Below are 57,671 nucleotides of genomic sequence, written 5' to 3' on the forward strand. Positions count from 1 at the left end.
GTAGCAGGTTAACCTGAGTGCCAGCACCATTGTTAATCACCTCCTGAATGGTATCTGTGATGAACATTAGCTGGCCATTATGGGTAATAGCGGCGCTCACAATTATACGGGCATTTGGTTGAATTTCTGCTGGGTTAAACGGCAATGCGAAGCTAAAGGGAGCCTGCTTGCCTTCAGTGCGAATCGCTTTCTGCGCAATAACCCGTGTCGGGGCATCAGCCAGTGAAGCATCCGACAGCGTAACCGTGACGACGGCATCCGGCGGCAATGCAATGCGCTCGCGGATATTCACTGCCCCCTGTACGGCTGGTTGCGCAATAGGTGCAGCCGCCTTTGTTGTTCCCGCGGGCACCGGGACATCAACACCTTGATGAGCACAGCCGGCCAAACTGATGACCAATGCTGCCCCACCCGCTATCTGCCAGAATTTTATTGATTGCCAAGGTTTCATAGGTCGCACTCCTTCTTATTATTAAGATGCGAGTTATTCACAAAAAAGCTCGCGATTAATAAGTGGCTTCAACCACCTAGCCTGCTAATTATAGCACAATATGCTACCACTTACTGATTCCCCCCTGATTGAGCCATTTATCAGACGATTCCTGATAAAATGACGTGCAATTGAGTGACCGTTTCACCGCAATATATTGACGACCCCCCGCTGGATTCAGCACACTGTGCATGAACTCAATCATCAGGGGCCACAGCATGAGCCAGGCATTAGAAAAACTGCTCGATCTACTCGATCTGGAGAAAATTGAAGAGGGAATTTTCCGGGGCCAAAGTGAAGATCTGGGCTTACGCCAAGTATTTGGTGGCCAGGTTGTTGGTCAGGCAATTTATGCGGCAAAACAAACGGTGCCCACTGACCGGGTGGTTCATTCATTTCACAGCTATTTTTTACGCCCGGGGGACAGCAGCAAACCCATTATTTATGACGTAGAAACATTACGCGATGGCAACAGTTTCAGTGCACGTCGGGTGAGTGCGATTCAGAATGGTAAACCTATCTTCTATATGACGGCGTCATTCCAGAGTCAGGAAGATGGCTTTGAACACCAAAATACCATGCCGGATGTTCCCGCACCGGAAGGGTTAATATCTGAAACGGATATTGCCCGCCAATTTGCCCATTTGATCCCCGAAAAAGTCAGGGATAAGTTTATCGGCCATCAGCCGATTGAAATGCGCCCAGTGAAATTTCACAACCCACTGCAAGGCGAGAAAGCAGAGCCTAGCCGCTATGTCTGGTTCCGCGCCAATGGCAAATTGCCGGAGGACTTCTCGGTTCATCAATATTTGTTGGGTTATGCATCTGATTTTAACTTCTTGCCGACGGCCCTACAGCCTCACGGCATTGGTTTCCTTGAGCCGGGGGTGCAAATCGCCACAATCGATCACTCCATGTGGTTCCACCGCCCATTCCGTCTCGACGATTGGTTGCTGTATGCCGTAGAAAGCACCTCAGCTTCAGGGGCTCGTGGCTTTGTTCGCGGCCAAATCTATAACCGGGCGGGGGTTTTGGTTTCCTCGACAGTGCAAGAGGGGGTTATTCGTTTGCATCGATAATGGCAAAAATATCAGGGGCGATGTTTCCATCGCCCCTGTTGCTATCATCATTATTATTAATTTTACTGCCAGTGAGAACTTATTGGCATGCTTAACTTACTGATTGTATGCATTTTCGCCGTGGCTGTTCACATCCAGACCTTCGCGTTCTTGCTCTTCCGGAACTCGCAAACCCACCAGCAAATCGGCAATTTTGTAGGCAACGAAAGCAACCACACCAGACCAGACCAAACAGACTCCCACGCTGAACAACTGCACCCCGACCTGATGGCCCATCGTGACGCCAGCAGCATAACCTGTGCCGCCCAATGAAGCCGATGTGAAGACACCGGTCAAGATACACCCGACAATCCCGCAGACGCCGTGGACACCAAACACATCGCAGGTATCATCCACTCGCAGCCATTTTTTCAACAGCACCACCCCCCACAAGCCGGCAACGCCACCAATCAAACCGATAATCAGTGCGCCACCAACCCCGACAGTACCTGCAGCTGGTGTAATCGCCACCAAGCCGGCGATACAACCTGAACAGGCACCTAATAGTGATGGTTTGCCGCGTAAAATCCACTCAGCAAATACCCAAGAAAGAATGGCACCCGCTGTTGCGACAACGGTGTTCACGAAAGCAAGTGCAGCAATTTCGTTAGCGGCGCTGGCAGAACCGGCATTGAAACCAAACCAGCCGATGTACAGAATTGCCGTCCCCGTGAATACCATCGGTAAGTTGTGCGGTTTGAACGCCTCTTTACCAAAACCGGCGCGTTTGCCCAGTAAGTAGGCTCCGACCAAACCGGCAATCGCGGCATTAATATGCACCACAGTCCCACCAGCAAAGTCCAGTGCGCCGTCCAGTGCCAAGAAGCCGCCTCCCCACACCATGTGCGCCATTGGCAGGTATGAGAAAGTGAACCACAGCACAGCAAAAATAAGTACCGCCGAGAAACGGATACGCTCAGCAAATGAACCCACGACCAGAGCCACGGTGATACAGGCGAATGAGGCCTGGAATACCACATGGATATATTGATAGAAGGTGCCGCTCAAGCTCGTCAGGCCGATGCCTTTGAGCATCGCCATGTCAAAGCTGCCGAAAAATGCATTACCCGCGCTAAACGCTAGGCTGTAACCATACAGAATCCATAGAACACAAATCAGGGCAAAACTCACCATGACCTGGGTCATCATCGACAATACGTTTTTGGAACGCAGCAGGCCACCGTAGAACAGGGCAATACCGGGTACCGTCATAAACAGCACCAAAGCGGTGCAAATCATCATAAAGGCATTATCGGCTTTGTCAGCGACAGCGGGTGCTGCGGCCATTGCCAAAGAGGGCAGCATTGCTGCCGAACTTAGGCCCAACACGGATAAAAGTTTTTTCATTATCAACCCATCCCTATTCACTAAATTTGAGCCTGCAAATTACAGTGCTGCTTCGTCTGTTTCGCCGGTGCGAATGCGAATAACACGTTGCAATTCAGCAACGAAAATTTTGCCATCACCAATTTTGCCGGTATAGGCGGCCTTGCTGATAACATCAATGACTTCATCCAATTGATCATCAGCAATGGCGATATCAATCTTCACTTTAGGTAAGAAATTGACACTGTATTCCGCTCCCCGATAGAGTTCTGCATGCCCTTTCTGGCGACCAAATCCTTTTACTTCGGTGACGGTCAACCCCTGAATACCTACAGAGGACAAGGCTTCACGCACATCCTCCAACTTAAATGGTTTGATAACCACGGTAACCAGCTTCATATTTGCCCCTTCTCGATTTAAGTCGAATTCATGTCTGCCACGAAATACTTATCTGCCATAAGACACTTACCTTTCTCAAAACAAGTAAAGCAAAGGCTATGCCATAAATAATATTTACGCGTATTTAGTCTCGAAAAGGCGAATTGAGGGCAGTTGGGATGGGCCCCCCAAAAGCTTTATCGGGGGATAAAAAAGAATGAACAGTTTTTGTGCACTAAATTAGTGCGACGCGCGTCACAAAAGTGCGCGAAGAGGTTCCTGCGCTATTGCTTTGCTTGATTATGGTGCGGCCCATCTAGAGCAGGAATTAACCGGGTGAATGCCTAAACAGGAAAGTCAAAAAAACTGGAAGGGAAATAGAGAAGCCCATGGGGCCGCGTGACCCCACAGATGACTTTTTAACTTACGGCGGTTTCAACTTGATCAATAGCCGCTAAATCTTCACTGACTAATTGCAACTGGTACATTTGATAATAGCGCCCGTGTGCCGCCAGCAGCGCTTGATGCTTACCTTGCTCAACAGCCACTCCGCGGTGCAAGACCATAATAGTATCGGCATCAACAATCGTCGAAAGACGGTGCGCTATCACCACCAGCGTGGTGTTTTTCCGGATTAACTGTAATGCCCGCTGGATGGCCTGTTCCGTGCCCGAGTCAATATTCGCGGTTGCTTCATCCAAAATCAGGATTTGTGGTGCCTGAACCAATACCCGAGCCATGGCCAAGAGTTGTTTTTGCCCCACTGACAATGTATTGCCCTGCTCCCCGAGTAAGCTGTGCAAACCATCCGGCAGTGCATGGACTAATGGCGCCAATTGCACAGTTTCTAGTGCATCCCAAACTTGCTGCTCACTGATGTCACGACCTAGCGTCACATTGGCAAAAAACGAATCCGCTAATACCACCGGGTCTTGCTGCACCATCGCGACACCCTGTCGCAGTGTTTGATGTGATAATGTGGCCAAAGGCCGCCCGTCAAGCAAAATCTCGCCCTGCTGTATTGGGTAATACCCCATCAACAAGTTTGCCAACGTGCTTTTGCCACTGCCGGTGTGGCCAACCAAGGCGATAAACCCGTGTGAGGGCACATCAAGGGCGATATTTTGCAGCACCATTTTATCGTTACGATAAGAAAAACTGACATTATTAACCTGAATACGGCCACTGGTTAGCGGGCGGTCATCAGTACCGTAGCCTTGCTGGGCGCGATCCATCAGCTCGAAAATACGCTCCCCGGCAACCACGGCCTGCTGCATAATCGACTGCTGCGATGTCAATTCAATTAATGGTTCATTCAGCCGACCCAGATAATTAATGAATGCATACAGCACCCCGACACCCACTGAACCCTCGGGGCTGAAACCAAAAAGCAGCAACAAACCACACAGCACCATGGCAGAAAATAGGCTCAACAGCGGACGTAGCAGGAAGCCCTCCAGACGCAACGTTTGCATCCGCGCCGAATAATGGGCACGGCTAGCCGCCTCCATTCGCTCACCAAAGCGGGCCTGCTGACGGAACTGCTGGATAACACCCATGCCATTAATGACTTCATTAAAACCATCATTAATATCCGCCAAATAAGCTCGAACTCGGCGCACTACTGGGGTGCTATAACGCTGATAAATGGTCATTACCACCAACACTGCTGGGAAAATACAAATCGAAATCAGCGCCATACGCCAATCCAGACTGAACATTGCCACCAGCATCGCACCAATTAACGCCGCACTTTTCAATACCGTGGACACCACCATCACATACAAATCTTTTATCACTTCAGTGTCATTCGTCACTCGGGAAATCAATTGCCCGACAGGTTGGGTATCAAAAGCACTGAGAGGCTGGCGTAACGCCGCATCCATAACTTCAATACGCAACCGCTGAACAACCCCCACGGCCGCGCGATTAAACAGTAATGCCTGAAAATAGTGCAATGCAGCCGCTAACAATTGCAGCAGCAGATAAGCGAGCGCCAACCCACTGACTAACCCCAAAGGTAATGTGCCTTTCGCCACCACGTGATCAATGAAATAACTAATTAACAATGGGCCACTGACCTCTGCGGCGGCGGCAATCCACAACATCAATACCGCTAATCCTAGTGGTTTACGATATGGGGAGCCGTAGGAAAGCAGGCGTTTTAGTGTCGGCCAAAGCTGTTGAACTTTACTCATCGGTTTGGGCCTCCGACTCACCGTCATCCAAGGCAGCCTCCAATTGTTGATAGCGGTACATTTCCCGATACCACCCAGATTGATTAACCAATGTGTTATGGCTGCCGCGCTGCATCACGCCACCGTGTTGCATGACCAAAATTTCACTGGCTTCAGTTAAGGCTGAAAGACGGTGGGCGCTGATAATCACAGTGCGATGTTCGCCCCACTCCCGTAAGTTTTTTAAGATTTCATGTTCAGTCTGACCATCAACCGCTGAGAGCGCATCATCAAGGATCAGAATCTCTGTATCCAGTAGCAGCGCCCGAGCAATGGCAATACGCTGTTTTTGCCCACCGGATAGCATCACCCCGCGCTCACCCACCTCGGTGTCATATCCTTGAGGAAGGCGTAAAATATCTTCGTGCACACTCGCCAAACGCGCCGCCCGTTCAATCTGCGCCTGGGTCGCCGCCGGTTTCCCCAATGCAATATTACCGGCGACCGTATCAGAGAATAAAAATGGCGTCTGACTGACCACCGATAAGCGCCCACGCCAGTCATGCAGCCGGATATCTGGCAGCGGATGCCCTTGATAACAAATTACGCCATCATCAATATCAAATTGCCGTTGAATTAATGCCAACAAGGTACTTTTACCCGATCCCGTCGGCCCGCATAACCCCAGCATCTGCCCTGGTGCCAATGTCAGAGACACATCATGCAAAGCGGGTTGCTCAGCTTCTGGGTAATAAAAATGGCGAATATTCACCGCCAAAGTGCCACGGTCGCTCGATAACGCGACCTTGCCGTCTTTCACCACTGGCGCTTCTTCCAACAGGCTGCGGATACGGCTATAAGCCGCGCTACCCCGCTCTACGATATTGAACATCCACGCCAATGCCAGCATCGGCCAAATCATCAATCCCAAATACATCACAAAACTGGTTAGCTGCCCCAGAGTGATACTGTGATTCACCACCATCCAACTGCCGCCGCCAATAGCCAATAAATTTGCAATACCGATAGCAATATAAATCGTCGGGTCAAAACGGGCATCAATACGGGCGACATACATATTTTTGGCTCCCGCTTGTGCGGCAACCTGCGCAAATTGCTGCGACTGACTATCTTCCAAACCAAAAGCTTTAATCATGCGAATGCTAGTGAGGCTTTCCTGCGCCTGATTATTGAGACTCGAAAAGGCCCCTTGCGCTGATTTAAAGCGCTGGTGCAGTTGGTCACCATAATATTTGATGACCACCGCCATGACCGGCATAGGCAGCAATGATAAGAGGGTCAATTCCCAACTGATTTGGGTGCTCATAACAATCAATACCGCGCACCCCATCACCAGCGAATCCACCAGCGTCAAGACCCCCTCACCGGCAGCAAAGACCACTCGGTCGACGTCATTTGTCGCACGCGCCATTAAATCACCGGTACGGTGACGTAAATAGAATCCAGGAGCTTGTTGACTAAGTTGACGATAAAATTTCGCACGCAACTCGACAGCCAGCTGATAGGAGGCACCAAACAGTAAAACTCGCCAAACATAACGCAACAGATAGACCACGATAGCCGTCACCAGCATCACGCCTATCCATACCAATAACATATTGGTCGACATCTGTTTTGTACTGATGCCATCGACAATGACCCCGACCAATTTGGGCGGGAGTAATTGCAAGATAGCAATAATGATCAGCAGCAGCACCGCCCCCACATAGCGGCGCCACTCACGGCGGAAATACCAGCCTAGTTGTGCAAACAATCTCACGCAGTTTTATTCCATGGTCTAATAGCGAATAACATCGGTATTTACTCGCTAAATGCGACAGTGAAGTAGAATACCATCGTTAAAATGGTTTTTTATACCCAATAGATTGCCAGCAGCCAACACCCTTGCTGCTTGAAAAATGATGGGCAATCACTCGGGGACAGGTAACACTGTGGTGTACTTGATTTTTTCCATCGCAAAGCTCGATGTCACATCAATTAGCCCCGGGACACCATTAACCATGCGCTTGTAGAAGTTATCGTAGCTTTTCATATCAGCAACTTCCACTTGCATTAAATAGTCATATTCCCCGGCCATACGATAGAACGCCAGCACCTCTGGCATCTGCTTGGTGAACTCGACAAACTCTTGATACCAACCGCTATTATGCTGCTGAGTCTTGATCAGTACAAATGCAGTGAGTCCTAATCCTAATTTTTCACTGTCTAATAATGCCACTCGCCCACGAATAAACCCCTCATCTTCAAGGCGTTTCAAACGTTTCCAACAAGGTGTGGAGGTCAAATTGACGGCGTCGGCCAGCACTTGCAGTGATTGCGTGCAATCTTCTTGCAACATACACAGGAGTTTACGGTCAGTTTTATCTAACATAACGAGCAACCATAGAATAAATTTCTACCATTTGGCGATAAAGAAGTAAAAATGGCAACGTTTTTTTCTTTAATAACCGTTAATCTAGTTATCATAAGTTTACTATCTATATCGCAGGCTATAAATGACAAATACTTGGGTAAAAAATGCTATCAGTGAAATAGAAGCCGATTTTCAGCGCTCCGCTGATACCCACTTGATTCGGCTAAATCTGCCAGCATTTCCCGGCATTTATCTCTATTTAAAAGATGAAAGCACCCATCCGACTGGCAGCTTAAAGCACCGCTTGGCGCGTTCACTATTCCTTTATGGTTTGTGTAACGGCTGGATCAAAGAAGATACAACCATTATTGAAGCCTCCTCCGGAAGTACGGCGGTGTCCGAGGCCTATTTTGCCCGTTTGATTGGTTTGCCATTTATTGCCGTGATGCCGAGTTGCACCGCCCGACGTAAAGTTGAACAAATCACTTTCTATGGCGGCCGATGCCATTTTGTCGACCATGCTGGGCAAATTTATGCCGCCTCCGAGCAATTAGCCCGTGAGCTTAACGGCCACTATATGGACCAGTTCACTTATGCTGAGCGGGCGACTGATTGGCGTGGGAATAATAATATTGCCGATAGTATCTTCCGCCAAATGGCGCGCGAGCCTTTCCCTGTCCCTCACTATATTGTGATGAGCGCAGGTACCGGCGGGACCTCTGCAACTTTGGGCCGCTATATCCGCTACCAAGGGCACGATACCCAACTGATGGTTGTCGACCCGGAAAACTCAGTATTTTATGATTGCTTTTGCAACGGTGACCGCACAATAACGGGCAGTTGCGGCAGCCGGATTGAAGGGATTGGCCGACCACGGGCGGAACCATCATTCATTCCGCAAGTCATTGATAGCATGCTACGTGTGCCAGATGCCGCCAGTGTTGCCACTATCCATTGGTTGGAGGGCATTCTGGGGCGCAAAGTCGGTGCTTCCACCGGGACGAATGTCTGGGGAGCATTGCAATTGGCCAAACAGATGCGGGAACAGGGTAAAACCGGTGCCATCGTGACATTACTGTGTGATAGCGGTGAACGTTATCTTGATACTTATTACAACAGACAATGGGTGGGCCACAATATCGGCGATTTAACCCCATTCAGCAATGAACTAAATAACATGTAATTTATTGATAAATGGCCTTTAAACCGGCCATTTTAAAAGAAAAAAACCGGATGGTTATCCGGTTGGCTAATAGCTATCTTCAACATTATTGGTGCTAGCCCAATAACCCGATGATATACCTCAGAATTCGGGGGAATAGGTGAGGTGTGGTGAACTTAGCCAATGTTGCAAATAGTGCGCTACGCCCTGTTCCTCGCAGCGACCAATAACCTGTAATTGGGGTAACTCTTGTTTCAATTGTGGCAATGCATTTCCCATGACTAAGCCACGACCGACCCGCGACAACATCTCTTTATCATTCATCGCATCACCAAATGCCATGCAATCTGCCAGGGTTAAATCGAGGTGATGACTGAGCCGCTCTAAAGCAGCCCCTTTGTTACAACCACGAGGCAACATTTCGAGACAGTCCACGGCTGAAAAACAGAAATCGGCCTGGCCCGCCATTTGCTGCTCAAGCTGAACTTTGAGATAAACCAGCTCCTGATGTGGCGCAATAAAGCAGATTTTGTGGTTGCCAGTCAGCGGTAATGTATCTAGCGCGGTCAGTTGGAACTGAAAACGGCTGGTTTGATGGGCCGCCAACAATGCTGGGTCATTGTAATTAGTGAACCAACCATCATCGCGGAAAATATGAATACTGGCGTTCGTCTGCCAGGGGGTATGCAGCACAAAATCCACCAGTTCCGCAGGTAAATCCATACCATATAAGGGGGCGCCTTCCCTGTCACACACTCGGGTACCATTGCCGGTGATTAAATAACCATCAATACCTGAATGAGATAGAATTCCTTTCATATCAAGGTAATGCCGGCCTGTAGCAAAGGTCAGAATCATCCCGTTTTCCACTAACTGATGTAATGCATTTAATGTCGCGCCACCTATTCTATGGTCGCGCATCAGTAAAGTTCCATCCATATCAAAAGCGGCTAAACGGTACATGCAAAACCTCATCAAGAGTAAAACTGGTGGTAGGGATAAAATTATGGCGTAATATTTACTGAACTAATAGTGAACAATTAATTTAAACTGTTCCTGATTTATAGTCCCCCCTAAAAAGAGGGCAAATACGTTCATTTTGTCTGTATGGCTATTCTTTGTTTTTATAGTAAAAAATGGCAAATAAAATAGCCCTAATGGATAGGTTATTAATTATGCGCGTCATTCATCGGCTTACCCAATATCAACGTTTGCACCAAAAGTTCGGCGATAATCTGGCCGCCACTACAGTAGGTGAGGTCGCAAACCTGCTATTTTGTAGCGAACGCCATGCTCGCACCTTAATACAACAACTGCAGGCTAATGGCTGGCTCAGTTGGCACTCACAAGTAGGGCGCGGAAAACGGGCACAACTGCAATGCCTGAAAAGCCCCGACATGCTTCGGGCCACCTATCTGCAAAGTTTTCTCGAGCAAGGTTGCCATCAAGCAGCACTTGAGTTAGCTCAGCTGGAACCTGAACGCCTGCAAACCTTGCTAAATCCGCATATGGGGGGGCAATGGCAAGCAGACAGCCCAGTCTTGCGTATTCCCTACTACCGTACACTCGAGCCCTTAAACCCACTCACTGCCACTGGCCGGGCAGAACAGCACCTGATTTATACTTTGCACGCCGGTCTGACTCGGTTTAACACCGGTGATCCACAACCCAAACCGGATTTAGCCCATCACTGGCACGTCAGTGATGATGGTCTAAGCTGGCAATTCTTTTTACGCAGCCAATTACGGTGGCATAATGGGGAGCGTATTCGCGGCCAACAATTATTGCAGACGTTGGAGCTACTGCGAGAAAATAGGCGCAGTCAGCCTAGTTTTACCAACATTTTAACCATCACCCTGCCCCATGCCTTATGTCTACAATTTACACTTTCTCAGCCAGACTACTGGCTAGCTCATCGATTGGCTGACTTACCCTGCCGGTTATTTCACCCAGACCATCCACTACTAGGCGCAGGACCTTTTAAGCTGGCGACCTTCGAGCCGCATTTGGTGCGGCTGGAGCAACATGAGTTTTACCATTTGCAGCACCCTTATCTGGAAATCATCGAGTACTGGATAACCCCCAACCTAATGACACCATCAGCAGACGGGAGTTGCCAACATCCGGTGCGTATTACCATTGGTCAAGCAGAGGACGTGCCCTTAGCTCGCCCTGTTCAGCGCAGTATGAGCTTGGGGTTTTGCTACCTGGCGATTAATCAGCATCGCAGTAATATGACTACCAAACAAATAGCCAAATTATTGATGTTAGTGCAAACCTCCGGAATACTTGAGGCTCTCTCTATCCGTCGTGAAATTATTATGCCCAGCCATGAAATGCTACCTGGTTGGCCTATTCCGCAATTTACGAGTGAGGAAAACCCACCACTACCGGCCCATCTGATATTGATATACCAACCACCGCTGGAGCTTAAAAGTGTCGCCGAGCAGCTAAAGACGGTGCTTGCAGCACAGGGCTGCACCCTAGAAATCCGTGCCAGCCATGATAAACAGTGGAAAGATACCCACCAAATTGAACAGGCTGACTTATTATTAGCAGATCATTTAGTCGGTGAATCCCCTGAAGCGACCATGGAAAGCTGGCTCCGGCTTGACCCCCTGTGGCGAGGTATCCTCTCAGTGCAGCAGCAGGAACAACAGCAAAAAATACTGGCCCATATTCAGCAAATCGAGCAAGCTCCCGCACGCTTTCGCCAATTACGAGAATATTATAATAGCCTGATGCTCTCCGGGCTGATTCTGCCGCTGTTTAACTATCAATATCAGGTCAATGCCCCACCCCGAATTAATGGTGTGACGTTAACAGCTTACGGTTGGTTCGACTTCAGCCAGGCGTGGTTACCGCCGGCGACGGCTTGATAACATACTTCGGCGGCTACCTTTTATCACGCTATCTGAGTACCATACTGCCAGTTTTCAATTTTACCGTGAGATTGATGCTTTAAAACTCACCGCGTACGAGGTAACAGAATGAAACGTGCCGTAGTTGTTTTTAGTGGTGGACAAGACTCCACAACCTGCTTAATTCAAGCATTACAGCAATATGATGAAGTCCACTGCATTACTTTCGATTACGGACAGCGCCACCGCGCAGAAATCGATGTAGCGCGTAAGCTGGCAACGCAACTTGGTGCTAAAGCCCACAAGGTTCTGGATGTGGGGATGCTCAATGAGTTAGCCGTCAGCAGCTTGACCCGAGACAGCATTCCAGTACCGACGTACAGTGAAGAGGAGGGTAACTCACTCCCCAGCACATTCGTCCCTGGCCGTAATATTCTGTTTCTAACCTTGGCAGCTATTTATGCTTATCAGGTTCAAGCCCAGGCAGTAATTACCGGTGTCTGTGAAACCGACTTCTCCGGTTACCCAGATTGCCGGGATGAATTTGTTAAAGCCCTCAACCAAGCAATAGATTTAGGTATTGGTCGAAATATCGCATTCATTACCCCGCTGATGTGGCTGGATAAAGCCGAGACGTGGGCACTAGCTGATTATTATCAGCAACTTGACCGTGTCCGCCATGACACACTGACCTGCTATAATGGGATTCAAGGTGATGGCTGCGGCCAGTGTGCCGCCTGTCATATAAGGGCCAAGGGTCTGGAGTTCTATCTGGCCAATAAAGCTAAAATCCTATTAAATCTGAAACAAAAAACTGGGCTGATTTGATTTTTGCGGCTGAGCGACCACGTTAACGTTAAGTGCCAGTTTTCATGACCTCGCTCACTGGGAGCGAGGTATATCTCTATCAATCCCCCCTTAAAGCCCCCGGTTAACAAACTCTTGGAGCTTTTCGCGCAGTTCCCCATCAATCGGTAATGCCTTTTGGCTGCGTAAATCTATACAAACAAAAGTCAATTCAGCATCAGCCACAGGAATTAACTCAGGTTCTAGCGTGACAGTCTGTTTCATCACACCACTTTTTCCATTTAACCTTAATAACTGGCTATCAATTCGCAGCAAGTCTCCCAACACTGCCGGGTGGCGATAATTAATATTGATATTAACCACAATAAACGCGATTTGATTTTCAGCCATCCATTGTGCTGCAGGCTCACCATCAAGCCATTCCCAGCGGGCTTCTTCGAGAAACTCTAAATATCGGGCATTATTAACATGTTGAAAAACATCAATATGGAAACCCCTGACTTTGATATGAGTATGCATGGCGATGAACTTCTCCAGATAGTTAATTGTTATTATAAAAGGACAGAGACAACTGGTATGACCTCAAAAAAAGAATAGCAGAAGAAAATCAATTCATAATAGTTTGCTTACTATATAATCTGGATTAACGTCACAATTTCACCTTACAGGATGAAATACTGGAAGTTATTCATGGTGAAAAAGCCAGACAAATACAGCTAGCACCTGCCTGACTCCCCTCTAACGCTGACAGCTGACGTCTACATTCTAAGCTTGGTGCGATTCCGCTCTAAGAAAGAGGGGCCTATACCTGGTACTTCAAGCAGTTGCTCTGCATTAGTGAAAAGCCCAAATTGCTCACGATAATTAACAATGGCTTCAGCTTTCTTCCTGCCTATCCCGCTGAGAAACTGCGCCAATTGCTCTGCATCAGCACTATTAATATTTATATAACTCTGAGAGTTCTTTACAGAACTGTTTGGCGTGGCTGTAACCGTCATTTTGTCATGCGGGGATTTTACCGGGATATTGGGGATTACATCCCCCTTGGCAGTGGCTTTACTCGATGGGGCCAGCGCTTTATTTTCAGCCGCCCCTACAGAGGCATAAGCTAAAGATGGAATATTAAAACCTACCAATAATGCTGTTATTACAAATAATTTTCCTATGAATTTCATGCTGTATCCTCCTTGTGTTTGACAGCATGTCTACCTTGCCTCAGCCACCGATTTGTCGCAAAGGACAGATGTTAGATATGCGAAAGGCCGCCAAAGCGACCTTTCGTTGTTACATCGGATTGCAAATGAATGCGAAGCATATTGCGGTAATACTTTTATTGAGCTTGTTGTTGCTCCGCAGGGCCCATCTTGATGGTCGCCTGTTTATGCAAGTTTGCCATCAGCGCATCGAAGGTCACACTGCTAGCCCCTTCTTGCATTTTCGCGATGAAGGTTTTCATTTCACCTTCCGGTAATTTGCCCGGCGTTACAGATAACAGTTCAATCAATACAATGTTATCTTGACGATCCTGAGATAAACCGTACACCGGCTGATCTTTTTGTGGATGAGCCAATGCAAAGATAGTCTGCACTAATTGGTCATCATCAGGTGCCCGTGACAAGGTTTTCTTCTCACCGAAACTGATGCCCGCCGCTTTCATAGCCTCGGAGCCTTTGCCCTGCTTCAACGCAGTCAGGATCTGCTCACCATCAACACGCGCCAACTGTTCGGCCTTCTGACGTTTTACCAGTTCGGCAACCTGCTCACGAACTTGCTCAAATGGCTCAATACCTTCCGGCTTATGGCCGTCAATACGAATAACAAAAGCACGGTCGCCATCGACAGTGATGACATCTGAGTTGCTGCCAGGCGCGCCATTCTCGCCTACCAAGCCACCGTCAAAGATGGACTGCACAACAGGTTTGAAATTCAGCTCAGCTGGCACCGCATCGCGGGTAAACCAACCTGTTTGCTTAGCTTTAGTCCCAGCGGCTTCTTCAGCCGAAGCCAAAGATTCGTTATCGCTGGTAGCGGCCTCGCTGACTTTTTGCTGCAACGCGTAATAAGCATCAACCGCTTTTTCCTGCTTAACCTGTTTGGCCAGAGCATCATGAACTTCTGACAACGGTTTTACCTGTTCAGGTTTGATGTCATTCAGGCGCACAATCAAATAACCCACAGAGGATTTGACCACATCAGACAATTGGCCTTTTTCCGTCAAATTAGCTTGTTTCAGCTCATCAGCGGTGGTTTCTGGCTCCAACCAGCCCAGCTCCCCGCCATTCTTGCGGGAAATGATATCCGTAGATTTCTCTTTTGCTATCGCAGCAAAATCAGCACCTTTCTTCAGTTCATCCAGTGCGGCTTTGGCTTCATCTTGCGTTTTAAACTGAATAACACTGTAATTACGTTGCTCAGGGTGGGTATAGCTGCTTTTATGCTGATCGTAATAGGCGGTGATATCTTCTTCAGTAACGGTAATTTTATCCTGCATCGCCGCGGCATCCATCGCAATGAAACTGATTTTCATCTGTTCCGGTGCAATGAAGCTATTTTTGTTTTGATCATAATAAGCTTGCAGCTCTTCATCCGTCACTTTCTGCTGCGCTTGCAGTGCTTTGAGGTCAATCGTCGCCAAACGGACTTCACGTTGCTGTAAAATCAGCTCTGACATCGCCTGTGCTTCAACTGGCAGTACAAAGCCAGTATCACCAAAGGCTTGCAGCAATTGTTGATTAATAAGCTGCTGACGCTGCAATTGAGCAAATTGGTCTGGGGTGTAACCCATACGATTAACCAGCTCAAGATATTTGTTGTTGTCAAACTTCCCATCAGTCTGGAAATAAGGTGCCTGGCGGATGGCATCTTTCACTTGCTCGTCACTGGCAGTCAGGCCTAATTTTTTAGCATATTGGTCAAGCAACATATTATTGACCAACTGCCCAAGTACCTGTTGGCGTAATTGCAGCATGTAGCCTTCATTCGCGGCCAGCGCGGAGAATTGTTCACCCAATTGCTGTTGCAAACGGCCACGTTCACTCTGTACAGCCTGTTCTAACTGAGCACGACTAATCTCTTGGCCATTAACTTTGGCGGCGAAGTCGTTGGAACCGCCAATCAGATAGCTGCCAACCCCGGTCAGGATAAAAGACAACATGATCAAGGCCAGAATGATTTTGAGCACGACGTTATTAGCGGCCGCGCGTAAATTGTCCATCATAATGTGACAATACTCCGCTGTAATATGGATAAAAACTGCTGCGCAGGTCTAAATAAACCCAGCATTCCTTGCGACAGCCCTTCATGCTGCTGCGCGAAAAAAAAGCGCATCATTAACGATGCGCCTTGTATCTTACCTTACCAACTCAACTGCGTCAGGTTATTGTTTAGCACAAACAATATTCGGCTACAGCTGAGAATTGACGCGGCAATCAGTTTACTGCGTCTTTCAGGCCTTTACCGGCACGGAAGCCTGGTACTTTAGCCGCTGGAATACTGATTTCTTTGCCTGTCTGAGGGTTACGGCCAGTACGTGCAGAACGCTCACGTACTGCAAAAGTACCAAAACCAACCAGAGCTACGTCATCCCCTTCTTTCAAAGATTCAGTAACAGAAGCAATAATTGCATCCAACGCGCGCCCAGCGGCCGCTTTAGAAATATCAGCACCTGCGGCAATTTTGTCGATCAGTTGTGACTTATTCACTCTTTCATCCCCTTTAGAATTCTATCGTCGCGCCGAAAATCCCTACGGACAACACGACAGCGCAGCTGTTATATCAATCCTGCCTGACCATAGCAAGTCGCCCAAAGGCATAAACTTTTGCCAGACAGACGAACTAACTTAGCGGCACAAAAAATAGCTGGCAAGTAGCATTTCACTTACCAGCATCAGTTTTATCAATACTTCTTGCGATCCGTCACTATTTTGACACTACCGGCTGTGCCCCGAAGGCAGGATTTTGCAAAGCGATGGCTAAAACATCATCAATGCGCTTCACCGGATGAATTTCCAGATCAGCAATAACATTGTCTGGAATCTCTTCCAAATCACGTTTGTTATCATCTGGAATCAACACAACTTTGATCCCGCCGCGGTGAGCGGCCAGCAATTTCTCTTTTAAACCACCAATTGGCAATACTAAGCCACGTAAAGTGATTTCACCCGTCATAGCCACATCTGCACGCACTGGGTTACCCGTCAGACAAGAAACCAGTGCGGTACACATGGCAATACCGGCGCTTGGGCCATCTTTCGGCGTCGCCCCTTCAGGAACATGCACGTGGATATCGCGTTTTTCGTAAAAATCAGGATTAATACCTAATTTATCCGCGCGCGCGCGCACCACGGTCAATGCCGCTTGGATGGACTCCTGCATAACTTCACCGAGAGAACCAGTGTAAGTCAGCTTACCTTTGCCCGGTACACATGCAGTCTCGATGGTCAGCAAATCACCGCCCACTTCAGTCCATGCCAAGCCGGTGACTTGACCAACACGGTTTTCAGTATCAGCACGGCCGTAGTCGACTTTCTGGACACCCAAGAAATCTTTCAGGTTATCGCCAGTGATTTCAATATGCTTAACCGTTTTATCCATAAGCAGATTTTTGACTGCTTTACGACATAGTTTGGAGATCTCGCGCTCCAGACTGCGCACCCCAGCCTCACGGGTGTAGTAACGGATAATGCTCATAATCGCACTGTCATCGATGGTCAGCTCACCTTTCTTAATGGCGTTGCGCTCAAATTGCTTCGGCAGCAGATGCTGTTTGGCAATATTGAGTTTCTCATCTTCGGTATAACCAGACAGACGAATTACTTCCATACGATCTAGCAACGGTGCCGGAATATTCATGGAGTTAGAGGTCGCCACAAACATCACATCGGATAGATCATAATCAACTTCCAGATAATGGTCGTTAAATGCCACGTTTTGCTCTGGATCTAATACCTCCAGCAATGCAGACGCAGGATCACCGCGCATATCGGACGCCATTTTATCAATCTCATCCAACAGGAAGAGTGGGTTTTTCACCCCCACCTTTGCCATCTTCTGGATCAATTTACCCGGCATAGAACCGATATAGGTGCGACGGTGACCACGAATCTCGGCCTCATCGCGCACACCACCCAGAGCCATGCGCACATACTGGCGGCCTGTCGCACGAGCAATAGACTGCCCCAAGGAGGTTTTACCGACCCCAGGAGGCCCCACCAGACACAAGATTGGCCCTTTGATTTTGCTGACCCGGCTCTGCACTGCGAGATATTCTAAAATACGATCTTTCACACGTTCTAAGCCGTAATGGTCGGTATCCAGAACTTCCTGCGCTTTCACCAGATCTTTTTTAACTTTGCTGCGGCTGTTCCACGGAACCTGCAACATCCAATCAATGTAACCGCGAACCACTGTCGCTTCCGCCGACATCGGCGACATCATTTTCAGTTTTTGCAGTTCAGCTTCAGTTTTTTCGCGCGCATCTTTCGGCATTTTTGCTGCTTCGATTTTGCGTTTCAGCGCTTCGTGCTCATCTGGGGCATCGTCCATCTCGCCCAGTTCTTTCTGAATGGCTTTCATTTGCTCATTCAAATAGTACTCGCGCTGGCTCTTTTCCATCTGTTTTTTGACACGATTACGAATACGTTTTTCAACCTGCAACAGATCGATTTCGGATTCCATCATGGCCATCAAGTATTCTAGGCGTTCAGTGACATCGAACATTTCCAGAACAGCTTGTTTATCATTTAACTTCAACGGCATATGTGCCGCGATAGTGTCTGCCAGCCGTGCCGCGTCATCAATGCTATGCAGCGAGGCCAAGACTTCCGGTGGGATCTTTTTGTTCAGTTTGATATAGCCTTCAAACTGATTAATCGCCGTGCGAACCAAGACTTCTTGCTCACGGTCGTCCATCACTGGCGATTCAAGATATTCCGCCTGCGCGGCAAAATGTTCACCGCTATCGGAAAGCGTGGTGATACGCGCACGCTGTAGCCCTTCAACCAGCACTTTTACCGTACCATCAGGCAATTTCAGCATTTGCAGAATCGACGCTACGGTGCCGACTGAAAACAGATCATTGATACCAGGCTCATCAGTTGAGGCTTCTTTCTGCGCAACCAACATGATTTTTTTATCATGATCCATTGCAGCTTCCAGGCACCGAATCGACTTTTCCCGGCCAACAAACAGTGGGATCACCATATGCGGATAAACCACCACATCGCGCAGAGGCAATACGGGGATTTCTATGCGTTCGGAACGCTCAGGGTTCATAGAGCTCTCTCTTAGTTTAGCTTCCGCCAGATTGACTCGGAATCTCGTGAAACACGATCATCACGAGTTTCACTAAATAGGTAATTGAGTATATGGGGACGAATGTCTTACATTCAACGATTACAATGCGAGGAAAAAGAAATGGGGGATAAAATCCCCCATTGTCATACTAACCATCTGGATTATTTGGCTAATTATTCACCAGAAGCTTGCGCTTCAGGTTGACCATAAATCAGCATTGGTGCAGATTGACCAGCGATAACTGACTCATCTACCACCACTTTTTCTACACTTTCCATTGACGGTAAATCGTACATAGTATCCAGCAAAGCACCTTCTACGATAGAACGCAGGCCACGAGCACCGGTTTTACGTGCCATTGCTTTTTTGGCAATGGCTGTCAGCGCTTCATCGCGGAATTCAAGTTCTACACCTTCAAGATTGAATAATGCCTGATATTGTTTAGTCAGCGCGTTTTTCGGCTCTTTCAGAATTTGAATCAATGCATCTTCGCTCAGTTCACTCAGTGTGGCAACCACTGGCAGACGGCCAATAAATTCAGGGATTAAACCGAATTTAATCAAGTCTTCCGGCTCAGCCTGGCTTAATAACTCGCCCTCGGTGGCTTTTTCTGACTTGCCTTTTACTGTAGCGCCGAAGCCAATACCGCTGCCGGTATTAATACGCTGCCCGATAACTTTATCCAGACCCGCAAAAGCTCCCCCACAGATAAACAGAATCTTAGAGGTATCAACCTGCAAAAATTCCTGCTGTGGATGTTTGCGACCACCTTGCGGCGGAACCGCAGCAATAGTCCCTTCGATCAATTTCAGCAGAGCCTGCTGCACACCCTCACCCGATACATCGCGAGTAATGGATGGATTATCAGACTTACGTGAAATCTTATCAATTTCATCGATATAGACAATACCACGTTGCGCTTTCTGCACATCGTAATCACATTTCTGTAGCAGCTTCTGAATGATGTTTTCAACATCTTCACCCACATAACCGGCTTCGGTCAGTGTGGTTGCATCGGCCATGGTAAATGGCACATCCAAGAAGCGGGCCAATGTTTCCGCTAGCAGCGTTTTACCACTACCCGTTGGGCCAATGAGCAGAATATTGCTTTTACCCAACTCGATGCCATTACTGGTATCGCCATTGCGTAAACGTTTGTAATGGTTATACACCGCAACAGCCAACACCTTTTTCGCCGGCTCCTGCCCGATGACGTAATCATCCAGATGGCGGCGAATCTCGTGCGGCGTTGGCAGCGAACTACGCTCCCGGTGCGGCGCAACTTCTTTGATCTCTTCGCGAATAATGTCGTTACACAAATCAACACATTCATCGCAGATATACACTGACGGCCCGGCAATTAGCTTACGCACTTCATGCTGGCTTTTGCCGCAGAAAGAGCAATACAGCAGCTTTCCAGAACCGTCTTTGCGCTTATCTGTCATCAGTAAACCTCTTTTTCAGTATCTGCCACACCTGAAACTGTGTGGCAGGGAGACTATTCTCGCTATTTCTGTACGCCACGTTAGCTTTCAACGGACAGCCGGTATAATGGTAGTGAACAAACAATTCGCAATTGGCCTGTTTCAGCACTACGATTTGTTCTATTTACTTTCACTATAGTATATCGGCTCACAGAAATAAGTCGTTAGTCACGACGGGTGAACACAGAATCAACTAAACCGTATTCTACAGCCTGCTCGGCAGACAGGAAACGGTCACGCTCAGTGTCTCTCTCTATTTCTTCAAGAGATTTTCCCGTGTGATGTGCCATCAGTTCATTCATACGCGACTTCACTTTTAAAATCTCTTTCGCATGAATTTCAATATCGGTTGCCTGCCCCTGGAAGCCACCCAACGGTTGATGGATCATCACCCGTGAATTCGGCAAGCAGAAACGTTTGCCTTTAGCTCCCGCGGTCAACAAGAATGCCCCCATTGAACACGCCTGCCCCATGCAAATAGTGCTGACATCAGGCTTAATGAATTGCATGGTGTCATAAATTGACATCCCAGCAGTAATCACCCCACCTGGTGAGTTGATATACAGGAAGATGTCTTTTTCTGGATTTTCTGCTTCCAGGAACAGCATTTGCGCGGTGATCAGGTTAGCCATATGGTCTTCGACCTGACCGGTCAGAAAAATGATGCGCTCTTTTAGCAGTCGGGAGAAAATGTCGTAAGAACGTTCCCCACGTGAAGTCTGCTCAACCACCATTGGCACCAGAGCCATGTTAGGTGCAAATTGATCTCGTTCGCCACTGTATGACATTACCGTCTCCTAATAGAATTTACTTTGGCGCCATTCATCACCGATTCTACTTGAGATAAGGAATGATGACTATGTTCATGCGTGCAAACAGCCCGGCTAGCCGGACTCACTCGACGGTGGTAATCAGCCAGTGTTTCATCAACATCTTATATGAACGTCTGTTAGATTAATGGGGGGATTAATATTCATTTTCAAGCCCCAACAACATTTTTTTAGCCTAACAACCCTGTTTCTAACCTGAAAACCGCCACTCTCTGCCGTAATCCCGACGCCCTATTGATTATTTATCTGTTAAGTCTTTCATTTCACTTTTCAAATATAGCGCAGATTGTAGTGAAACAGGCCAGATTAATCATACTATTGAGGGATTATTGTTACGAAAAGAAAAAGCCCGCAGCCAAAGGCAACGGGCTTAATCAATCAAAACACCGGATAGATTACATCCAGTTTATGCGCTAAAAAACATTACGCAGTCGTGGTCTGATTCATCAGCTCACTGAAGGTAGTTGGTTTTTCAGTCACTTTGGCTTTAGCCAGCAGAGTTTCTACTGCTTGCTCTTCCAAAGCAACGTTACGCATATTGTTCATCAGCTCTTTGTTTTTGCTGTAGAACTCAATCACTTCTTGTGGATCTTCGTAAGCAGAAGCCATTTCTTCAATCAGTGCTTTAACACGATCTTCATCAGCTTTCAGCTCGTGCTGGCTGATAACTTCGCCCAGCAACAGACCGACAACAACACGGCGTTTAGCTTGTTCTTCGAACAATTCACGTGGCAATTCAGCAGCTTGTTTCTCGTTGCCACCGAAACGCTGTGCCGCCTGACGGCGCAGAACGTCGATTTCACCCTCAACCAGTGCCGCTGGAACGTCAATTTCGTTAGCGCTAACCAGACCGTCGATTGCCTGAGTTTTCACACGGTTACGTACCGCGCCTTTCAGCTCGCGTTCCATGTTTTTACGCACTTCAGCACGCAGGCCGGCAACTGAACCATCAGCAACGCCAAAACGTTTGATGAATTCTTCAGTCAGTTCTGGCAATTCACGCACTTCAACTTTCTTCAACACGATGTCGAATTTAGCTGATTTACCTTTCAGATTTTCTGCATGGTAATCTTCTGGGAAGTTTACGTCGATGGTGAATTCTTCACCGGCTTTATGGCCGATAACACCTTCTTCGAAACCTGGGATCATACGACCCTGACCCATGGCTAGCACGAAATCAGTCGCTTTGCCGCCTTCAAACACTTCACCATCGATAGAACCGGTGAAGTCCAGAGTTGCGCGATCTTCAGCAGTAGCTGCGGCGTCAGTTTCTTTCCAAGTTGCTTGTTGCTTACGCAGAGTTTCCAGCATGGTATCAACGTCAGCGTCATTAACTTCAACAACTGGCTTCTCAACTTCGATGCTTTCCAGATCTTTCAGCTCAACTTCCGGATACACTTCAAACTCAACGGAATAAGTAAAATCTTCACCCTGCTTGTATTGGCCTGGCACATAGTTAGGTGCGCCAGCTGGGTTAATTTTTTCTTTAATGATCGCATCAACAAAATTACGTTGCATCAGATCACCCAGTACGTCCTGGCGAACAGATGCGCCGTAACGCTGTTCAACAATGTTCATTGGCACATGGCCTTTACGGAAACCGTCAATACGAACATTTTTAGCGGCTTTAACTAATTCGCTTTTTACTGCTTTCTCAATGCTGTCAGCTGCAACAGTAATTGTTACACGGCGGCCAAGGCCTTGGGTGGTTTCAACAGAAACTTGCATCTTGTTACCTCAAAAAAATCACAGTGCTCGGTCAACTCCAGAAGCTGCAACGAAGCAGCACCATTACCCTTTCAGGAATGATGCGAACTCTGAAAACACCCTCTAAGAACCGGGACGGCCGCATTATACAGAACCGAGTATCCCAGATGTCAGAAGCGTCCCGAAACCATTCCGGAAAAATAAGACGCGACATTATAGCGGCGCACAGGTTATGAGTCGAGGAAAGCAAGCGAATGTTGTCGCGGTAAAACTCACGCGTGAATCGTTCCTTCGACTAAAACTCCTACGGCGCGCACATAAAATTAAGATGTCGCCTACACAGAAACACAAGCGGCCCTAAGGCCGCCTGCAAAATTCTCACCTACTAATACCCTAAATCAGGCCCGAGTGACTACTATTATCCCGCCTGTTTTTAATTAATCCCGCTGCTCAAGCCAATGTACCGGCCCCGCGACAAGACGGCGAAGCCGGGACGGTATCTTGTAACCCAGCCCACTCTTTTAGGGTGTAGGTGTGCAAGGCCAGCGCATGCACCGTGCTTGCAAGCTCTTCAGCCAACGCACTATAAATCGCGCGGTGGCGATTAAGAAAGCGTTGATCTTGAAATTTATCGCTGACGATCACAATTTTAAAATGACTTTCCGAACCCGCGGGAACATTGTGGCGGTAACTTTCATTGATTACCTCCAGATGATCCGGTTCGAATGCCAATTTTAGTTTTTCTTCAATTTGTTCCCGAATCAAAATCATCATGTGCTCCTGACTACTGAGGCAGAAAACAGCCTACTCTCTCTGGTAATATTAGTTGATTTTCGCTGTTTTATAACATTTTGGATACAAAATATCCCGAATATCTCTGCATCAATATCTTCCCCCCGCCAATCGCGGTGATATGATGTGGCAACTGCAAACTCGCAAAATAACATGGCTGCTATCCCGCTCTGATTATTAAAGAATTCCATAACTATTGAGAAAGTGAACATGCTAAAGAAAATTCTTTTCCCGCTGTTGGCTGTTTTTATACTGGCGGGTTGTGCTGCCAGTAACAACACGTTGAATGTGACGCCGAAAATCGTCTTGCCACCGCAAGACCCAACGCTGATGGGGATTACTATCAGCATTAATGGGGCAGATCAGCGCCAAGATGCCGCACTGGCTAAAGTCAATCGTGATGGTCAACTGGTGGTATTAACCCCATCGCGTGACCTGCGTTTCTTGCTACAGGAAGTACTCGAGAAACAAATGACTGCCCGCGGCTATATGATTGGCACCAATGCACCAGTTGATCTACAAATTGTGGTAAATCAGCTATTTGCTGATGTGCAGGAAGGTAATCTGCGCTATAACATCACCACAAAAGCAGATATTTCCATCACTGCCACGGCAAAAAATGGCAACAAGCAGGTTAAAAACTACCGCGCCAGCTATAACGTGCAAGGTGCATTTACTGCAACCAATGAAAAAATCACTAATGCCGTTAACACCGTGTTGAGCGATGTTATTGCAGATATGGCGCAAGACACCAGCGTCAGCAGCTTTATCAAGCAGAATGCCCGTTAATCTGCTGTTTGCTTAACATCTTTATTACTGCTTAATAGAATGTTCTGCCCCGTTCATGGGGTGGAACATGTAGGTCTAACATGTCCAATCGCTATTCAAACCTTTTTACCCAACGTAATTCTCTTGTTCTTTTGTTGTTGGGATTTGCTTCAGGCCTCCCTTTAGCCCTGACTGGTGGGACATTACAGGCCTGGATGACGGTAGAAAACGTTAGCCTGAAAACTATTGGTATTTTTTCCCTGGTCGGCCAAGCCTACGTATTTAAGTTCCTCTGGTCCCCCTTTATGGACCGCTACACCCCGTCATTCCTCGGCCGCCGACGCGGTTGGTTGCTCATCAGCCAGCTGTTATTAATCGTCGCCATTATCGCCATGGGGTTTATGGAGCCGGCTAAACATTTATGGTGGCTAGCCGCTATTGCTGTGCTGGTTGCTTTCTGTTCTGCATCGCAAGACATTGTTTTTGATGCCTATAAAACTGACTTACTGACGGCGGAAGAACGCGGTACCGGTGCCGCCGTCTCCGTGCTGGGTTATCGTCTCGCCATGTTGGTGTCGGGCGGGCTGGCGTTGTGGATAGCGGATCGCTATCTTGGTTGGCAATCCACTTACTGGTTGATGGCTGGATTAATGTTAATTGGGGTATTTGCCACACTATTTGCCCCAGAACCCGACATTCGAATTGCTCCGCCAAAAACCTTGGAACAAGCCATTGTTGAGCCATTGCGAGATTTCTTTGGCCGTAACAATGCCTGGCTGATTCTGCTGCTTATCGTGTTGTACAAAATGGGCGATGCTTTTGCAGCCAGTCTGAGCACTACATTCCTGATCCGCGGAGTCGGATTTGATGCCGGTGAAGTCGGGTTGGTCAATAAAACCCTGGGATTAATCGCCACTATTATTGGCGCGCTGTATGGCGGCCTGCTAATGCAGCGCCTGAGCTTATTCCGCGCATTGATGATATTCGGCATTTTACAGGCAGTATCCAACATTGGTTACTGGCTGTTATCCATCACAGATAAAAATATATTCTCCATGGGCAGCGCCATATTCCTGGAAAACCTGTGTGGCGGGATGGGAACTGCGGCATTTGTCGCGCTGCTGATGACACTCTGTAATAAATCTTTCTCCGCCACACAATTTGCTTTGTTATCAGCATTATCCGCGGTAGGGCGAGTCTACGTTGGCCCGATAGCCGGGTGGTTCGTTGAAACACATGGCTGGCCATTATTCTACTTATTCTCCATTGCGGCGGCCATTCCTGGGTTATTACTGCTCTATATCTGCCGCCAGACGTTAGAACACACCCAGAAAACTGATGAATTCATGCCAAGAACAGCATTTAAAACTGCTTACCGCTGGGCATTGCGCTTTTTGACCATAGGCTGCGTGTTATTAGCCGCATGGCTCATCTTACTGATATGTAATGCATTGGATTGGACTGCAGCCCCTGATGTGGCAGAGATACTGCTGCTGCGTGGTATTCAGCTCAGTGTAGTCGGCATGGTGCTGGGGGGAGTATTGGATTATCTCGCGCTGAAACGAGAAAAATTAGCGTAATAAACCCTATTTAATGACCAAAGCCGGTGCTTACACCGGCTTTTTTTATGCTGGCAAGATAAGCCACTTGAATACCTCATCACTAATTTATTGATGGGTATCACAAATTAAAGTGACAGTTGCAAAATATTATTCGCAAAACGAGATCCAAATCACTTTCAACTATTTATCCTTTCGTGCTCTGAGATTATGATGAGCGCACTTTTTGTTAAGGACTGTGTCCTTTTGTTTCTCCTGACATCTTTCACTCACACAGAGGCATTTATGCGTAAAATTCTTATCGGCGCAGTCGCGCTGACGGCGGTCACTTTGGCTCCGGCCGTGCAAGCGGAATACCAGTGGGGGTTTGCTAATATCAGCATGAACTACCTTGACTGGACTCGTAGCACAACGCATAAATCCGGTGACTCTTCGCATAAAGATGACTTCGCGTATATTGAGTTGGAAGGCGGTGCAGGCTATAGCTGGGGCGAGGTCTACGGCTTCTTTGACTTAGAAAACCCGTTCAATTCAAAAACAGCGCAACCGGGCGATAACCAGCGCTACACTTTCAAGACAACTGGCCGCTACTATCTGGGTGATTCAGGTTTCAACCTTTATGGCCATCTTTATGGCACCTACTCGCTGCCAAGTGCTGAGGGCAACAATTACAGCAACTTCCATGAAGTAAATACGCTATACGGTATTGGCTATAACGCCACTGTTGCCGGTGTCTGGATGAAGCCGTTTGTTGCTCTACACTATGTGGACCAGACCTATTACTCCGGTAATAACGGCTATGTTGTCGGCTGGGTTGCAGGCTATGACTTCACCGCGTTCGATGAGAAATTCAGCATCACCAACTGGAATGAACTGGAGTTTAACCGAGCGGAGCGCTACGCCGCAGGCAACGGCGGCCGTAACGGAGTAAACGGTGCGATTGCGCTTTGGTGGACGCCAATTAAGCAATTCACCACTGGTATTCAATACCGTTATGCTTATAACAAATTAGGCGAAGATTTTTTACAAGATGGTATCGTTTATTCGATTAAATATAATTTCTAGCTAAATGATTCCGGGGACGTCTATTTTTAGTCCCCGGAATATATTTTAATTTACTGCGTCATCACATATTATTTACATAAAATAAGCCTACGCATTAAATAAAAATCAGTATTTCCTATGAATAAAAGCGTAATTACTGTTGTTTTTCCTTAACATCCGCTGCATTACAATAACCCGCTTTCGCCAACATATTGTTGCTATTAGTAAATTGCCACGCATGGCAACATCTGTGACCCCCTTAACATAAAGTGTCAACAAGCCGCTGACACAATCTTAAGCATGTTTACAGTCCTGCAACGTTCCCGTAAAATGCCCGCACACATGAAACGACAATAGAGCCCTTTTGTAATTGAGGTCGTTAGATGAGACTTAAGAAATACATTAAAAATATGGGTATGTTGTCTTTATTAGCAGCCACAGTAATGCTTAGTGGTTGCGATATGGTATTGATGAACCCCAAAGGCGCAATCGGAGTCGAGCAAAAAACACTGATACTCACTGCTATCGGTTTAATGTTGATCGTCGTAGTTCCGGTTATTTTTATGGCGTTTGCTTTTGCATGGAAGTATCGCGCGTCCAACAAAAGTGCGACCTACACCCCAAACTGGTCCCATTCCAACAAAATTGAGCTTGTTGTTTGGGCTGTTCCAATCATTATTATTGCTATTTTGGCAACAATAACTTGGAAAACTTCCCACGAACTTGACCCGTTCAAACCACTTGAAGTGGCGGGTAAACAACCCATCACCATTGAAGTGGTTTCCCTTGACTGGAAATGGCTATTTATCTATCCAGAACAAGGTATTGCTACAGTAAATGAACTGGCTTTCCCTACTGATGTTCCGGTGAACTTCAAAATCACCTCCAACTCAGTAATGAACTCGTTCTTTATTCCTCAGTTAGGCGGGCAGATTTATGCGATGGCCGGGATGCAAACCAAACTGCACCTGATCGCCAACGAAGCCGGTAAATACAATGGTATTTCCAGCAGCTTCAGTGGCAAAGGCTTCTCTGGTATGAAATTCACTGCAATCGCCACACCGACGCAGGAAGACTTCAACCAGTGGGTCGCACAAGTGAAAAAATCGCCAAATACCCTGAATACCACTGATGATTTCAATAAACTGGCTGAACCGAGTGAAAATAACCCGGTTGAGTATTTCTCCAGTGTTAAACCGGAGCTGTTTAAAGGAATTATTGGCAAGTTTATGGGCGATATGAACATGCACCAAAAAGGCGATGATACCCATAAAGGTATGGATATGAGCCAGGGCATGGATATGGGCGAACACGCCGCTCACGCCGGAGCCGAGGAATAAAACGATGTTGGGAAAATTAACACTTGATGCGGTTCCGCTACACGAACCAATCATTATGGTTACCGTTGCTGCAATTGTTCTGGGTGGGCTGGCGCTTGTCGCTGCTCTGACCTATTTTGGCAAATGGAAATGGTTATGGAGCGAATGGCTGACTTCGGTTGACCATAAAAAAATCGGTATCATGTACATTCTGGTCGCCATGGTCATGCTGTTGCGTGGTTTTGCCGACGCCATCATGATGCGTAGCCAGCAAGCACTTGCTTCCGCTGGTGAGGCCGGGTTCCTGCCGCCTCATCACTATGATCAAATTTTCACCGCGCACGGCGTTATCATGATTTTCTTCATGGCGATGCCTTTCGTCGTGGGCTTGATGAACGTGGTTGTACCGCTACAAATCGGTGCTCGTGACGTTGCCTTCCCGTTCCTTAACTCCTTGAGTTTCTGGTTCTTTGTCGTCGGTGTGGTGTTAATCAACATCTCGCTGGGGGTCGGTGAATTCGCGCAAACCGGTTGGTTAGCCTATCCGCCGCTATCAGGCATAGAATATAACCCAGGAGTTGGGGTCGATTACTGGATCTGGAGTCTACAGATTTCTGGTTTAGGGACCTTACTGACCGGTGTTAACTTCTTCGCGACAATTCTGAAAATGCGTGCGCCTGGCATGTCGATGATGAAGATGCCTGTCTTCACATGGGCGGCACTTTGCACCAACATTTTAATTATCGTTTCTTTCCCGATCCTGACGGTGACTGTCGCGTTACTGACACTGGATCGCTACATGGGCACCCATTTCTTTACCAATGATATGGGCGGCAACATGATGATGTACATCAACCTGATTTGGGCCTGGGGCCATCCGGAAGTGTACATTCTGGTGCTGCCGGTATTCGGGGTGTTCTCCGAAGTGACCGCCACCTTCTCAAGAAAGCGTCTGTTTGGTTACACTTCTTTAGTGTGGGCAACCATCGCCATTACCGTGCTGTCGTTTATTGTTTGGCTACACCACTTCTTCACCATGGGGTCTGGTGCCAACGTCAACGCCTTCTTCGGTATCGCCACGATGATTATTTCTATCCCGACTGGGGTGAAAATCTTCAACTGGCTGTTCACCATGTACCAAGGCCGTATCCAGTTTAACTCCGCCATGTTGTGGACCGTTGGCTTCATCATCACCTTCTCTATCGGTGGGATGACTGGCGTTCTGTTGGCGGTGCCGGGTGCCAACTTTGTTCTGCATAACAGTTTGTTCCTGATTGCCCACTTCCATAACGTGATTATCGGTGGTGTGGTGTTCGGTTGCTTTGCTGGCCTGACTTACTGGTGGCCGAAGTCCTTTGGCTTTACGCTGAATGAAAAATGGGGCATCCGTGCATTCTGGTTCTGGATTATCGGCTTCTTCGTAGCTTTCATGCCACTGTATGTGCTGGGCTTTATGGGGATGACTCGTCGTCTAAGCCAGGATATCAACCCGGAATTCCACCCGATGTTGATGGTGGCCGCAGGCGGTGCAGCACTGATTGCATGCGGTATCTTGTGCCAAGTTATCCAGGTGTTCGTCAGTATTCGTGACCGCGAGCAAAATCGCGACCTGACTGGTGACCCATGGGGTGGCCGTACGCTGGAGTGGTCTACCTCTTCCCCACCGCCGTTCTATAACTTCGCAGTTGTTCCTGAAGTGACAGACCGTGACGAATTCTGGGATATGAAAGAGAAAGGCGAAGCATACAAACGCCCAGCGAAATACGAAGAAATCCACATGCCGAAGAATACTGGTGCAGGTGTGATTATTGCTGGCTTCAGCTTGATCTTTGGCTTTGCCATGATCTGGTATATCTGGTGGCTGGCCATTGTTGGCTTCGCTGGCATGATTGTGACCTGGATTGTGAAAAGCTTCGACGAGGATGTTGATTACTATGTGCCGGTGGCAGAAGTTGAGCGCATTGAAAATCTTCATCATGAACAAATCAGCAAAGCAGGCGTGAATCATGTCAACTGAAACTCTGACTAACCACAACGTCGCCCATGCAGAGCATGGGCATCACGATGCAGGAGCGACGAAAGTCTTCGGCTTCTGGATCTACCTGATGAGCGACTGTATTTTGTTTGCGACCTTGTTCGCAACTTATGCAGTGCTGGTAAACGGGACCGCTGGCGGTCCTTCCGGCAGGGATATCTTCGACTTGAACTTTGTTCTGGTCGAAACCTTCCTGTTACTGTTCAGTAGTATTACTTACGGCATCGCTATGCTGGGCATGAATAAAGGCCATAAAAACCAGGTAAATACCTGGCTAGGTCTGACTTTCCTGTTCGGTCTGGGCTTTGTGGCCATGGAAATCTATGAATTCCATCACCTGATTGTTGAAGGCTACGGCCCGGATCGCAGCGCGTTCCTGTCAAGCTTCTTCGCTCTGGTTGCCACCCACGGTATTCACGTTACTGCTGGCCTGGTTTGGATCATCATTATGATGATTCAAGTAGCAAAACGCGGCCTGAATGAGACGAACCGTACCCGCCTGATGTGCCTGAGCTTGTTCTGGCACTTCCTGGACGTGGTCTGGATCTGCGTATTCACCGTTGTCTATCTGTTAGGAGCCATGTAATGAGTCATCCAACAACTACTCACGGTGGAGCCAGCCACGGTAGCTTGAAGTCATATCTTATTGGCTTCATTCTGTCGGTCATTCTGACAGTTATTCCATTCGCTATGGTGATGAGTGGTACCGCCTCCCATACGACTATTCTGGCCACAGTGGTCGGTTTAGCCGTGGTGCAGATTATCGTGCATCTGGTGTACTTCCTGCATATGAATGGATCGTCCGAAGAACGTTGGAATCTGGTGGCATTCCTGTTCACCGCTATGATTATCGCAATCGTTGTTGTGGGCTCACTCTGGATTATGTACAACCTCAACATCAATATGATGGTTGACTGAAGAGCTGCATGTGATGATTAAGCAATACCTGCAAGTAACTAAACCAGGAATTATTTTCGGCAATTTAATTTCTGTCGTTGGGGGATTTCTCCTCGCTTCCAAAGGCGTGATTGATTACCCCCTTTTTCTCGCCACCCTGTTCGGTGTCTCGCTAGTTGTTGCCTCCGGCTGTGTATTTAACAACTACATCGACCGTGACATCGACCGCATCATGGAGAGAACGAAGAATCGTGTCCTGGTCAAAGGGCTTATCGATCCGAAAGTGAGCCTGATTTATGCTTCAGTACTGGGTATTGCTGGCATGTTGCTGCTCTATGTCGCCGCTAACCCATTAGCCATGTGGCTGGCTGTGATTGGTTTCGTGATTTATGTCGGGGTTTATAGCCTCTACATGAAGCGCAAATCTGTCTACGGCACATTGATTGGCAGCTTATCAGGTGCCGCGCCACCGGTGATTGGTTACTGCGCCGTTACCGGGCAGTTTGATATGGGTGCGTTGATCTTGCTGCTTATCTTCAGCTTGTGGCAAATGCCGCACTCTTATGCCATCGCGATTTTCCGCTTTAAGGATTATCAAGCTGCCAACATTCCGGTGCTGCCGGTGATAAAAGGAATATCGGTCACCAAAAACCATATTACCCTTTATATCTTGGCCTTTATGGTCGCCACCTTAATGCTGACCCTAAGTGGCTATGCTGGCTACAAATATCTGGTCGTGGCCGCGGCGGTGAGTGTTTGGTGGTTGGGCATGGCATTGCGCGGTTATAAAGCCACCAATGACAGCGTATGGGCGAGAAAACTATTTGTCTTCTCTATCATTGCCATTACGTCATTGAGCGTCATGATGTCGGTTGATTTCAATGTTCCTTCCTCGGCCGGGTTACTGACTTACGTCGGGTAATTTCAATCCTGTTGATCTGAAAGTGGCTGTGACCTACAGCCACTTTTTATTTCTCGCCCTCCCCTGCTGTTAGCTAAAAACTCGCCTGTAATACATTCTAAACATCAATAGATTTACTGGCTGCGCCCAACATCATTACAATGGGAAAGAATGTTTTTTTGAGGTGGTAATGAACGACAATAAAATGACCCCGCAGGAGCTTAGAGCGACTTGGGGGCTGGGTACGGTATTCTCTTTGCGCATGCTCGGCATGTTTATGGTTTTGCCGGTTCTCACCACCTATGGCATGGCGCTTTCTGGTGCCAGCGAAGCACTGATTGGCCTTGCCATTGGTATCTACGGCCTGGCCCAGGCCATTTTCCAGATCCCTTTCGGACTGGTTTCCGACCGTATCGGCCGTAAGCCTTTGATTGTTGGCGGCTTACTAGTATTCGCCCTGGGGAGTGTTATTGCGGCTTTGAGCGATTCTATCTGGGGCATCATTCTGGGCCGCGCATTACAAGGTTCTGGGGCGATTGCTGCTGCTGTCATGGCATTGTTATCTGATTTGACCCGCGAGCAAAACCGCACTAAGGCAATGGCATTTATCGGCCTCAGTTTTGGTATCACTTTTGCCATCGCCATGGTGCTCGGCCCCATAGTCACCCATGCTTTTGGCCTACAAGCTCTATTCTGGGGGATAGCCATACTGGCGCTATTGGGTATTGTCATCACATTGGCAGTGGTGCCGGATGCCGATAGCCATGTGCTGAACCGCGAATCCAGTATCGTCAAAGGCAGTGTGCGCAAGGTGCTCAACAACAGCCGACTGCTGAAACTTAATTTTGGCATCATGTGTCTGCACATCTTATTGATGTCGAGCTTTGTGGCCCTGCCGCAAATTATGGCCAGTGCCGGATTAGCACCTGCCCAGCATTGGATGGTCTATCTGGTGACCATGTTGGTCTCTTTTGCCGCTGTCGTGCCGTTTATTATTTATGCCGAAGTTAAACGCCGCATGAAGCAGGTCTTTATGGGCTGTGTCGCGGTGCTGTTTGCCGCTGAAGTGGTACTGTGGTCGGCTGGGCAACAGTTGTGGATAATCATTGCCGGCGTGCAGCTATTCTTCATTGCTTTCAATGTGATGGAGGCGATATTGCCATCATTGATCAGTAAAGAAGCCCCCGCAGGCTATAAAGGGACGGCCATGGGAATTTACTCCACCAGCCAATTTATTGGGGTGGCTATCGGCGGCAGTTTAGGTGGCTGGATGTTTGGCATGGCGGGCGCGAATATGGTGTTTGCCGCCGGTGCGGTTATCGCGCTTGTGTGGTTTGCCGTCAGCGCGAGCATGCAAGAACCCCCTTATGTCAGTAGCCTGCGAATTACCTTGTCAGAATTGGCGGTAAAAGACTCGGCATTGGAACAGCGAATCAAAGCGCAACCCGGTGTGACTGAAGCGGTCGTGGTGACAGCCGAGCGCAGTGCTTACGTCAAAGTGGATACCAAAAAAACCAATCGCCATCAGCTCGAAGAGTTAGTCAACGCGATATAAATTAAAGCAGGTACAAAAGTCATGCTCACTTTTGTACCTGACTTAGCTCAATATCAGTCGCGGAAGTTATTGAACTGGAATGGCTGGCCCAAATCAGCACCACGAATCAAGGCCATCACCCCTTGCAAATCATCACGTGCTTTGCCGGTTACCCGAACTTGTTCGCCCTGGATCTGTGCCTGCACTTTGAGTTTGCTGTCTTTAATCAGCTTAACCAACTTCTTCGCCTGCGCACTTTCAATGCCTTGTTTTAGCTTGGCTTCTACACTGTAGGTTTTGCCACTGCGATCCATTTCTTCCGGGATCTCCAGTGCCGCCCCCTCAATACCGCGCTTACTCAGTTGAGCCCGCAAAATATCCAGCAGTTGCTCGACCTGAAAATCAGACTCACTGGCAACTTTAATACTTTCGTTCTTTTCATTTAGCTCAAAACTCGCTGGAACATTACGGAAATCCCAACGGTTTGCCAGATCACGAGTGGCGTTTTCCACTGCGTTACGCACTTCCTGCATATCAATTTCAGATACGATGTCGAAAGATGGCATATTCCCTCCTCCTGATAAGATGAATGGCAAGCATAATAACCGCTTTATCCCGGTAGACAAAGCCAAGCTGCTGACAATTAATCAACTTACATGCAGTTCTTGGTCAAGCCAGTGTACAGCTAACTCTGGGTTTAATGACCAAAAAGTCTATAATCAAAACATATCACTTAAATAAAAATAGTGTACTTCCGCCGACACCAAGGAGGTCTCAATGAAAATTACTGTGCTTGGTTGCGGAGCTCTCGGGCAGCTGTGGTTAGCTGCGTTATACCAGCAAGGCCACGATGTACAAGGCTGGCTTCGTGTGCCACAGCCCTTTTGTTCAGTCAATGTCATTACGTTAAGCGGCGAGGCTTTCAATCAAAACCTCCCGACGAACGATCCAGAGCATTTATCCAAAAGTGAATTATTATTGGTTTGTTTGAAGGCATGGCAAGTTTCCAGTGCAATCATCAGCTTACTGCCGATGCTTAACCCCGAATGTAAGATTTTACTGCTGCATAATGGGATGGGCACACAAGAAGAATTGCCGCGAGATGACCATGTTTTCCTACACGGAGTCACCACTCATGCAGCACGCCGCGATGGCAACACAATCGTCCATGTCGCGAGCGGTATTACCCATATTGGCCCAATGTCGCCTATTGCAACTGATATCAGCCACTTGGCGGATGTCTTGCATCAAGCCTTACCGGACGTAGCTTGGCACAATGATATCTCAGCGGCATGCTGGCAAAAATTGGCGGTAAACTGCGTGATTAATCCACTCACCGGCCTGTATAACTGCCGCAATGGTGATTTACAGCGCTATCCGCAACTGATTGAGAGTTTATGTGCTGAAGTCGCCAGTGTGATGGAGATGGAGGGCTATCATACTTCCACTGACAGCCTGCTCAGTTACGTAAATAATGTTATCCAGAGTACTGCTGATAACATTTCATCACTCTTGCAGGATTTGCGCTGCCAACGGCACACCGAGATAGATTACATTACCGGTTATTTGCTGCGGCGTGCGCGCAGCCACGGCATGACCTTGCCGGAGAATGCCCGGCTGTATGACTTAATTAAACGTAAGGAAAATGAGTATGAGCGTATCGGCGCTGGTCTGCCTGGCTCCTGGTAGTGAAGAAACCGAGGCCGTTACCACCATTGATATTCTGGTGCGCGCAGGAATCAATGTCACCACGGCCAGTGTCGCCAGTGACGGCGCATTGGACATTACGTGCTCACGCGGCGTCCGTTTACTGGCCGATGCCCGCCTGGTGGATGTGGCTGATCAAAAATTTGATGTGGTGGTGCTGCCCGGTGGGATTAAGGGGGCGGAATGCTTGCGTGACAGCCCATTGTTAGTCGCTACCGTCGAACAAACACATAAAGAGGGCCGCCTGGTCGCTGCGATTTGCGCCGCCCCCGCCTTAGTGCTTGAGCACCACAAATTGTTCCCGGTTGGCAACATGACCGGTTTCCCGGCATTAAAAGATAAAATCGATCCGGCAAAATGGATGGATCAGCGCGTTGTCTACGACCGGCGAGTCAATTTAGTGACCAGCCAAGGGCCAGGGACATCCATTGATTTTGCACTGAAGATAGTTTTCTTGCTGCTCGGACGCGAAAAAGCGCAAGAGATTGCCTGGCAGTTAGTATTACCACCAGGAATTTATAACTATCGTGAATAACTGATGCTCACGAGAAAAGAGAACCGCCCCTTATCTGACTGAAAGTGGGCGGTTTTTCTTTTAGGCAAAATCAGGCCAATGCTTCTTCACCGATTTGGGCCAGTTGGCTTTTGCGATCCCGCTCCAACTCCAACACGCCACGGTGTGACAGGTAACAGAAGATAATGCAGCAGACTATTCCGCCCATCAGCAAATAGAAACCACCGTGCCAACCCACTCTATCCACCATGATTCCAAATAAGCTAGTGCCCAATGATGCCCCCAGAATATAACTCATAAAGCCCCGTAAACCGACAGCCGAACCGACAGCAAAGCTCGGGACAATTTCCATGGTTTGAACTGAGGCCAGGAACTGCGGTACATAAATCAAACACCCGACGATAGCAGCAAAGAACGTCACCATCAGTAAGGAATCACATTGCCAATAACCAATCAGACAAATGAATATCATCACCATACAAATCATTGCCAGAGGCATACGACGGCCACGGAAAAACTTATCTGATAGCCAACCGGCCAATAGTGTCGAGGGTATGGCCGCCCATTCAAAGAACAAGAATGCGACGCTCATTTCACCTTTGGTAAAATGCTTCTCCGTCAGCAAATAAATAGGCAGCCAGCTGATCATGCCAAAACGCACCATATAAACAAACACATCCACAAATGAGACATACCAGGCATGCTTATTTTTCAATACGTAAGTACAGAAAATCTGGAATGCGGACATATTCTCAGGGGCTTGCTGCCCCGCTTTTATCGGCTCGACGGCCAAATCCTCAGGTATGATTTTTTGTAATGGAGGTAAGCCTTCACTTACCGGCGAGCCCTTACCCAGCAGTAAAATCAGTGACCCAAAAACCACTGCCACTCCAGCCGGCACGATATAGCTGGCCGTTTGCCAGTGCTCAGTTCCTAAAATGGCAAATGCCCCCCCGACGATTGGGGCAACAATACCGCCCCCCACATTATGAGAGATATTCCAAATCGCACCAACCCGCCCGCGTTCACGGCGCGGGAACCAATTGGCGATAGTAATAAAGGAGGGGCCAACCCCCATGCCTTGGAAGAAGCCGTTAAAAATAACTAATACTGCAAACAACCAAAACGCGCCACTGAAACCCAGCCCAATATTAACCAAAGCACAAAGTAATAACCCGACGGCCATATACACTTTGGGATTAGCTTTATCTGCCAGGCTACTCATAATACCTTTGCTGATACCATAGGCAATTAACATGCAACTACTCAATAAACCTATTTCCGTAGCACTAAGATGTAATTGCTCTTTCAAATAAGGTGTTGAGAGTGTGAAGTTATTTCTCACAATATAGTAAGAAAGATAACCAATAAATATACTGAACAGCGCTTGAACTCGATAGCGATTATATGTAGCGATCACTTTATCATCAGGAACTTTATGTGTTGCGACTTTAGGCTTCATAAATGAGAGCATAGTTCACCTTACCAATTTATTATTACATTCATTTTTAGAAAAATAGAAACCCTGGCATTGAGGCCAATAATTCTTTTTTTGGTAATAGCACCAACCGAATAAACAGATGACAGCGCAGACACAAAACAGTTGATATTGCTGGGCCCACTACGTCATTATGTTACCTGACCAGCATGCAATGATGCCCCTATGGATGCAACAGTGTTAATATGTTTCAATATCGACACAATCGGCAGAAATTTATGAGTCAAAATTAACTCATTTATCATTATTGTTATTTTATTTATCTGAAAAAGATAAAAATGGGACAAATAAGAACAATATCGGCCGAGAAAATATAACGTTTATTTATTGTTTTTTTGATATTAGTCACACATTAGCAGAGGAAATAAAATATATGCGCGCATTAACCACATTACTGCTGAGTATAATCTTTGTCAGCGGATTGGCTCGTGCAGCTATAGCAAATGAGTTGGTTATCGCGACGACATTCTCCCCGGAAGCCACCGCACATATTATTTCCCAATGGCAAAAACAGCCGCAATCTATTGCTGTCCGCACCCTTAACCGCACCAGTTCTTCACTTGAGCGGCTGTTGGATACCCCGATGGGGGAAAGTATCGACCTGATTCTGACCTCATCGCCCATGCTGATGCAGCATTTACAAGATCACCAACAGTTAATGGCCCTGCCGCCATTGCCGCAGCAAACCCAACCACAATTAGTGCCCGAGTCTATCCGCAGCTCCACCGTGGCCGTGGCGATTTCAGGTTATGGCATTTTAGCCAATAGCACCCGGCTAAAAGAAAAACACCTTCCGACCCCCACCACATGGGAAGGGCTGAAAGATGCCCGCTATCAGGGGATGATTTTGATGAGCAGCCCCTCGCGCTCCGATACCAATCACTTGATGATAGAAACCTTACTGCAAGAGCGCGGTTGGGAACATGGCTGGGCAACCTTGCTGGAGATTTCGGGCAATCTGGCGACGATTTCATCCCGCAGTTTTGGGGTATCCAATAAAATCAAAACCGGGCTAGGGATCGCCGGGCCGATTATTGATAACTACGCCACATTGCTGCTAAAAGACCCTCAACTCACTTTCAGTTACTTCCCGCAAAGTGGCGCTTCACCGACATTTATTGCGATAACCAAAAACAGCGCGCACCAAGCTGATGCCACGCGCTTTATTCATTTCTTATTAAGTGACACTGGGCAACAAGCACTGTCTGACACCGCCACCGGTAAATATCCAGTTTTTCCACTGCCAGAAAGCGACCCTCGCGCCAAGCAACAGCAACGTTTGCTACAGCAAACCCCGCTAGATTACCGGCAAATTCTGCTGCGCCAGCAATTGGTGCAACAGCTTTTCGATACCGCGATAAGCTTCCGTCTGCATCAATTACAAGATGCCTGGAAAGCATTACACAATGCCGAAACCCGCTTAAAGCGGCCTCTGCCTGAAATCCGCGCATTACTGACCGCCATCCCCGTGTCAGCCCGTCAGGCCAGTGACAGCAATTATCTGGCCTTGTTTAATCAGCCGAAAAATGCCGATAATTCGCAGGAAACAGAACTAATGGCGTGGCAGCAATTCTTTCAGCAGCAACAATATTTGGCGATCCAGCAATTGGAATCACTCAAATGAATCGTTTATGGCAACAAATCACCATCAGCTCTCTCTTGCGCTGGGCATTTGCCTTTGGTGCGGTTCTGACCCTGTTTGTCAGCGCCGTCAGCCTCTATTCGTGGAATGAGCAAAGCCAGCAAATCCGTTACGCGCTAAATGAGTATTTCCCAAAGATTCAGGCATCTTTTCAGTTAGAAGAAGATCTCAATGCACTTATTCAAGAGTTGAATGAATTCCAACATGCGCCGAACACCAGCGCCCGCATTCAGATGCGCGACCAAATTTCACATCGTCTAGATAAGATTGAACAAGCTAGCCGCAGCCTAACCCCTGATAATCAGCAGCCACTGGCGATTACACTCAACCATAGCCGTGAACTCCTGTTGCAGTTAGACAGCGCACTTTACAGCAATTTTTTGGCGAAAGAGAAAGTGGCGGAAATTGCCGCGCGGATTAACTGGTTGCACGATGATTTTAATAATGAGCTAACTTCTCTTTCGCAAGATATTAGCTGGCAGCAAGGTTCGCTAATTGATCAATTAACGCAAAAAACCAGCATCGACAAAAACCGACAACTGCAAACCACACTGCGCAATGTGCAAGATGAGCTGCAGCTGGTCTATGCACTGGCGCATATTGAAACACAAATCGTCGATGACCTGCGCGAACAACTGACCAATACGAATATTGATAGCCTGAATAACCACATTCGTTATCTTAGTTATCTTAAGCAAACTGCTGAGTCCAATATGCAATCACTGGCTAAACACCCCAGCACTATCACATTGCGCCAAACCATTGATGAGCTACTCAATCTGGGGATTGCCGACAAGAAAATGCCGGCAATTTTGCAAGAGCGCGCGGCGGCTCAGGCAAGTCTTGAGCACACCATTGCCGCGAAAGAACAGACACTCAGCCACTTTCGAACTCAGATAGAAAACCAGTTAGGGAGCAGCCATCAAGAGCTGCAAACATTTAATCAGCGGCTGGGGCATATCATGAGCATTAGCGGCTTGTTGATTGCCATTGCCACCCTGCTGGCATTGCTATTTGCCTTTATTCTTAATCATTTCTATATCCGCTCACGTCTGATCAAACGCTTCACTCTGCTGAATCAATCTGTCGCTCGCTTAGGGTGCGGTGAATTAAACACCACCATTCCGGTCTATGGCGGTGATGAACTCGGGCGCATTGCGGGCTTGCTGCGGCGCACTATCAGCCAGATAAATCAGCAAAAAAATCAGTTAACACAAGAGATTAGTGAGCGGATGGTGATTGAGAATAACCTGCGCACCGCGCAAGATGAGCTGATTCAGGCGGCTAAACTGGCGGTAGTGGGGCAAACCATGACCACCTTAGCCCATGAAATCAATCAGCCACTGAATGCATTATCACTTTATATTTTCAGTAGTGAGCGCGCACTACACAAAGGGGATAATCAAACGCTGGCGGGTAATCTTGCTAAGATGCGGGGGTTAAACCTAAGAATTGTAAATATTATCAATCAATTACGGCAATTTTCACGGCGCAGTGATGCCAACCAACAGCAACAACCTATTGACCTCAACCGCAGCCTGAATGATGCATGGGAGTTACTCGCCTTGCGCCATCGGCCATTAAATGCCCGCCTTATTGCGCCGGATAATATTCCCGCTGTTTATGGTGACGAAATTCGTATTCAGCAGGTGCTGGTTAATTTGCTGACAAACGCCTTGGAAGCCAGTCCACAAGTGGCGCCAGAGATTACCGTCAGCTTAGATAAACAGCCCAACCACCTACTCATGATGATAAGTGACAATGGCCAAGGCTGGCCCCTCGCATTGGCCGACCGCTTGCTCCAACCTTTTACCACCAGCAAGGAGGTCGGGCTTGGCATCGGGTTATCTATTAGCCAGTCCATTATGGAACAGTGCCGCGGAGAACTGCGGCTGGCCTCGACTTTAGATTGTCACGCCATGGTAATTCTGCAATTTAGGAGCCTCGACCATGTCAAATGAGAAACAATCCCCCTTAACCCATCAACAGCAGATTTTACTGATTGATGATGATCTTGATGTACTGGAAGCTTATCAACAAATTCTGACGCAAGAGGGATATCAGGTCTATTCCTGTAGCTCGCCACTGGCCGCCGCAGAAATGATCCCAACTGACTGGCGCGGCATGGTTATCAGTGATGTTTGTATGCCGGGATTATCCGGAATGGCCCTGCTGGAAATATTGCTCGAGCAAGATAGCCACCTGCCTATTTTACTGATAACCGGCCATGGCGATGTTCCCATGGCGGTCGAAGCGGTTAAAAAAGGCGCATATGACTTTCTAGAAAAACCGGTTAATCCGGAAAAGTTGCTCCTCAGTGTTAATCAAGCCCTGGCCGACCGCCATGCCCTGATAACCCGGCGTTGCTGGCAGCGCGAGCAGCTAAGTGAGCACTTACTGGGTAGCAGTGGTTGGGTTCGCCAGTTACGCGAAAATCTACAGATGTTGGCCGATGTGGATGTGCCAGTGTTCTTATATGGCGAACTCGGGACGGGCCGCACTCTGGCTGCCCGCCATCTGCATCAGTTAAGCCAGCGCAGGGATAAGCCGCTGGTGATAGCGGACCCCGCCAGTGAAGTGGCTATGCCACTGGAGAATTGGATAACCCAAGCATGCGGTGGCACCTTAGTGATTAAAAACATTGAGTTACTGAGCCAGCAGCAGCAGCGCCTACTGGCCCAACAGCAAAGCCCGGATGATTGCCACTTTCGTCTCATTGCGTTAAGCCATACCCCTGCCACTCAGTTGGCCGCACAGCAACAATTAGTGCCGGAACTCTATTATCGTTTCTCTCTAAGCCATATTGAATGCCTGCCACTGGCACGACGCCCCGGTGATATCGAAGTGTTATTCCGCCATTACCTGGAGAATGCCTGCATCCGGCTGAATCGCCAGCGCCCGCAACTGAGCGAGGCTTTTGTGAAAAGTTTGTGCCGCCGCCCGTGGCCGGGGAATATTCGCGAACTCCTGAATGCCGCAGAATTATTTGCCGTCGGGGTCATGCCATTGGCGGATACTACTGGGGAATTGGCGAATGACACTGAGAGCACCCCGCTTGATGAGCGCATCGAACAATATGAGTGCCGGATTATTAATGAGGCGCTGAATATCCATCAAGGGCGGATTAATGATGTTGCGGAGTATTTGCAGGTGCCGCGTAAGAAACTCTATTTGCGGATGAAAAAATACGGCATCGATAAAAAAGATTATCGCTACTAGCGGCTGATGATCAGTGGACAAAGAGGCACTGCGCCAGCCCAGAGTGGCAAAGCGCAGTAGCCGCTAAACTTAGCCCGACAAGGCGTCGCGAGCAAAGTCAATCTGGGTGCGCCCAGCGCGCAGCCAACGGAGCGTACACGGAGTACGTGACGGCGGCGAGCACTGCGCCAGCCCAGAGTGGCAAAGCGCAGTAGCCGCTAACGATAATTTATGGACGATACACTTTCACATTACTATACCCCTGCTCACGCAAATAAAGCGCCTGCAAACGGCTCATCACACCGCGGTCGCAATACAACAGGTAGGTTTTGCTCTGGTCTAAATCGGCAAATTGCGAACTCAGCTTATAGAAGGGTAGCGCCCGTATTTCAATACCATCCAGCTTGAGTGGCTTTTCATCCTGCTCATCTGGCGCGCGGATGTCCAGCAATACTTCGCTGTCCGTCAGTTCGGCGACGGTTTCAACTTCAACCAGCTGTTCACGACTTTGCTCGGCGATTTCACGGATGTCGACATTTTTAGCTTCACTGACCACCCGGTCCAGAATGGAGAAATCAAAGTGAGACTCTTCTTCTTCAATCTTGGCTTTAACCGCTTTCACTGTTGGGCTTTTGGAAATAACCCCGCAATATTCTGGCATGGTTTTCGCGAAATCTTCGGTGCCGATTTCCCGTGCCAAATTGATGATATGCTCTTTGTCGTGCGAAATCAGCGGGCGCAAGATAAGAGTGTCAGAGGCATTATCAATCAAGCGCAAGTTAGTCAGTGTCTGGCTGGACACTTGCCCCAGCGCTTCCCCGGTCACCAACGCCTGAACACCGTAACGTTCAGCAACCTGAGATGCAGCACGCACCATCATGCGTTTTAACACCACGCCCATCTGACCGTCTTCGATTTTTTCGAGGATTTCACCCACTACCGGCTCAAAATCGATAGCAACAAAACGCACCCGATGGGAACTGCCAAAACGATTCCACAAATAATGAGCGACTTGCTTCACGCCAATTTCATGGGCGGAGCCACCAAGATTGAAGAAACAATAATGCACCCGGCACCCCCGGCGCATCAGCATATAGCTGGAGACACCCGAGTCAAAACCACCGGAAATCAGGGATAAAACATCTTCCTGTGTACCAATCGGGAAGCCACCTAATCCCTCATGACGCGCTTTGATAAGTATCAGTTTGTCTTGATCAATCTCTAAATGCACAGTGACCTGCGGATGGGTCAGTTTCACTTTGGCACTTTCAATATGTTGATTCAGACCGCCACCGACGTACCGCTCAACATCACCAGAAGAAAATTCATGCTTACCACGGCGTTTCACCCGGACACAGAAAGTTTTCCCGACCAGTGTTTCACGGTAGGCTGCCAGCGTTTGCTCAAAGATATTGTGCATGTCGGTGTAGCTGCGGTCTTCCACTTCAAGAATATGGTGGATCCCCGGAACGCGGGTTAGCGCCTCACAAATCTGTGGGCCGAGATTGTCATCTTTGGTGCGGATTTCAATATGATCCCAATGACGAACAACCGCAAGAGTATCGTCCTCAAGGTTTTTCAATACGTTGCGGATATTGGTTGTGAGGATCTTAATAAAGCGCAATCGCACAGATTGACTCTTGATGGTGATTTCTGGGAACAATTTAATGATAAACTTCATGGCGGTCTTTAGTTGTCTGGTTATGGAGCGATGGCGTCGCTATTGATAGCAACAGTCAAAGGCGTTAGCGAAAACATGCAAGCCGTGGAGTATATCACTATATGCTGCGCTGCTGCGTACTAAAAACCAGACTTAAACGCCACGATTTCCCCTTCATTATCCGCTAGAATAGCAGGTAATAAACTTTTGACCTGAAAAGTTGCTTTCAGCAAGCAGGGAAACGTTTCGCACCATCAAGGTTACGTTTCATAAAAATACCGAGTCGAATAAAACTATGCCGAAAAAAGCCGCATCACCTGAAACAAAAGTCGCCAGCTTTGAGACATCGCTCAGTGAACTGGAACAGATAGTGACTCGCCTCGAGTCCGGTGAACTCCCGCTGGAAGAGGCGTTAAATGAATTTGAACGTGGCGTACAATTAGCACGTATTGGTCAACAGACTCTGCTGCAAGCCGAACAACGTGTTCAGGTTCTCCTGAGCGACGAAGTAGACGCGCCATTGGCCCCGTTCACGCCGGATGCTGAGTAGCCTTATGTCTAACACCCACTCCTCAGCTGATTTTAATCAGCAACTTGCCGCGCATCAGCAGCGAGTCAATCAGGCTCTGTTGGATTTCATCGCGCCACTGCCTTTTGCTAACAGTGAATTAGTCAACGCCATGCGCTATGGTGCCGTGCTAGGCGGCAAACGGCTGCGCCCTTATTTGGTCTACGCCACAGGCCAAATGTTCGGCTTATCACTGGCTAATCTGGATGCTCCTGCCGCCGCAATAGAGTGTATCCATGCCTATTCATTGATTCATGATGATTTGCCGGCGATGGATGATGACGATTTGCGCCGTGGTCAGCCCACTTGCCATGTGAAATTTGGCGAAGCCAATGCGATTTTAGCCGGTGACGCGCTGCAAACCTTGGCCTTCTCTATCTTGGCAGCAGCCCCGATGCCCGATGTGGCAGACCAAGACCGGCTGTCGATGATTGCAGAATTAGCCCATGCCAGCGGCGTGGCGGGCATGTGTGGCGGCCAAGCATTAGACCTGGCAGCAGAGGCACGCCAGATAACACTTGATGACCTCGAAAAAATTCACCGCCATAAAACGGGAGCATTAATCCGTGCCGCAGTTCGCCTTGGCGCGCTGGCCGCTGGCACCCCTGGGCGCGAAGCATTGCCATTACTTGACCGCTATGCAAATGCAATCGGCCTGGCCTTTCAGGTACAGGACGATATTTTAGACGTTATCGGTGATACCGCTACAATTGGTAAACGTCAGGGAGCCGACCAGCAGCACGGGAAAAGTACTTATCCGGCACTTTTGGGGCTAGATTGCGCTAAAACCAAAGCCATGGATTTGTATCAGGAAGCGCTTAGCGCCCTGCATGCGCTGTCGGAACAATCCTATAACATAGCGCCGCTACAGGCGTTAGCCTGTTTTATTATTGAGCGTGATAATTAAAAATATACTGGCAGTTCGTGAATGCCTACTTACCATTTTTGATATGAGCATCGAATGAGTCTTGATATAGCCAAATACCCGACATTGGCACTTGCACAGAATCCTGAAGAGCTGCGCATGTTGCCGAAAGAAAGTCTGCCGAAGTTATGTGATGAACTGCGGCAGTATTTGCTTGCCTCCGTCAGCCGCTCCAGTGGGCATTTTGCTTCTGGATTGGGCGTGGTCGAGCTCACTGTCGCGTTGCATTACGTCTACAACACCCCGTTTGATAGTCTGGTGTGGGACGTCGGCCATCAAGCTTATCCGCACAAGATATTGACCGGTCGTCGCGAGCAAATAGGTACCATTCGCCAAAAAGATGGCTTGCACCCTTTCCCGTGGCGTGGTGAAAGTGAATATGACGTGCTTTCTGTCGGCCATTCTTCAACTTCCATCAGCGCAGGTTTAGGGATGGCGGTGGCGGCGGAGCGTGAGGGCAAAGGGCGGCGTACCGTGTGTGTCATTGGTGACGGCGCTATTACTGCCGGCATGGCTTTCGAAGCCATGAATCATGCGGGTGACATTCATTCCGACATGCTGGTTATCCTTAACGATAACGAAATGTCCATCTCAGAAAACGTAGGCGGCCTGAATAATCATTTGGCCCAGTTATTATCTGGCAAACTCTACGCCAGCCTGCGCGAAGGGGGTAAAAAGGCATTTTCGGGTTTACCGCCAATTAAGGATTTACTCAAGCGCACTGAAGAACACCTGAAAGGCATGGTGGTGCCAAGTACTTTATTTGAAGAGTTAGGTTTTAATTACATCGGCCCGGTAGATGGCCATGACGTGCAGGCGTTGACACAAACATTGAAAAACATGCGCAGCCTGAAAGGGCCGCAACTGTTGCATATCATGACCAAAAAGGGCAAAGGCTACGCCCCCGCTGAACAAGATCCCATCGGCTGGCATGCAGTACCCAAGTTTGATCCGGCCTCCGGCACGTTGCCGAAAAGTCAGGGAAGTTTACCCACTTATTCTAAAATCTTTGGTGAATGGTTATGTGAAACTGCCGCCAAAGATAGCCAGTTAATGGCGGTGACTCCCGCAATGCGCGAAGGCTCGGGGATGGTGCGCTTCTCGCGTGAATATCCGCAGCAGTATTTTGATGTCGCGATTGCTGAGCAACATGCTGTGACTTTCGCCGCGGGTCTGGCTATTGGTGGTTACAAACCGATTGTCGCCATCTATTCAACTTTCCTGCAACGAGCTTATGACCAGTTAATTCACGATGTGGCGATTCAAAATCTGCCGGTATTATTCGCCATTGACCGTGGCGGTTTAGTGGGTGCCGATGGGCAAACCCACCAAGGCGCATTTGATCTTTCATTCATGCGCTGCATCCCTAACATGGTCATCATGACCCCGAGTGATGAAAACGAGTGCCGCCAAATGCTGCACACTGGCTATCATCACAATGGGCCGGCGGCAGTGCGTTACCCGCGCGGCAATGGTACCGGGGCTGTGTTAACGCCATTAGAAATACTGCCCATTGGGAAAGGGATTGTGCGCCGTGCAGGTGAAAAAGTGGCCATATTATGCTTTGGGACATTACTCGCTCAGGCACAAATTGTGGCCGACAACCTGAATGCTACCTTGGTGGATATGCGCTTCGTTAAGCCGCTGGATGAAGAGTTGATATTAGAAATAGCGGCCAGCCACGACATATTGGTGACTGTGGAAGAAAACGCCATTATGGGTGGTGCTGGCAGCGGTGTGAATGAGTTGCTGATGGCCAAACGCCAATTAGTGCCAGTGTTGAATCTGGGTTTACCAGACCACTTTGTGCCACAAGGTGAACAAGATGAAATGCGCGCCGAATTTGGTCTAGATGCCGCCGGTATACAGCGCCAAATTACCGCCTGGCTGCAATAATAAGTCGGTTTAGGGCATAACCACGCGGTTATGCCTTTGTTCTAATGGCTATTTAATAAAATAAATCTACTGGCCAATAATGCCCGAGAACAAAAATAATCGCAGCAGCAACTACCCCGGCGATAATGTCATCAACCATGATTCCCATGCCGCCGTGAACATTGCGATCAAACCAGCGGATTGGCCAGGGCTTCCAGATATCAAAGATACGAAATACCACAAAACCTGCGGCGACCCATTGCCAATCATTGACGGGTAATGCCATCAAGGTAATCCACATACCAACAAATTCATCCCAGACGATACTTCCATGGTCATGAACTTGCATATCTTTCGCGGTGCGATGACAAATATAGACACCAATACAGATGCTAAACATCACAAACAGAGAATAAAGTTGCCAAGGTAACTGAATCAATAACAGCCAGAAAGGAATGGCAGCCAGCGACCCCATGGTGCCCGGAGCCCATGGCGATAACCCACTACCAAAACCCGTCGCCAACAAGTGCCACGGGTTAGATAACCGCAGACGACGTTTAGCTTCATCCATGCGATTTACCTGCTGAGAAATGGTCAAAACCTTGTAAATTCATCTCAACCGCCTTACCCTCATGGAAAAATTTCACCCCTTCAGATTGCGGGCCAATTTGACCAATACAGGTGTAACCTGCCCCGGTATGGCTCAATGCCACTTTCAGTGCGCCGCGGTTTATCTCCGGTACGGTAAAGCATAATTCATAGTCTTCACCCCCACTCAGTGCCCAGCGCAAAGCTTGATCTGCATCTACCTGATTTTTTAGAGCATCAGAATAGGGTAAAGCATCCAGCTCAATACGCGCACCACAGTGACTGGCTTTCAGAATATGTTGTAGATCAGAAATCAGGCCGTCCGAGATATCAATAGCGGAACTTGCCAGATCGCGTAAAGCCTGCCCCTGCAAGACGCGAGGCTGCGGCCGCAAATGGCGGTGAATCAGTGCAGCGCGATCCTGTTCATCATCAACCCGCAGCTCATTTTGCAAGATGGCTAAACCAGCAGCGCTGTCCCCCAATGTACCGGTAACATAAATCCAGTCACCAATCCGGGCTCCTGCTCGCGTCAATGCGCGCCCTTCCGGGACTAAACCTTGAATGGTCAGGGTCAGACTCAGCGGCCCACGCGTGGTGTCACCACCAATCAATTGCATGCCGTAATAATTGAGCTGATCAAACAAGCTATCACTGAATGATTGTAACCAGTCTTCATTAACGCCAGGTAGGGTCAGAGCCAGAGATAGCCAGGCAGGATCGGCCCCCATCGCGGCTAAATCGCTGAGGTTTACCGCTAAAGATTTGTATCCGAGATCGGCCGGATCAATATCCGGTAGGAAATGAACACCAGACACCAGTGTATCTGTACTGATGGCCAACAGCTGTTTCTCTGCCACGGTAAGAAGTGCGCAGTCGTCTCCAATACCCAGCTCTACATCCCGGCGATTACTTCTAAACCGGTCAAAGTAGCGGGCAATGAGGTCAAATTCGCCACATGCCATAATACAATTCCAGAAATGTTAACTGATCAATAAATTAAGGCCGGAAACCGGCCCCAATTCAAGTCATTAATGCAACGAATTATTTTCGTTTACGTACCGTCGGAGCCACTTTATCTAACACTCCGTTGACGAACTTATGGCTATCTGCCGCGCCGAACGTTTTGGCCAGTTCGATAGCTTCATTGATTGCCACTTTATAAGGGACATCATCACGTTTGCTCAGTTCAAACAGTGCAATACGCAGAACTGCTCTTTCAACCTGACCTAATTCTTCGAGCTGGCGGGAAAGAACAGGCGCCATTAGCGCATCCAGAGATGCGGCGTTAACAGCCACCCCGGACAGCAATTCGCGAAAATAGGCGATGTCTACATCTTTGACATCCTGCTCCGACAGGAACTGTAATTCAACATCAGCGATGTCGTTTTTAGACAACTGCCAAGAGTAGAGCGCTTGAACAGCGCACTCACGAGCGCGGCGACGAGCAGCAGGTTTCACGGAATTCCCCTTAACTTAACTAAATTCAGCCTTTAATGGCTTTGATGACATTAATCATTTCAAGCGCGGTCAGGGCAGCTTCGGCCCCTTTATTACCCGCTTTAGTGCCGGCACGCTCAATGGCCTGCTCGATACTTTCTGTGGTCAGCACACCGAAAGCTACCGGGATATCGCTGTTCATGGCGACACTTGATAAACCAGAACTCGCTTCACCAGCAACATATTCAAAGTGCGCGGTACCCCCGCGGATAACCGTACCCAGCGCAATTACCGCATCGTAACGATTTGTTTTTGCTAACACATTAGCCACCAGCGGCAATTCATAAGCACCCGGCACCCAAACAACCGTAATGTTGTCATCAGCAACCTGGCCAATACGCTTTAGGGCATCAATTGCACCCTCCAGCAGGCTGTCGTTGATAAAGTTGTTAAAACGCGCAATTGCAATCGCCACGCGGGCATTAGGAGTAGCAACAACACCTTCGATAACGTTCATAGCTTTCCTCAATATGGGTTCATACCCCGCAGGGGGGCGGATTCTATCATATTCTTTCACGCCCCGCCCCTGCGCATTTGTAAAACGCTGGCAAGACTATGATTAGCAGAGGGAATCCCTGCTGGATAATTTTCGTTAATACTTCGGTTTTAAGCGCAGACGCAAATCCGGCCCCACCCGACGGACGTCGGTGAAGTCAAACTCTGGGGCATCACTGAGCTCTGTTAGCCCAGCCAACTGGCATAACCCACGTGCATCGCTGCCTAACAATTTGGGCGCAATATAAAGAATGAGTTCATCAACGACACCGGCCTGCAACAAAGCGCCGGCAAGTTGTGGCCCTGCTTCGACCCAAACAGAATTAATTTGCCGCTTGCCCAGCTGCATCATCAATAAGACTAAATCCACGCCATTACCGTGACGGGGCAACAATAATTGCTCGATATTATCAGGCCATAACTTCTCATCTGACGCCACTCGAGCCAGCCAGCATGGGCCATCTTGCTGTATTACTTTATGCGTAGGCAAAACGCGGTTATGGCTATCAAGTATAATTCGTGTTGGCTGGCGTAGCCTGTCTTGAGGATACAGCGCTTGGGTTTTCGCATCTAACTCCTGCCAGCGCACGGTCAGCGAAGGATCGTCGGCCAAAACAGTGGCGCTGGTGCTAAGGATTGCGGAGCTTTCAGCGCGAAAGCGCTGCACATCCTGGCGCGCCTGGGGCGAAGTTATCCATTGGCTTTCGCCGGAGGCCATTGCCGTGCGGCCATCCAAAGATGCCGCCATTTTCAGTTGCAAATAAGGAAAGCCAGTGCGCATCCGCTTTAAAAAACCAAGATTAACCGCTTCGGCTTCTGCCAGCATCAAACCACTCTCTACAGTGACGCCCGCTTGCTTCAATTTATATAAACCGCGCCCGGCGACCTGAGGATTGGGGTCCTGCATCGCAGCCACCACACGCTTGACTCCCGCGGCCAGCAAAGCATCGGCGCAAGGCGGCGTGCGCCCATGGTGACTGCAAGGTTCCAGAGTGACATAAGCGGTCGCGCCATGTGCTTTCTCACCCGCCATCCTTAAAGCATGCACCTCTGCATGAGGTTCCCCGGCTCGCAGGTGATAACCCTCGCCAACAATCTCACCGTCACGCACCAGGACACACCCGACATTAGGGTTCGGTGGTGTGGTAAAACGCCCCAATCGCGCCAATTCAAAGGCTCGCGCCATATAAAACTCATCGGGCTGCATGGCTTTCCTTTCTTTTATGCTGTGACAATTAGCACCGTGCTAGCGGCGTAGCAATTTTACTCGCTAATCTTGCAAGCGGGCGATTTCTTCGCCAAATTCGCGAATATCTTCAAAACTGCGATAGACCGAGGCAAAGCGGATATAAGCCACTTTATCCAAGCGTTTCAATGCTTCCATCACCAAATTGCCGACCATCTTGGTCGGCACTTCACGTTCACCTGTGGCGCGTAATTGAGATTTGATGTGGCTGATGGCAGTTTCGACATCATCCGAGCTAACCGGGCGTTTTTCGAGTGCTTTAAGCATGCCACGCCGTAATTTTTCTTCATTGAAGGGTTCGCGCACATCATCACTTTTAATGACGCGCGGCAGCACCAATTCAGCCACTTCGAAAGTAGTAAAACGTTCATTACAATCTAAACACTGGCGGCGACGGCGCACTTGCGAACCATCGCTCACCAGACGGGAGTCAATGACTTTGGTATCCACAGCGGCACAAAACGGGCAATGCATAGCGCTTCCTGATGGGTGAACTTAAACTTAGTTATAGTTTACCGCGAACTGCCGCGACAACAAAGGGCGGAAGCGGCAGTTTATGTCGATCAACTATGACGAAAGCTTCGGCTCATCGGATTTAGACTCAAGGGGCTTCAACCATTCCTTTTGCAGTTCTAACCAAACTTTACGATCCGGCGATAACACATTGAGAGGGTCAAAAGGATATTGAACCGGCGTACCCTGAACTAACAAATGAGAAACCAATTCATAAAGCCATGAGGATTTCATCACATTATCGTAGTTTGGTTTTTTACTTAATTCAGTTATTAATCGATTCAATTCTGACAGATTATTTTCAAGCTGCGTTTTTTTATCCTGCTTCTCTTTAGAGATTGCCGGGAATAGAAAAGCGGAGATAGCATTTGCTAGCCGCGTCCAAATATTTTCTAGCGGATACAACAACTCACTTCTTGCCGTATTTATCATATCTCGTACATCAGGAATTATCTTATTTTCAAGATGATTTAATTTATCAAATGTAGATGGTAGCAAATCCAAATTTGAGTTTATCGCCTCAATATAGGCTCTATTTTTATTATTTAACCGCTCAAGTTGAAGTTTGAATTCATTCAATTCATCATTATTCAATACAACGCCTTCAGGTATGATATTTTTAAGCTTGCCAACATCCGCCACTTTTTCAGTTTTAGAGAATTCAGTGTTGTACATTGATACCAAAGCATAAGTTACCCTATGAAGATCTTCCAACGCGATAAATTCTTCATTTGCGTTTTTTATCGCTTCCTTTGTTTTATTAATAATAGTTTCTTTCTCTTTTTCAGTTCCCAAACCCTCCAAAAATTGGGCTTTTATTTTAATTTCGTGTTGTCTAACCCCCTGTTCAACCGCAGATGGTGTCAATGCAGCTTCTGAGTCAGAAAAATATTTATGGACCAACTTATAACATTTTTCTGATTGAGTAATTAAACGATACTCTTTACCAATCACTGAATTTTCGTCTCTAATCAATGCACTTAAATTATCAATAAATACTTTATTTCTGTCTGTCCCCTTACTTTTATCAAGGTAGGCATTAACATTATCGATAACATTATCAATATTAGGGCTTTTTGTTATTTTTCCTATACATTTACTTATCTTTGATTTTTTATCAAAATATATTTTACTAAATTCCTGTATTATTTCCACTTTAATGTCATTCAATAAATTACTGTTTTTTTCGTTATCAATTACTTGAGGTGAATGGAATGACGAATTAATATTCGCAATAACAATTTTGGCAAGCAAACACATCAATAACCCCTTATTTTTTAATGGAATATTCATACATGATATAGAACATCTCTTATGAACATTATTAAATAATTGAGGAATTAACTATCAAATCAATGCTATAACTTCCAGAATACATCAGCTTAATGATCTTTTATTCTTATTAATTAGAACTTGTAAGTTTAAATAAAATAACAGTTACATCAATAATAACTATATTAATTGAGATAATAGCAAAGAACAACGTAACAATGCTATTTCATAGGGAATCTAACGCAACCAATCAGCAATAAAAAAGCCCTGATACCGCTTTAACGGTGTCAGGGCTTCGTGCGTATTACCGCTTTACACTATCACGGCAGGATCGAAGGCTGATCAGCACCCTCTTTCTCAACTTTCTGCTGCAGCATATGCTCACGTTTCATGCCCAGTTTCAACGCCAACGCGGACGCAACGTAGATGGATGAAACAGTACCGATGGAAACACCGATAAGCATCGTCAATGAGAAGCCTTGCAGCATCGCACCGCCGAAGATAAACAGCATCAATACCACCATCAGCGTAGTTGCTGAAGTCATGATAGTACGACTTAAAGTCTGGGTCAGAGACACGTTCATGACTTCGTAAGGCGTGCCGCGGCGAATCTTGCGGAAGTTTTCACGAATACGGTCTGATACCACGATACTGTCGTTAAGTGAGTAACCGATAACCGACATCAATGACGCGATGATGGTTAAATCAATCTCAATATGGAATAACGACAAGATCCCCATGGTAATAACCACGTCATGCGCCAGAGCGATAACCGCCCCCAATGCCAGACGCCATTCAAAACGGAAACCGACATAGACCAGAATACACAGTAATGCGACCAGCAGCGCCATACCACCCGCCTGGGCTAAATCACTGCCCACACTTGGCCCAACGAATTCAATACGTTTTACTGATGCATTCTTATCAACTGACTCATTGATCACGGAAATGACTTTGTTGCCCAACTCCTGCCCGGCTGTTCCGGTGGCGGGTGGCATACGTACCATCACATCACGGGTGCTACCAAAGTTTTGCAGGATTGGCGATTCAAAACCCGCCGCTTCCAAAGTATCACGCAGTTGATCCATATCCGCAGGTTTTTCCAAGCTAATTTCAATCACCGTACCACCGGTGAAATCCAGACCCCAGTTAAACCCTTTAGTCGCCATCACCACAACGGATGCCACTAACAACAGCAGTGAGACGCCGAAAGCAACGTAATCCCAGCGCATAAAGTCATAGACTTTACGGCCATAGTTCAGTTGTTCAACAGTATAATCCTGTGCCACAACGTACTCCTCAAATAGACAGCTTGTTAATGCGCTTGCCGCCGTAAAGCAGGTTGACGATGGCACGAGTACCGACTATTGCAGTGAACATTGATGTCGCGACACCAATAGCTGTTGTAATCGCAAAGCCTTTAATCGAACCGGTCCCCACAGCGTAAAGAATAATGGCTGTGATGAGTGTCGTTACGTTCGCATCGACGATACTTGAGAAGGCACCTTTGTACCCCTCATGAATCGCTTGCTGTATCGTCCGCCCGTTTCTGTACTCTTCTTTTATTCGCTCGTTAATCAGTACGTTAGCATCAACTGCTACCGCCAGCGTCAATACTATCCCGGCAATACCCGGCATAGTTAATGTCGCCCCCGGTAATAGAGACATAACGCCCACGATCAACACCAAGTTAGCCAACAGTGCGGTACTGGCAATCACACCAAATTTACGGTAGTAAATCACCATAAACAGGATAGAAACTGCCAAGCCCCATAAGCAGGCTTCCAAACCTTGAGTAATGTTCTGGGAACCCAAAGTTGGCCCGATAGTGCGCTCTTCCACAATCTGGATTGGAGCAATCAATGCACCCGCACGCAGCAGCAGAGAAAGCTGACGAGCTTCGGCTGGGTTATCAATGCCGGTAATGCGGAAACTGTTACCTAAGCGCGACTGGATGGTCGCCACGTTGATAACTTCTTCCTGCTTAACCAGAACAGCCCGGCCGTTGGCATCTTTTTTACCACTGTCTTTGTATTCTACAAACAAAGTCGCCATCGGCTTGCCGATATTGTCTTTGGTAAAATTAGACATCACAGAACCACCGGCACTATCGAGCGAAATATTAACTTGAGCTTGGTTATATTCGTCGGTGCTAGAGGTTGAATCGGTAATATGGTCACCGGTCAGAATAACACGCTTGTACAAGACAACCGGGCGACCTTCACGGGTATTTTTGACTTCTGAATCGCCAGGCACACGACCAGAGGCAGCGACAGAAGCATCAACATTACTGTTTACCAGGCGGAATTCCAGAGTTGCAGTCGCACCAAGGATCTCTTTGGCTCGGGCTGTATCCTGAATACCGGGTAACTCAACCACTATACGATCTGACCCTTGGCGCTGAACCAATGGCTCGGCTACACCTAATTGGTTAACCCGGTTACGCAGAATCGTAATGTTTTGTTGAACCGCATATTCGCGCGCTTCCCGCAGACGGTCATCGCTCATCACAGCCTTTAACGTATTGCTGCCATTGGAGCCGATCACCAAATCACGGTGGCGAGGAGAAAGGTAGCTGATGGCATCATCGCGAGTTTTGTCGTCACGAAAACGCACTTCAACACCATAATTATCGAGTTTACGTACCGTTGCATACGGGATATTTTTCTCACGCAAATCACTGCGCAGGGTATCCATCGTTTGCTCTTGCAGCTTGCCAAGCGCAGTATCCATGTCCACTTCCATCAAGAAGTGCACACCACCACGCAAGTCAAGGCCAAGTTTCATCGGCTCTGCACCCAGTTTAGCCAGCCACGAAGGCGTTGCTGGAGCTAGGTTCAGGGCGATTACGTATTGGTCCCCCAGCGCAGCCATCAGTGCCTCACGGGCGCGTAGCTGGACGTCGGGATCTTTAAAGCGAGCCAGGATTGCACCGTTTTCCAGCGCAATAGACTTGCTCGCTATGTTGTCTTTTTCTAAAACGTCACGGACTTGGACCAGCGTTGTTTCACTGGCGGCGATTCCTCGCGCACCAGTGATTTGAACAGCCGGATCCTCACCATAAAGGTTGGGAAGTGCATATAGCAGACCGACGAAGATCACGACGATCAGCATCAGATACTTCCACAAAGGATAACGGTTTAACACGGCAATTCCCTTCGGGAAAATCGAAAATTACAGAGCTTTCATTGTACCTTTCGGTAAAACGGCAGCCACGAAGTCACGTTTGATCATCACTTCAGTGGTGTCGTTCAGCGCGATGACGATATAACCTGTTTCCGCAACTTTAGTGACACGACCAAGTAAACCACCGGTGGTCAACACTTCATCACCTTTACCAATAGAATCCATCAGCTTTTTGTGTTCTTTGGCACGTTTTTGCTGTGGACGCAGGATCATGAAGTAGAAAATCAGACCAAATACCACCAGCATAATCACTAGGGAGTACGGGCTGCTCTGAGCCGGAGCTCCAGCGGATGCGACAGCATCAGAAATGAAAAGACTCATTAAAATTCCCTCATTGTTATCAAAATCAGTAGTGTGAAATCAGTGCGATAAAACAGAAACGCTAAATCGTAACTGTTAGATCGACAAATACAAAGGTAATAATTTTAAAATCAAACGCTTAATTGTGGAGATAGTGGCGGAACTGGTTTCCCTATCCGGCCATAGAAATCTTCAACGAAGCGCTCTAATTTACCCTCTTCAATAGCCTGACGTAAACCCGCCATTAAGCGTTGGTAGTAACGCAGGTTATGAATGGTATTCAGCCGCGCACCCAGTATTTCGTTGCAACGGTCGAGATGATGCAAGTAGGCACGGCTATAATTGCGACAAGTGTAGCAATCACAATGCTCGTCCAGCGTTGCAGTATCACTCTTATGCTTGGCATTACGGATTTTTACCACCCCGTCAGTGACAAACAAATGACCATTACGGGCATTGCGCGTTGGCATAACACAGTCAAACATGTCGATACCACGACGTACACCCTCGACCAAATCTTCCGGTTTCCCCACGCCCATTAAATAACGTGGTTTATCCGCGGGGATCTGCGGGCAAACATGCTCCAGAATGCGGTGCATATCTTCTTTTGGCTCACCTACTGCCAGGCCGCCCACAGCGTAACCATCAAAACCAATCTCTACCAGCCCTTTTACGGACACATCACGTAAATCTTCGTAAACACCGCCCTGAATAATGCCGAACAATGCATTTTTATTGTTCAGTTCATCAAAACGTTGGCGGCTACGTGCAGCCCAGCGCAATGACATTTCCATTGAACGCTTAGCATAATCCCAGTCTGCTGGGTATGGGGTGCACTCGTCGAAAATCATGACGATATCAGAACCGAGATCGTACTGAATTTCCATCGACTTTTCCGGACTAAGAAAAACTTTATCGCCATTGATCGGATTTTGGAACGTCACCCCTTCTTCTTTGATTTTGCGCATTGCCCCCAAACTGAATACCTGGAAACCGCCGGAGTCCGTCAGAATGGGGCCGTGCCATTGCATAAAATCATGCAAGTCGCCGTGCAACTTCATGATTTCTTGGCCTGGGCGCAACCACAGGTGGAAAGTGTTCCCCAGCAAGATCTGTGCACCGGTTTC

The 57,671-nt window shown here is 48.0% G+C and carries 51 protein-coding genes (2 of these 51 cut by a window edge); 21 read left to right on the forward strand and 30 right to left on the reverse strand.

Going from position 1 to position 57,671, the window contains the following annotated elements:
• Positions 1–451, reverse strand: the 5' portion of a protein-coding gene (locus D5F51_RS13645) for a YbaY family lipoprotein (RefSeq protein ID WP_129197328.1). 74 nt of this gene lie to the left of the window's left edge; 451 of the gene's 525 nt are visible here — the first part of the coding sequence; its start codon is at positions 449–451; the stop codon falls past the left edge of the window.
• Positions 452–708: 257 nt separating this feature from the next.
• Between D5F51_RS13645 and tesB the strand changes: the two genes are divergently transcribed.
• Positions 709–1,569 (forward strand): acyl-CoA thioesterase II, encoded by an 861-nt coding sequence (gene tesB, locus D5F51_RS13650; RefSeq protein ID WP_129197330.1) that lies wholly within the window; start codon positions 709–711, stop codon positions 1,567–1,569.
• 96 nt (positions 1,570–1,665) lie between these two features.
• Here the strand turns inward: tesB and amtB are convergent, their stop codons facing one another.
• The 5 genes from amtB to D5F51_RS13675 all read right to left on the reverse strand — a co-directional run bounded on the left by amtB (position 1,666) and on the right by D5F51_RS13675 (position 7,881).
• Positions 1,666–2,955, reverse strand: coding sequence for an ammonium transporter AmtB (gene amtB, locus D5F51_RS13655; RefSeq protein WP_162301743.1), 1,290 nt, complete (start codon positions 2,953–2,955; stop codon positions 1,666–1,668).
• A gap of 39 nt (positions 2,956–2,994) precedes the next feature.
• Complete coding sequence (gene glnK / locus D5F51_RS13660; protein WP_002208627.1) at positions 2,995–3,333, reverse strand: P-II family nitrogen regulator; 339 nt, start codon at positions 3,331–3,333, stop codon at positions 2,995–2,997.
• Between the two features lie 398 nt (positions 3,334–3,731).
• On the reverse strand, positions 3,732–5,510 hold the full coding sequence (locus D5F51_RS13665; RefSeq protein ID WP_129197332.1) for a SmdB family multidrug efflux ABC transporter permease/ATP-binding protein: 1,779 nt from the start codon (positions 5,508–5,510) through the stop codon (positions 3,732–3,734).
• The gene (locus D5F51_RS13670) at positions 5,503–7,269 is read right to left on the reverse strand and encodes a SmdA family multidrug ABC transporter permease/ATP-binding protein (protein ID WP_129197334.1); all 1,767 of its coding nucleotides are present in this window, start codon (positions 7,267–7,269) and stop codon (positions 5,503–5,505) included. Before D5F51_RS13670 ends, D5F51_RS13665 begins: the two co-directional genes overlap by 8 nt.
• A 150-nt stretch (positions 7,270–7,419) precedes the next feature.
• On the reverse strand, positions 7,420–7,881 hold the full coding sequence (locus D5F51_RS13675; protein ID WP_025377429.1) for an Lrp/AsnC family transcriptional regulator: 462 nt from the start codon (positions 7,879–7,881) through the stop codon (positions 7,420–7,422).
• Positions 7,882–8,005: 124 nt separating this feature from the next.
• Here D5F51_RS13675 and D5F51_RS13680 point away from each other — a divergent pair, with 124 nt between their 5' ends.
• Positions 8,006–9,046 (forward strand): PLP-dependent cysteine synthase family protein, encoded by a 1,041-nt coding sequence (locus tag D5F51_RS13680; RefSeq protein ID WP_129197336.1) that lies wholly within the window; start codon positions 8,006–8,008, stop codon positions 9,044–9,046.
• A 120-nt stretch (positions 9,047–9,166) separates the two neighbouring features.
• Here D5F51_RS13680 and cof read toward each other — a convergent pair whose 3' ends face one another.
• Positions 9,167–9,988: an HMP-PP phosphatase gene (gene cof / locus D5F51_RS13685; RefSeq protein ID WP_025377427.1), complete on the reverse strand. Its 822-nt coding sequence runs from the start codon at positions 9,986–9,988 to the stop codon at positions 9,167–9,169.
• Positions 9,989–10,200: 212 nt separating this feature from the next.
• Here cof and D5F51_RS13690 point away from each other — a divergent pair, with 212 nt between their 5' ends.
• Both D5F51_RS13690 and queC read left to right on the forward strand, forming a co-directional pair.
• Positions 10,201–11,904 carry an SgrR family transcriptional regulator gene (locus D5F51_RS13690; protein ID WP_129197338.1) on the forward strand — a complete coding sequence of 568 codons (1,704 nt, stop codon included), beginning with the start codon at positions 10,201–10,203 and terminating at the stop codon, positions 11,902–11,904.
• A gap of 111 nt (positions 11,905–12,015) precedes the next feature.
• Entirely contained in the window at positions 12,016–12,714 is a 699-nt protein-coding gene (gene queC, locus D5F51_RS13695; protein ID WP_129197340.1) for a 7-cyano-7-deazaguanine synthase QueC, read from the forward strand.
• 90 nt (positions 12,715–12,804) lie between these two features.
• Here queC and D5F51_RS13700 read toward each other — a convergent pair whose 3' ends face one another.
• The 9 genes from D5F51_RS13700 to bolA form a co-directional block, all read right to left on the reverse strand.
• Complete coding sequence (locus D5F51_RS13700) at positions 12,805–13,212, reverse strand: acyl-CoA thioesterase (protein ID WP_025377424.1); 408 nt, start codon at positions 13,210–13,212, stop codon at positions 12,805–12,807.
• A gap of 239 nt (positions 13,213–13,451) precedes the next feature.
• Entirely contained in the window at positions 13,452–13,868 is a 417-nt protein-coding gene (locus D5F51_RS13705) for a ComEA family DNA-binding protein (RefSeq protein ID WP_129197342.1), read from the reverse strand.
• A 155-nt stretch (positions 13,869–14,023) separates the two neighbouring features.
• Complete coding sequence (ppiD, locus tag D5F51_RS13710) at positions 14,024–15,910, reverse strand: peptidylprolyl isomerase (RefSeq protein ID WP_129197344.1); 1,887 nt, start codon at positions 15,908–15,910, stop codon at positions 14,024–14,026.
• Positions 15,911–16,121: 211 nt separating this feature from the next.
• On the reverse strand, positions 16,122–16,394 hold the full coding sequence (hupB, locus tag D5F51_RS13715; protein ID WP_004392663.1) for a nucleoid-associated protein HU-beta: 273 nt from the start codon (positions 16,392–16,394) through the stop codon (positions 16,122–16,124).
• A 217-nt stretch (positions 16,395–16,611) separates the two neighbouring features.
• Positions 16,612–18,966, reverse strand: coding sequence for an endopeptidase La (gene lon / locus D5F51_RS13720; protein WP_005163502.1), 2,355 nt, complete (start codon positions 18,964–18,966; stop codon positions 16,612–16,614).
• Positions 18,967–19,160: 194 nt separating this feature from the next.
• Positions 19,161–20,432: an ATP-dependent protease ATP-binding subunit ClpX gene (clpX, locus tag D5F51_RS13725; RefSeq protein ID WP_005163503.1), complete on the reverse strand. Its 1,272-nt coding sequence runs from the start codon at positions 20,430–20,432 to the stop codon at positions 19,161–19,163.
• Between the two features lie 203 nt (positions 20,433–20,635).
• Complete coding sequence (clpP, locus tag D5F51_RS13730) at positions 20,636–21,259, reverse strand: ATP-dependent Clp endopeptidase proteolytic subunit ClpP (RefSeq protein WP_004714577.1); 624 nt, start codon at positions 21,257–21,259, stop codon at positions 20,636–20,638.
• A 465-nt stretch (positions 21,260–21,724) separates the two neighbouring features.
• Positions 21,725–23,029 (reverse strand): trigger factor, encoded by a 1,305-nt coding sequence (gene tig, locus D5F51_RS13735; protein WP_087769377.1) that lies wholly within the window; start codon positions 23,027–23,029, stop codon positions 21,725–21,727.
• A 429-nt stretch (positions 23,030–23,458) separates the two neighbouring features.
• Complete coding sequence (bolA, locus tag D5F51_RS13745; RefSeq protein WP_025377418.1) at positions 23,459–23,779, reverse strand: transcriptional regulator BolA; 321 nt, start codon at positions 23,777–23,779, stop codon at positions 23,459–23,461.
• A gap of 231 nt (positions 23,780–24,010) precedes the next feature.
• Between bolA and D5F51_RS13750 the strand changes: the two genes are divergently transcribed.
• The 9 genes from D5F51_RS13750 to D5F51_RS13790 all read left to right on the forward strand — a co-directional run bounded on the left by D5F51_RS13750 (position 24,011) and on the right by D5F51_RS13790 (position 33,878).
• Positions 24,011–24,589 carry a lipoprotein gene (locus D5F51_RS13750; RefSeq protein ID WP_025377417.1) on the forward strand — a complete coding sequence of 193 codons (579 nt, stop codon included), beginning with the start codon at positions 24,011–24,013 and terminating at the stop codon, positions 24,587–24,589.
• An 80-nt stretch (positions 24,590–24,669) separates the two neighbouring features.
• Positions 24,670–26,148 carry a muropeptide MFS transporter AmpG gene (gene ampG / locus D5F51_RS13755; protein ID WP_129197346.1) on the forward strand — a complete coding sequence of 493 codons (1,479 nt, stop codon included), beginning with the start codon at positions 24,670–24,672 and terminating at the stop codon, positions 26,146–26,148.
• A gap of 264 nt (positions 26,149–26,412) precedes the next feature.
• Positions 26,413–27,192 carry a nucleoside-specific channel-forming Tsx family protein gene (locus D5F51_RS13760; protein WP_129197348.1) on the forward strand — a complete coding sequence of 260 codons (780 nt, stop codon included), beginning with the start codon at positions 26,413–26,415 and terminating at the stop codon, positions 27,190–27,192.
• Between the two features lie 362 nt (positions 27,193–27,554).
• Complete coding sequence (gene cyoA / locus D5F51_RS13765; protein WP_025377415.1) at positions 27,555–28,511, forward strand: cytochrome o ubiquinol oxidase subunit II; 957 nt, start codon at positions 27,555–27,557, stop codon at positions 28,509–28,511.
• Between the two features lie 4 nt (positions 28,512–28,515).
• Entirely contained in the window at positions 28,516–30,507 is a 1,992-nt protein-coding gene (gene cyoB / locus D5F51_RS13770) for a cytochrome o ubiquinol oxidase subunit I (RefSeq protein WP_087769379.1), read from the forward strand.
• A complete protein-coding gene (locus D5F51_RS13775; RefSeq protein ID WP_025377413.1) occupies positions 30,497–31,111 on the forward strand; it encodes a cytochrome o ubiquinol oxidase subunit III in 615 nt (204 codons plus the stop codon). Before cyoB ends, D5F51_RS13775 begins: the two co-directional genes overlap by 11 nt.
• Positions 31,111–31,443 carry a cytochrome o ubiquinol oxidase subunit IV gene (locus D5F51_RS13780; protein WP_025377412.1) on the forward strand — a complete coding sequence of 111 codons (333 nt, stop codon included), beginning with the start codon at positions 31,111–31,113 and terminating at the stop codon, positions 31,441–31,443. The genes D5F51_RS13775 and D5F51_RS13780 overlap by 1 nt, the downstream gene beginning before the upstream one ends.
• A 13-nt stretch (positions 31,444–31,456) precedes the next feature.
• A complete protein-coding gene (cyoE, locus tag D5F51_RS13785; RefSeq protein WP_025377411.1) occupies positions 31,457–32,344 on the forward strand; it encodes a heme o synthase in 888 nt (295 codons plus the stop codon).
• Positions 32,345–32,513: 169 nt separating this feature from the next.
• Complete coding sequence (locus D5F51_RS13790; protein WP_162301744.1) at positions 32,514–33,878, forward strand: MFS transporter; 1,365 nt, start codon at positions 32,514–32,516, stop codon at positions 33,876–33,878.
• A 53-nt stretch (positions 33,879–33,931) separates the two neighbouring features.
• On the opposite strand, the gene D5F51_RS13795 is transcribed toward D5F51_RS13790, so the two are convergent.
• Entirely contained in the window at positions 33,932–34,423 is a 492-nt protein-coding gene (locus D5F51_RS13795) for a YajQ family cyclic di-GMP-binding protein (RefSeq protein WP_019212911.1), read from the reverse strand.
• A gap of 211 nt (positions 34,424–34,634) precedes the next feature.
• Here D5F51_RS13795 and panE point away from each other — a divergent pair, with 211 nt between their 5' ends.
• Positions 34,635–35,546, forward strand: coding sequence for a 2-dehydropantoate 2-reductase (panE, locus tag D5F51_RS13800; protein WP_025377409.1), 912 nt, complete (start codon positions 34,635–34,637; stop codon positions 35,544–35,546).
• On the forward strand, positions 35,509–36,099 hold the full coding sequence (gene yajL, locus D5F51_RS13805; protein WP_025377408.1) for a protein deglycase YajL: 591 nt from the start codon (positions 35,509–35,511) through the stop codon (positions 36,097–36,099). Before panE ends, yajL begins: the two co-directional genes overlap by 38 nt.
• 70 nt (positions 36,100–36,169) lie before the next feature.
• Here yajL and pgtP read toward each other — a convergent pair whose 3' ends face one another.
• Positions 36,170–37,552, reverse strand: a complete 1,383-nt coding sequence (gene pgtP / locus D5F51_RS13810; protein WP_129197352.1) for a phosphoglycerate transporter PgtP — start codon at positions 37,550–37,552, stop codon at positions 36,170–36,172.
• Positions 37,553–37,949: 397 nt separating this feature from the next.
• Here pgtP and D5F51_RS13815 point away from each other — a divergent pair, with 397 nt between their 5' ends.
• The 3 genes from D5F51_RS13815 to pgtA are packed head-to-tail and all read left to right on the forward strand — an operon-like array spanning position 37,950 to position 42,437.
• A complete protein-coding gene (locus D5F51_RS13815) occupies positions 37,950–39,200 on the forward strand; it encodes an ABC transporter substrate-binding protein (protein ID WP_129197354.1) in 1,251 nt (416 codons plus the stop codon).
• Positions 39,197–41,179 (forward strand): two-component system sensor histidine kinase PgtB, encoded by a 1,983-nt coding sequence (gene pgtB / locus D5F51_RS13820; protein WP_129197357.1) that lies wholly within the window; start codon positions 39,197–39,199, stop codon positions 41,177–41,179. Before D5F51_RS13815 ends, pgtB begins: the two co-directional genes overlap by 4 nt.
• The gene (gene pgtA / locus D5F51_RS13825) at positions 41,169–42,437 is read left to right on the forward strand and encodes a two-component system response regulator PgtA (protein ID WP_129197360.1); all 1,269 of its coding nucleotides are present in this window, start codon (positions 41,169–41,171) and stop codon (positions 42,435–42,437) included. Before pgtB ends, pgtA begins: the two co-directional genes overlap by 11 nt.
• 208 nt (positions 42,438–42,645) lie before the next feature.
• Here pgtA and thiI read toward each other — a convergent pair whose 3' ends face one another.
• The gene (thiI, locus tag D5F51_RS13830) at positions 42,646–44,097 is read right to left on the reverse strand and encodes a tRNA uracil 4-sulfurtransferase ThiI (RefSeq protein ID WP_129197362.1); all 1,452 of its coding nucleotides are present in this window, start codon (positions 44,095–44,097) and stop codon (positions 42,646–42,648) included.
• Between the two features lie 274 nt (positions 44,098–44,371).
• On the opposite strand from thiI, the gene xseB reads away from it, so the two are divergent.
• Genes xseB through dxs form a run of 3 tightly spaced genes read left to right on the forward strand, consistent with a single transcriptional unit; the run spans position 44,372 to position 47,465 of the window.
• Entirely contained in the window at positions 44,372–44,626 is a 255-nt protein-coding gene (gene xseB, locus D5F51_RS13835) for an exodeoxyribonuclease VII small subunit (RefSeq protein WP_025377405.1), read from the forward strand.
• Positions 44,627–44,630: 4 nt separating this feature from the next.
• A complete protein-coding gene (gene ispA, locus D5F51_RS13840; protein WP_025377404.1) occupies positions 44,631–45,551 on the forward strand; it encodes a (2E,6E)-farnesyl diphosphate synthase in 921 nt (306 codons plus the stop codon).
• 54 nt (positions 45,552–45,605) lie between these two features.
• A complete protein-coding gene (gene dxs, locus D5F51_RS13845; RefSeq protein ID WP_129197364.1) occupies positions 45,606–47,465 on the forward strand; it encodes a 1-deoxy-D-xylulose-5-phosphate synthase in 1,860 nt (619 codons plus the stop codon).
• A 52-nt stretch (positions 47,466–47,517) separates the two neighbouring features.
• On the opposite strand, the gene pgpA is transcribed toward dxs, so the two are convergent.
• The 11 genes from pgpA to tgt form a co-directional block, all read right to left on the reverse strand.
• Positions 47,518–48,015 (reverse strand): phosphatidylglycerophosphatase A, encoded by a 498-nt coding sequence (gene pgpA / locus D5F51_RS13850; protein WP_025377402.1) that lies wholly within the window; start codon positions 48,013–48,015, stop codon positions 47,518–47,520.
• Positions 48,008–48,997, reverse strand: coding sequence for a thiamine-phosphate kinase (thiL, locus tag D5F51_RS13855; RefSeq protein WP_025377401.1), 990 nt, complete (start codon positions 48,995–48,997; stop codon positions 48,008–48,010). The genes pgpA and thiL overlap by 8 nt, the downstream gene beginning before the upstream one ends.
• 79 nt (positions 48,998–49,076) lie before the next feature.
• Positions 49,077–49,493: a transcription antitermination factor NusB gene (nusB, locus tag D5F51_RS13860; RefSeq protein WP_005166503.1), complete on the reverse strand. Its 417-nt coding sequence runs from the start codon at positions 49,491–49,493 to the stop codon at positions 49,077–49,079.
• A 25-nt stretch (positions 49,494–49,518) separates the two neighbouring features.
• Positions 49,519–49,989, reverse strand: coding sequence for a 6,7-dimethyl-8-ribityllumazine synthase (gene ribH, locus D5F51_RS13865; protein WP_025377400.1), 471 nt, complete (start codon positions 49,987–49,989; stop codon positions 49,519–49,521).
• A 135-nt stretch (positions 49,990–50,124) separates the two neighbouring features.
• Positions 50,125–51,234 (reverse strand): bifunctional diaminohydroxyphosphoribosylaminopyrimidine deaminase/5-amino-6-(5-phosphoribosylamino)uracil reductase RibD, encoded by a 1,110-nt coding sequence (gene ribD / locus D5F51_RS13870; protein ID WP_025377399.1) that lies wholly within the window; start codon positions 51,232–51,234, stop codon positions 50,125–50,127.
• Positions 51,235–51,297: 63 nt separating this feature from the next.
• Positions 51,298–51,747: a transcriptional regulator NrdR gene (gene nrdR, locus D5F51_RS13875; RefSeq protein ID WP_004716459.1), complete on the reverse strand. Its 450-nt coding sequence runs from the start codon at positions 51,745–51,747 to the stop codon at positions 51,298–51,300.
• Positions 51,748–51,840: 93 nt separating this feature from the next.
• Positions 51,841–53,079: a hypothetical protein gene (locus tag D5F51_RS13880; protein WP_129197366.1), complete on the reverse strand. Its 1,239-nt coding sequence runs from the start codon at positions 53,077–53,079 to the stop codon at positions 51,841–51,843.
• A gap of 299 nt (positions 53,080–53,378) precedes the next feature.
• Positions 53,379–54,347 (reverse strand): protein translocase subunit SecF, encoded by a 969-nt coding sequence (gene secF / locus D5F51_RS13885; RefSeq protein WP_129197368.1) that lies wholly within the window; start codon positions 54,345–54,347, stop codon positions 53,379–53,381.
• 10 nt (positions 54,348–54,357) lie between these two features.
• The gene (secD, locus tag D5F51_RS13890) at positions 54,358–56,205 is read right to left on the reverse strand and encodes a protein translocase subunit SecD (RefSeq protein ID WP_025377396.1); all 1,848 of its coding nucleotides are present in this window, start codon (positions 56,203–56,205) and stop codon (positions 54,358–54,360) included.
• 27 nt (positions 56,206–56,232) lie between these two features.
• On the reverse strand, positions 56,233–56,565 hold the full coding sequence (gene yajC, locus D5F51_RS13895; protein WP_005166605.1) for a preprotein translocase subunit YajC: 333 nt from the start codon (positions 56,563–56,565) through the stop codon (positions 56,233–56,235).
• 110 nt (positions 56,566–56,675) lie between these two features.
• Positions 56,676–57,671, reverse strand: the 3' portion of a protein-coding gene (gene tgt, locus D5F51_RS13900) for a tRNA guanosine(34) transglycosylase Tgt (protein ID WP_025377395.1). 141 nt of this gene lie beyond the right edge of the window; only the last 996 of its 1,137 coding nucleotides appear in the window; its start codon lies beyond the right edge, outside the window; its stop codon occupies positions 56,676–56,678.

It is taken from the genome of Yersinia hibernica, assembly GCF_004124235.1.
Lineage (GTDB): Bacteria > Pseudomonadota > Gammaproteobacteria > Enterobacterales > Enterobacteriaceae > Yersinia > Yersinia hibernica.

Coding starts and splice junctions, on each gene's coding strand:
- D5F51_RS13700 (WP_025377424.1), bottom strand. CDS start 13,212: ATGCATACTCATATCAAAGTCAGGGGTTTCCATATTGATGTTTTTCAA.
- thiL (WP_025377401.1), bottom strand. CDS start 48,997: ATGGCATGTGGCGAATTTGACCTCATTGCCCGCTACTTTGACCGGTTT.
- ampG (WP_129197346.1), top strand. CDS start 24,670: ATGTCCAATCGCTATTCAAACCTTTTTACCCAACGTAATTCTCTTGTT.
- D5F51_RS13775 (WP_025377413.1), top strand. CDS start 30,497: ATGTCAACTGAAACTCTGACTAACCACAACGTCGCCCATGCAGAGCAT.
- queC (WP_129197340.1), top strand. CDS start 12,016: ATGAAACGTGCCGTAGTTGTTTTTAGTGGTGGACAAGACTCCACAACC.
- pgtB (WP_129197357.1), top strand. CDS start 39,197: ATGAATCGTTTATGGCAACAAATCACCATCAGCTCTCTCTTGCGCTGG.
- yajL (WP_025377408.1), top strand. CDS start 35,509: ATGAGCGTATCGGCGCTGGTCTGCCTGGCTCCTGGTAGTGAAGAAACC.
- D5F51_RS13790 (WP_162301744.1), top strand. CDS start 32,514: ATGAACGACAATAAAATGACCCCGCAGGAGCTTAGAGCGACTTGGGGG.
- pgpA (WP_025377402.1), bottom strand. CDS start 48,015: ATGGATGAAGCTAAACGTCGTCTGCGGTTATCTAACCCGTGGCACTTG.
- ribH (WP_025377400.1), bottom strand. CDS start 49,989: ATGAACGTTATCGAAGGTGTTGTTGCTACTCCTAATGCCCGCGTGGCG.
- tesB (WP_129197330.1), top strand. CDS start 709: ATGAGCCAGGCATTAGAAAAACTGCTCGATCTACTCGATCTGGAGAAA.
- D5F51_RS13760 (WP_129197348.1), top strand. CDS start 26,413: ATGCGTAAAATTCTTATCGGCGCAGTCGCGCTGACGGCGGTCACTTTG.
- lon (WP_005163502.1), bottom strand. CDS start 18,966: ATGAACCCTGAGCGTTCCGAACGCATAGAAATCCCCGTATTGCCTCTG.
- xseB (WP_025377405.1), top strand. CDS start 44,372: ATGCCGAAAAAAGCCGCATCACCTGAAACAAAAGTCGCCAGCTTTGAG.
- D5F51_RS13780 (WP_025377412.1), top strand. CDS start 31,111: ATGAGTCATCCAACAACTACTCACGGTGGAGCCAGCCACGGTAGCTTG.
- D5F51_RS13880 (WP_129197366.1), bottom strand. CDS start 53,079: ATGAATATTCCATTAAAAAATAAGGGGTTATTGATGTGTTTGCTTGCC.
- bolA (WP_025377418.1), bottom strand. CDS start 23,779: ATGATTTTGATTCGGGAACAAATTGAAGAAAAACTAAAATTGGCATTC.
- cof (WP_025377427.1), bottom strand. CDS start 9,988: ATGTACCGTTTAGCCGCTTTTGATATGGATGGAACTTTACTGATGCGC.
- glnK (WP_002208627.1), bottom strand. CDS start 3,333: ATGAAGCTGGTTACCGTGGTTATCAAACCATTTAAGTTGGAGGATGTG.
- D5F51_RS13705 (WP_129197342.1), bottom strand. CDS start 13,868: ATGAAATTCATAGGAAAATTATTTGTAATAACAGCATTATTGGTAGGT.
- yajC (WP_005166605.1), bottom strand. CDS start 56,565: ATGAGTCTTTTCATTTCTGATGCTGTCGCATCCGCTGGAGCTCCGGCT.
- panE (WP_025377409.1), top strand. CDS start 34,635: ATGAAAATTACTGTGCTTGGTTGCGGAGCTCTCGGGCAGCTGTGGTTA.
- D5F51_RS13795 (WP_019212911.1), bottom strand. CDS start 34,423: ATGCCATCTTTCGACATCGTATCTGAAATTGATATGCAGGAAGTGCGT.
- dxs (WP_129197364.1), top strand. CDS start 45,606: ATGAGTCTTGATATAGCCAAATACCCGACATTGGCACTTGCACAGAAT.
- ppiD (WP_129197344.1), bottom strand. CDS start 15,910: ATGATGGACAATTTACGCGCGGCCGCTAATAACGTCGTGCTCAAAATC.
- D5F51_RS13680 (WP_129197336.1), top strand. CDS start 8,006: ATGACAAATACTTGGGTAAAAAATGCTATCAGTGAAATAGAAGCCGAT.
- D5F51_RS13665 (WP_129197332.1), bottom strand. CDS start 5,510: ATGAGTAAAGTTCAACAGCTTTGGCCGACACTAAAACGCCTGCTTTCC.
- pgtA (WP_129197360.1), top strand. CDS start 41,169: ATGTCAAATGAGAAACAATCCCCCTTAACCCATCAACAGCAGATTTTA.
- D5F51_RS13690 (WP_129197338.1), top strand. CDS start 10,201: ATGCGCGTCATTCATCGGCTTACCCAATATCAACGTTTGCACCAAAAG.
- cyoE (WP_025377411.1), top strand. CDS start 31,457: ATGATTAAGCAATACCTGCAAGTAACTAAACCAGGAATTATTTTCGGC.
- D5F51_RS13815 (WP_129197354.1), top strand. CDS start 37,950: ATGCGCGCATTAACCACATTACTGCTGAGTATAATCTTTGTCAGCGGA.
- clpX (WP_005163503.1), bottom strand. CDS start 20,432: ATGACAGATAAGCGCAAAGACGGTTCTGGAAAGCTGCTGTATTGCTCT.
- cyoA (WP_025377415.1), top strand. CDS start 27,555: ATGAGACTTAAGAAATACATTAAAAATATGGGTATGTTGTCTTTATTA.
- amtB (WP_162301743.1), bottom strand. CDS start 2,955: ATGAAAAAACTTTTATCCGTGTTGGGCCTAAGTTCGGCAGCAATGCTG.
- cyoB (WP_087769379.1), top strand. CDS start 28,516: ATGTTGGGAAAATTAACACTTGATGCGGTTCCGCTACACGAACCAATC.
- clpP (WP_004714577.1), bottom strand. CDS start 21,259: ATGTCATACAGTGGCGAACGAGATCAATTTGCACCTAACATGGCTCTG.
- pgtP (WP_129197352.1), bottom strand. CDS start 37,552: ATGCTCTCATTTATGAAGCCTAAAGTCGCAACACATAAAGTTCCTGAT.
- tig (WP_087769377.1), bottom strand. CDS start 23,029: ATGCAAGTTTCTGTTGAAACCACCCAAGGCCTTGGCCGCCGTGTAACA.
- D5F51_RS13675 (WP_025377429.1), bottom strand. CDS start 7,881: ATGTTAGATAAAACTGACCGTAAACTCCTGTGTATGTTGCAAGAAGAT.
- ribD (WP_025377399.1), bottom strand. CDS start 51,234: ATGCAGCCCGATGAGTTTTATATGGCGCGAGCCTTTGAATTGGCGCGA.
- ispA (WP_025377404.1), top strand. CDS start 44,631: ATGTCTAACACCCACTCCTCAGCTGATTTTAATCAGCAACTTGCCGCG.
- nrdR (WP_004716459.1), bottom strand. CDS start 51,747: ATGCATTGCCCGTTTTGTGCCGCTGTGGATACCAAAGTCATTGACTCC.
- thiI (WP_129197362.1), bottom strand. CDS start 44,097: ATGAAGTTTATCATTAAATTGTTCCCAGAAATCACCATCAAGAGTCAA.
- D5F51_RS13750 (WP_025377417.1), top strand. CDS start 24,011: ATGCTAAAGAAAATTCTTTTCCCGCTGTTGGCTGTTTTTATACTGGCG.